The organism is Rathayibacter sp. VKM Ac-2754, assembly GCF_009807095.1.
GTDB lineage: Bacteria > Actinomycetota > Actinomycetes > Actinomycetales > Microbacteriaceae > Rathayibacter.
In genome coordinates, this window is the sequence record NZ_WUCC01000012.1 from 1 (window position 1) to 56,814 (window position 56,814).

The window sequence follows — 56,814 nt, forward strand, 5'->3', positions numbered from 1 at the left end:
TTACTCGGACGGGTCATCTGTGACGGATGGATGCGTGGACGGGTGCGGCACGGCTCCGGGTTCATCGCGCGGCTGGTCCCTCGGGACCTCCTGCGGGTGGCCCCACTGTCTGAAGCAGGTGGATCTCGATACGCCCGCTGCGCGGGCTACTCGATCAGCGAAGGGGAGGACCGCGCGGGAGTTCATTCCTCCGCTGAGGCGCATCGCCGCTCAAGGTGCAGCCGAACGGGTGATTCGCGTATCAGCGAATCGCCATAGGCGATCGCGACCCGCTCTACGGAACGCACCACTTCGAGAAGCCGACTGCGCGGGCGCCGGGCAGGGACCGGCGACCGGCTGAGTTCCTGACGTGGCCGGGGCGTCGCCGCGGTCACGTCAGGAACTCAGCCTTTCGAACAGCGCCAGCGCGCTCTGGTCGGTGAGGTTGGCGACCTGGTCGACGACGACCCGGCGGCGAGCGGCGTCGGTGGCGGCGGCGCGCCAGTCCTCGGCGAAGCCGGGTTCGAGGGCGTCGGCGCCGCGGTCGAGGAGCGTGTCTGCGAGGCGGGTGAGGACCTCGCGCTGCTGGGCGTAGATCGGCTGGCGGGTGTTGCGCGACATCACGAAGGTGGCGACGATGCCCTTCAGCACGGCGATCTCGGCCTGCTGCTCGCGCGGGACGACGACGTGGCCGCCGAAGCGCACGAGGTCGGGGTGCGCGTAGCTGGCGCGGGTCGCCTCCGTCGCCGAGCCGGCGAAGCGGCCGATGAGCTGGCTGGTGAGATTCTTCAGACGCGCCTGGTCGCGGCGGGAGCCGTCCCACGAGGCGACCCACACGTCGAGCGAATCGAGGCGGTCGAAAGCGGCGACCAGCTCGTCGTGGCCGATCTCGCCGCCGACCCACGAGTGCATCGACTCGACGAGATCGTCGTGGTCGACGCGGGAGCCGAGGGCCTCGACGTCGATGTAGCCCGAGAACACGGCGTCCTCGAAGTCGTGAACCGAGTAGGCGATGTCGTCCGAGAGGTCCATCACCTCGGCTTCGATGCAGCGCACGCCCTCGGGCGCGCCCTCACGCATCCAGGCGAAGGCGGGCTCGTCGTCGTCGTAGAAGCCGAACTTGGCGCGGCCCGAGGGGTCGGCGACCGAGCGCGTGTCGGGCCAGGGGTACTTGCAGCTCGCGTCGAGACTCGCGCGAGTGAGATTCAGACCGTAGGGACGCTGGTCGTCGCCGAACACCTTCGGCTCGAGGCGCGTGAGCAGCCGGAACGTCTGCGCGTTGCCCTCGAAGCCGCCGATGCCCGCCGCCCAGGCGTTGAGCGCGCGCTCGCCGTTGTGGCCGAACGGAGGGTGTCCGATGTCGTGCGCCAGGCAGGCGGTGTCGACGACGTCGGGGTCGAGGTCGAGACTCGTCGCCAGCTCGCGGCCGATCTGCGCCACCTCGAGCGAGTGCGTGAGGCGGTTGCGTGCGAAGTCGACTCCCGCGGTCGGGCTCAGGACCTGCGTCTTCGCCGCGAGGCGCCGCAGGGAGCTGGAGTGGAACAGGCGCGCGCGGTCGCGGGCGAAGTCGGAGCGGCGGGTGGAGTGGTCCTCCGGCAGGAATCGCTCGATGTCGACGAGCGAGTACCCCCAGAGCGCGCGGTCATCCACCGCTGTGGTGGATCTCGGCGGCCGACACGGCGTCGCGCTGGGCGGCGTTCAGCTCGCGCGACTCGAGCCAGCGGTCGGGGAGCGAGGGCACCTTCGGCGAGCCGGCGCGACCGCGCTGGCCCTCGGCGTCCACGCCGGGGTAGGGCACGTCGGGGTCGAGCGTCGCGAGCAGCTCGTCGAGCTCGGCGAGGGTCACGACGGAGGCCATCCTGGCCCGCAGGTCACCGCCGACCGGGTAGCCCTTGAAGTACCAGGCGACGTGCTTGCGGATGTCGCGGCAGCCCCGCTCCTCGCTCTCGAAGAACTCGACGATCAGCTCGGCGTGGCGGCGGAAGGCCGTGGCGACCTGACCGAGCGTCGGCCGGAAGCGCTCGTCGGAGCCGGCGAAGGCGGCGGCGAGGTCGCCGAACAGCCAGGGTCGCCCGAGGCAGCCGCGGCCGACGACGACGCCGTCGCAGCCGGTCTCTGCCATCATCCGCAGGGCGTCCTCGGCCGACCAGATGTCGCCGTTGCCGAGCACGGGGACCCCGGTGATCGCCTCCTTGAGCGTCGTGATCGCCGACCAGTCGGCCTGGCCGCTGTAGAACTCGGAGGCGGTCCGCGCGTGCAGCGCGATCGACGCGACTCCCGCGCCCTCGGCCGCACGGGCGGCCTCGAGGTAGGTGAGGTGGTCGGCGTCGATGCCCTTGCGCATCTTGATCGTCAGCGGGATGTCGCCGGCGGCCTTGACGGCGCCCTCGACGATCGAGCGGAAGAGCGGGAGCTTCCACGGCAGCGCGGCTCCCCCGCCCTTGCGCGTGACCTTGGCGACGGGGCAGCCGAAGTTGAGGTCGATGTGGTCGGCGCGGTCCTCGGCGACGAGCATCGTGACCGCTTCGCTGACCGTCCGCGGGTCGACTCCGTAGAGCTGGATCGACCGCACCGACTCGCTCGGGTGATGGCGGATGAGACGCATCGACTCCGGGGTGCGCTCGACGAGCGCGCGCGAGGTGATCATCTCGCTGACGAACAGCATCTCGCCGGCACCGGGGGCCCTCCCGGTCTCGGAGACGCTGTCGGCGCCGGACGTCTCCCCGGCAGCACCGTGCCCCGTGCCGAACTCGCGGCAGAGACGGCGGAAGGCCGTGTTCGTGATCCCGGCCATGGGCGCGAGGACGACCGGCGCGTCGAGTTCGAGGGGGCCGATGCGCAGCGCGGGTGCGGGTGGGGCGGCCAGAAGAGTGGAGGACATCGGTAACGATTGTCCCAGATCCTGTGTTGGGGAAGGCGAGTCGAGCCGAGAGGGTGGAGAGATGGTCGAGAACGAGCGTGTGGAGGACGGACCGGAGCGGTTCGAGGCGGACGCCCGGGCGCGAGGCCTCGCCGTCGAGATCGTCGAGCGGCCGGAGGCGCGGAGCCTCGCCGAGGCGGCCGAGCTGCTCGGCACCGAGCCCGGCGAGATCGTCAAGTCGCTCGTGGTGAAGCGCCACGACGGCGAGTACCTGTTCGCCCTCATCCCGGGTGGCCGCCAGATCTCGTGGCCGCTGCTGCGCGCCGTCGTCGGCGTCAACAAGCTGCGACTGCCCGACGAGCAGGCGGCGCTGGAGGCAACCGGCTACCGCCGGGGCACCATCACGCCGATCGGCTCGACGACGGCCTGGCCCGTCGTCGCCGACGAGCGGATCGTCGGGCGGCGCATCGCGATGGGCGCGGGGGCGGGCGGACGCAGCGCGTTCGTCGACGCCGACGCCCTGATCGCCGCCTACGGGGCGACGGTCGCCGACATCAGCGTGGAGGAGCCTCCTCGCTGAGCTGATCGGCGTCCGGCTGCTCCGCGACCGGCACCGCGCACACGCCGTCCTCGCACACCGGCACGTCCGAGGCGCCGAGCATCACGAAGCCGCTCATGCCACGACCGTCCGCTGCGCGAGCACGTGCTCGAGCACCTCGGTGAAGGCCGTGGGCTCCTGGGCGCCCGAGACGCCGAAGCGCCCGTCGAGCACGAAGAACGGCACGCCGTTGATCCCGTACTCGCGCGCCTGAGCGATGTCGGACTGCACGTCGCCCAGGTGCCGCTGCTCCTCGAGCACCCGCAGCACCTCGTCGGCATCGAGACCCACCTCGGCCGCGAGCGACGCGAGGACGGCGGGATCCGCGAGGTCGCGCCCCTCGACGAAGTAGGCGCGCAGGAGGCGCTCCTTCAGCTCGAGCTGCAGCCCGGCCGACTTCGCGTGGTGCAGCACCTGGTGCGCCGTGACGGTCTTGACGTGCCGCACCGTCTCGAAGTGGTAGTCGAGCCCGACGCCCGCAGCGATCGCGGTGACGGAGTCGAGCATCTGCTGCGCCTGCGCCTCGGGGATGCCCTTGTGCTCGGCGAGGAACGCGGCCTCGCCTCCCCGGTAGTCCTCCGGGGTGTCGGGAGAGAGCTCGAAGCTGCGGTACTCGATCGCGACGTCGGGGGCCTCGGGGTGGGCGAGGCGGAAGGCCTCGAGCCCGCGCTCGAACTTGCGCTTGCCGATGTAGCACCAGGGGCAGGCGATGTCCGACCAGATGTCGACGGTGATGGGGGTCTGCGCGTCAGTCACTCTGAGGACAACCGCGGCGACCGGATCGTATTCCCGCAGGCGCCCGTCAGCGCGCGAGGACGCGGACGAGCCCGTCGACGTCGGACTCGTCGTTCCAGACGTGGAAGGCCACGCGGAGGCGGCCCCCGCGACCCGAGACGCGGATCCCGGCGGCCGTCAGCCGGGTGAGGTCCGCCCCCTCGGGGTCGGCCCACGACACGAGCGCCCGGTGCTGCGGCTCGCGATCGAGCCGCTCGCAGAACGCGTCGCCCAGCCCGGAGGCGTGCTCCCAGAGCGCCTCGGCGTCGAGCGAGCGGAACAGCTCGAGCGATGCCTCTGCGCCGACGAACGCCTGCCAGGCGGGCGAGACGTCGAAGCGGCGGGCGCTCTCGGCGAGGTGCATGGCCGGTCCGTAGCACGACGACCAGACGTCCTCCCCCGAGTACCAGCCGGCCTGCACCGGGATCAGCTCGGCGGAGTAGTCGGGCGAGACGGTGAGGAACGCCACTCCCCGCGGCGAGCAGAGCCACTTGTAGGCGTGGGTCAGGGTCGCGTCGAACCGCGTGGCGTCGACGGGGAGGACGCCTGCGGCCTGGGTGAGATCGCAGGCGGTGCGCGCTCCGTGACGCGCCGCCGCCTCGAGGATCGCGTCGACATCGGCGAGCGCGCCGCTGGAGGACTGCACGGCCGAGAACACGACGAGGGCGTCGCCGGGCTCGACGGAGTCGGCGAGGGCCTCGAGAGGGACGCTGCGCACCTCGACGCCGCGATGGGCCTGCGCGAGGAACGGGAAGACGATGGACGAGAAGTCGCCGTGGACGCAGAGCACCTTCGCGCCGTCGGGCAGCGACGCCGCGAGCACCGCCGCCATCGCCGAGGTCTGCGATCCGATCGCGACCTGCGACACGGGCGCTCCGACGATGTCAGCGAACGCCGCCCGCGCCCGCTCGGCGACGTCCCCGTAGCTCGCGGCCGTGTTCTCGCCGGCCGACCAGCTGTCGAGGTCGGCTCGCAGCGCCTCGACGCTCTCGCGCGGAGGAAGGCCCAGGGTGCAGGCGTTGTGGTAGCCGCGGGCGCCGGCGAACCGCTCGCGCAGGGCGGACGGAGGCAGGAGTGCGGTGCTCATCCCTCGAGGATCCCCCGGGATCCGCCGATCGCCAACACGCGCCCGGCGTCGGGCGCGTCGCGTCAGCGCCGGGCCAGCGTGTGCGCCTGCTCGATCAGCGCGACGACCTCCCGCGCCTCGAGGACGTCGACGGGAGCCGGCGCACCCTCGAGGAGCGATCGGGCGACCCCCTCGGCGAAGGCGGCGTACCGCCCGCGCTCGCTCGCGACCCGGCGGGAGCCCCTGTCGTCGGTGAGGGTGCCGAGAGCGTCCGCGCCGACCACCCCGAAGTCGTCGTCGCGGGGATCGGCGCCGCGCCCGCGCAGCGCGCCCTCCTGCGGGTCGAGTCCGTCGACCGAGAAGGCCGCTCGGGTGCCGAGCACCCGGAAGCGGGGTCCGCTCGTGCGGGCGACCCGGCTCATCGCGAGGTGCGAGCGCACGCCCCCGTCGTGCAGGAGCGAGACGAACGCGTCGTCCTCGCTGGCGCCTCCTGGGCGCACGACCCGGGTCTCGGCGCCGGTGACCGTCGCCGGCCCGAAGAGGACGAGCGCTTGATCGACCAGGTGGCTGCCGAGGTCGAAGAGGATGCCGCCGCCCTCGGCCGGGGTCGTCCGCGTCTGCCACCGGCCCGTCTTCGGGGCGCTCCACCGCTCGAACGACGACTCGAACCGGACGACGTCGCCGAGCGCCTCCTCGCGCAGCAGCCTGCGGAGCGTCAGGAAGTCGGCGTCCCACCGGCGGTTCTGGAAGACGAACACGGGGACCCCCGCGGTCTCCGCGGCGGCGATGATCGCGTCGGCATCGGCCGCGCTCGGCGCGAACGGCTTGTCGACGATCACCGCGACTCCGGCCCCGAGAGCCGTCTCGGCCTGGGCGCGGTGCACGGAGGGAGGAGTCGCCAGCACCACGACGTCCGGCCGCTCGGCGAGCACCCCGTCGAGGTCGGGCACGACCCGCGCTGCAGGATGCGCCGAGATCGCCGCTGCGGCGCGCACCGGGTCGCCGGTCGCGATGGCGACGATCGAGAAGGCCGGATCGGCGGCGAGGAACGGTGCGTGGAAGACGCTGCCCGCGAGCCCGTACCCGACGATGCCGACCCGGATCACGCCGACGCCCCCGGCACGTCGACCGCCCCACCGAACCGGCGCGCGCGGCCGGCGTAGTGCTCGACCGCCTCCCACAGGTCGGTACGGCTGAAGTCGGGCCACAGCCGGTCGAGGAAGACCATCTCGGCGTAGGCGCTCTGCCAGAGCAGGAAGTTGCTGGTGCGCTGCTCGCCGGAGGAGCGCACGAAGAGGTCGACGTCGGGCATGTCTGGCACGTAGAGGGCCCGGGCGATCGTCTTCTCGGTGATCCCCGAGGGCTTCAGCCGCCCCGCGGCCACCTCGGTCGCCAGACGCTGCACCGCATCGGCGATCTCGGTGCGGCCGCCGTAGTTGACGCACATCGTCAGCGTCAGGACGTCGTTGCCCGCCGTCAGCCTCTCGGCGAACTGCAGCTCGTTGATCACGGAGGCCCAGAGCCGGGGCTTGCGTCCCGCCCAGCGGACGCGCACACCCCACTCGTTGAGCTGGTCGCGGCGGCGATGCAGCACGTCGCGGTTGAAGCCCATCAGGAAGCGCACCTCGTCGGGCGAGCGCTTCCAGTTCTCGGTCGAGAACGCGTAGACGCTGAGGTGCTTCACGCCGATCTGGATCGCTCCGGCGACCACGTCGAGCAGCGCCGCCTCACCGCGCTTGTGCCCCTCGACGCGGGTGAGACCGCGGGAGTTGGCCCAGCGCCCGTTGCCGTCCATCACGATCGCGACGTGCCCGGGCACCGCCTTCCGCGGAAGCTCGGGTGGCTGCACCCCCGTCCAGTCGAGGGGGCGGAAGGGCTCGGCGTCCTTGTGGGTGAAGGGCTTCATCGGGTGACGTGCTCCAAGGATCTGAGTCCGCGTTCGAGGTGGAACTGGGTGTAGGCCGCCACGACCCCGCTGGCCCGCGAGCGGGTCGAGGGCTCGGTCGTCTCGGCGTGCTCCCAGTCTCCCGTGAGCAGCGCGCCGAGCAGGACGACGACCTCGGGGGCGACCCGGGGGGCGCCGGGCGGGGTGCAGTCGGCGCAGACCACTCCGCCGAGCTGGACGACGACGGCCCCGTGCGGGCCGGGAGTGCCGCAGCGGGCGCAGTCGTCGAAGCTCGGCGCCCAGCCCGCGATCGACAGCGCGCGCAGCAGGTAGGAGTCGAGGGTGAGCACGGCCTCGTGCTCGTGCCGCGAGAGCGAGCGGAGCGCCCCGACGAGCAGCAGGTACTGCTGGAGGGAGGCGTCGGCGTCGGTCAGCCGATCGGCCGTCTCGACCATGGCGTTCGCGGCGGTGTAGCTGTCGTAGTCGGCCGCGATCAGCGCACCGTAGGCGCCGAGCGACTCGGCCTGCGTGACGATGTCGAGACTCCGGCCCTCGTAGAGCTGGAGGTCGGCGACCATGAACGGCTCGAGACGCGACCCGAACTTGGAGCCCGTCTTGCGGACGCCCTTGGCGACGGCGCGGATCTTGCCGTGGCTGCGCGAGAGCATCGTCACGATGCGGTCGGCCTCGCCCAGCTTGTGCGTGCGGAGCACGACGGCTTCGTCACGGTAGGTGGGCATGAAGCGATTATCCTCCCCACCACCGACACCGGCCTGGACGCGGGGCCGGGCGTGGAACGATGGGCGTCGTGGCAGCGACTCTCTTCGTGATCCCGGCCTGGGCCGACCTGCTCGCGATCGCCATCGGCTGCCTGCAGGGCGCGATGTTCGCGGGAGAGTTCCGCGACCGCCGGATCGACCTGCTCGGGGTGACCATCATCGGCACGGCGACCGGTCTCGGCGGTGGCGTGCTGCGCGACCTGCTGCTGCAGACTCCGCTGGCGGCGCTGCACACGAACGCGTACCTCCTCGTCGCGGTCGCCGCCTCCCTGCTCGGGATGCTGCTGCAGCACGTGCTGAACCGCGTCGACGGGACGATCACCGCCCTCGACGCGCTCACCCTCGGCCTGTTCGGCGCGATCGGCACGACCAAGGCGCTGGCGCTCGGCGTGCCGGAGGTGCCGGCGGTCTTCGTCGGGACCGTCTCGGCGGTCGGCGGCTCGGTCGTGCGCGACATCCTGCTCAACCGGCCGATCGCGCTGATGCACGTCGGCTCGCTGTACGCGATCGCCGCGACGGCTGGCACCGTCGTGCTGGTGACGGCGCTGCGCTTCGGGATGGTGATCGACTACGCGGCACCGCTGGCCGTGGCCGTCACCACGGTGATCCGCCTGCTGGCGGTGCACTACGGCTGGAGCCTGCCGGAGCAGCGGGCGCTCAGCCGGGTGCCGCGCCTGCGCTGGCGCGGCCGCGCCTGACGCCGGCGCGGCGCCGCCGGGGGAACCCGCAGCTGTCGAGGGAGCCTCGGAGTGCGGGCCCCCTCGACGGACCGGGGTTCCCTCGCGGGGACCCGGCGGGTCAGACGGAGGCGGTCGCCAGCTCGAGCGCCGGAGTGGTCTCGCGCAGCGCGCGGTTGACCGCCGAGACGATCGCCTTGAGGGAGGCGTTCGAGATGTCGGCGTCGACACCCACTCCCCAGAGGGTGCGGCCGTTCACCGAGCACTCGACGTAGGAGGCGGCGAGCGCGTCGCCACCGGCGCTGAGGGCGTGCTCGACGTAGTCGAAGACGCGCACCTCGACTCCGTGCTGGGCGAGCACCGCCTCGAAGGCGTTGATCGGGCCGTTGCCCGTGGCGCTCGCGGTGATCGTCTCGTCGCCGACCCGCAGCACCGCGTCGAGGGCGATGCTGCCGCCCAGGTCGCTCGACGTGCTCGTGCGGGTCAGCTCGAAACGGCCCCACTTCTCGTCGGCGCGGTGCGCCGGAGCGGGCAGGTACTCGTCCTGGAAGATCGCCCAGATCTGCTCGCTGGTGACCTCGCCGCCCTCGGCGTCGGTCTTGGCCTGGACGACTCCCGAGAACTCGATCTGCAGGCGACGCGGCAGGTCGAGCGCGTGGTCGGTCTTCAGCAGGTAGGCGACGCCGCCCTTGCCCGACTGCGAGTTGACGCGGATGACCGCCTCGTACGAGCGGCCCAGGTCCTTCGGGTCCACCGGCAGGTACGGCACGGCCCAGGTCAGCTCGTCGACGCTGCGGCCGGTGCGCTCGGCCTCGGCCTCCATCGCCTCGAAGCCCTTCTTGATGGCGTCCTGGTGCGAGCCGCTGAACGCGGTGAAGACCAGGTCGCCCGCCCAGGGGCTGCGCTCGGGCACGGCCAGCTGATTGCAGTACTCGGCCGTGCGCTTGATGCCGTCCATGTCGCCGAAGTCGATCTGCGGATCGATGCCCTGCGTGAACAGGTTGACCCCCAGCGCGACCAGGTCGACGTTGCCGGTGCGCTCGCCGTTGCCGAAGAGGCAGCCCTCGATGCGGTCGGCGCCGGCCAGGTAGCCCAGCTCGGCGGCGGCGACGGCGGTGCCGCGGTCGTTGTGCGGGTGCAGCGACAGGATGATGTTCTCGCGCTGGGCGAGGTTGCGGCTCATCCACTCGATCGAGTCGGCGTAGACGTTGGGCGTCGCCATCTCGACGGTCGCGGGCAGGTTGAGGATGACCTTGCGGTCGGGCGTCGGCTCGAAGATCTCGACGACGCGGTCGCAGATCTCGCGGGCGAACTCGAGCTCGGTGCCGGTGTAGCTCTCGGGCGAGTACTCGTAGTAGACGGCGGTGCCGGGGACGGACGACTCCATCGAGCGGCACTTGCGGGCACCGGCCAGCGCGATGTCGATGATGCCCTGCTTGTCCTTACGGAAGACGACCTCGCGCTGCAGGACGCTCGTCGAGTTGTAGAGGTGCACGATCGCCTGGCGGGCGCCGCGGATCGACTCGTAGGTGCGCTCGATCAGGTGGTCGCGGGCCTGGGTCAGCACCTGGATGGTGACGTCCTCGGGGATCGCGCCCTCCTCAATGAGGCTGCGCACGAAGTCGAAGTCGGTCTGGCTCGCGCTCGGGAACCCGACCTCGATCTCCTTGTAGCCCATCCGGACCAGCAGGTCGAACATGATCCGCTTGCGCTCGGGACTCATCGGATCGATGAGCGCCTGGTTGCCGTCGCGGAGATCGACGGCGCACCAGCGCGGCGCCGTCGTGATGCGCTTCGTCGGCCAGGTGCGGTCGGGCAGCTCGACGGTGATCTGCTCGTGGAAGGGCTTGTACTTGCCGATCGGCATGGGCGACGGCTTCTGGGTGTTCTTCATGGGGTGCTCTCCTGCGCGCGCATGCGCGTCTCTCGTGTCGCGGGGATCCGGATGCGGATCAGACCACGCGGGTGGAACTCGGTTCAGCCGACGACGGACACCGCGACGAGGGAGGCCTGAGGATCAGATCTCGTCGCGGCGGCTAAGAAGGAGCAGACCGTAACGCACCGGGCCAGGGTAGCACTGCGCTCCCGGGCCGTGCGGTGTCAGGCGACCAGACCGTTCTCGTAGGCGTAGACCACGAGCTGCACGCGGTCGCGCAGGCCGAGCTTGCCGAGGGTCCGGCTGATGTGCGTCTTGACCGTCGCCTCGCTGAGGAACTCCGCGCGGGCGATCTCGGTGTTGCTGAGCCCGCGCGAGGCGAGGTGGAAGATCTCGCGCTCGCGATCGGTGAGCGTCTCGAACTCGGGCGGCGTCTCGCGGCCGCTGCCCGGCGCGCCGAAGTGCTCGAAGAGCTCACGGGTCGCGGAGGCGGCCACCACCGCGGTCCCGGCGTGCACTGTGCGCACCGAGGCGAGCAGGAAGCCCGGCTCGGTGTCCTTGAGGAGGAAGCCGCTCGCCCCCGCACGGATCGCCCGCGCCGCCGCTTCGTCGAGGTCGAAGGTCGTGAGCACGAGGATCCGCGGCGGTGCGACTCCGGTCTCTGCGGCGTGGGAGAGGATCCTCCGCGTCGACTCGATGCCGTCGACTCCCGGCATGCGGATGTCCATCAGGACCACGTCGGGCGCCACGCGGCCGACCAGCTCCGCGCCCTCGGCCCCGTCGGACGCCTCCCCCACGACCTCGAGGTCGGGCTGGGAGCTCAGCAGCATGCGGATGCCGGCGCGGAACAGCGCCTGGTCGTCGACGAGGACGATGCGGATGGTGTCGGTCATGCGGGGCGGCCTCCAGAGGCGAGCGGTCGGACGGGCGGCGGATCGAGCGGGCCGGCGGTGATCGGGATCGGGGAGGTCGCGAGGGCGGGCAGGCGGGCGTCGACGACGAACTCCTCGCCCTCGGGGCCGGCGGTGAGGACGCCGCCGACGAGGGCGGCGCGCTCGTGCATGCCGACGAGACCGTGGCCCTCCCCCGTCGCGGCGACGGTCTCGGCGTCGGAGCAGCGGGCGTTGCGGACAGTGAGGACGACCTCGCCGGCCTCCCGCCGCAGGGAGACGTCGAGTGGGCTGCCGGGGCGACCGTGCCGGAGGGCGTTCGTGGTCGCCTCCTGCGCGATGCGGTAGAGCGCGAGCCCGGTCGCCCGAGGGACCGAGTCGAGGTCGACCTCGAGCTCGGAGTGCACCCGCGCCCCGGCGCCCGACACGCTGTCGAGCAGCGCCGGCAGATCGCGAGCCTGGGGCTGCGGGCCGTCGCTCTGGCTGTGCCGCAGCTGCGCGAGGAGCACGCGGACGTCGCCGAGCGCGTCCCGCGCGACACTCGAGATGGTGTGCAGGGCGGCGTCGGTCTGCTCCGGGCTCGCGGCTCCGAGGTAGCGGGCGCCGTCGGCCTGCGCGATCACGACGGCGAGCGAGTGCGCCACGACGTCGTGCATGTCGCGCGCGATCCGGTTGCGCTCCTCGACCGCGTCGAGCTCGCGCTGCGCCCGGGCGCGCTCGAGCTCCGCCTCGGCACGCAGGCTCTGCCCCTCGCGGGCCCGGCGGACCGAGCGCGAGAGCAGACCGACGGTCCACGAGAGGCCGAGGGTCGCGAGGATCCCGGCGAACGTCGCCCCGAGCGTCAGCACCGAGTCGACCGTGTTCGAGATCAGGTCGAAGGCGAGGGTCAGGTACGCCACGGCCACCAGCGAGCCGACGACGGCCGAGACCGCCCCCGCCACGCGGACACGACGGGACGAGGCGGCTCCCGCGCCGAAGAGGACGACGAGGATCGCGAGATCCCCGAAGCCGGGCGCGAGGTGCAGCGCCATCTGCAGGATGGCCCCGATCCAGGCGATCGCGAGGGCGAGCCCAGGTGAGCGGCGGTGCAGCACGAGGGCGACGGCCAGCACCCCGGCGATGAAGACCTGCAGCGATCCGTCGAGGACGGTGAGCGGGATGCACGCGATCGCCAGCAGGAGGAGCGCCTGGCCGCCGGCTGTGCCGACCGCGAACGGGTCCTGCGGGCCGGCGACGCGCGTCAGGAGCGACTCGACGCGGTCGTCGGGACCGATCGGCGAGCGGATGCCGAGCACGAAGGCGAGCACCACCAGCCCGCACAGGACGGAGGCGACGACGAGAGCGACGAGAGCCCTGGCCAGGAACTCGATGTTCGCGGGCAGGCCGCTCAGCACGATCGGGCCCGAGAGGTCGATGCCGGCGACGAGACCGCCGATGCCCGAGAGCAGCAGAGCGCCGGCGAGCACGAGCGATCGCGTCCACGGGCCGAGTCTGCGCGCCGTCGACCAGAGCGCGACCATGCCGACGAGGACGCCGTCGAGGGGCACCCCTCCGAGTGCGAAGCCGCCGCCGGCGATGATCGCGAGAGCGGCCAGCGACGGCGCGAGGGCGGGCAGGAAGGCCGCGACCGCGAGCGCCAGTGCGAGCAGGAGCCCTGCCGGGAGCGCCTCGGCCGAGTCGACGCCGGTGGCGCCCGCGATCAGGTGGAGCGCAGCGAGGGCCGCTCCCGCGATCGGGAGCGTCGCCGGTCGGTCGAGGAGGGCACGCATGCTCCTCACGCTAGAGGGCGCGCGGCGCTGTGTCGTCGTCCTGCGGGGTGACGGCCGTCACCCTCACGAGCCGGTCAGAAGCCGAGGCGGCCCAGCAGCTTCGGGTCGCGCTGCCACTCCTTCGCGACCTTCACCCGGATCGAGAGGAAGACCTGGCGGCCGAGGAGGCGCTCGATCTGCTCACGGGACACGGCGCCGACCTCGCGCAGCCGCTGGCCGCCCTTGCCGATGATGATGCCCTTCTGGCTGTCGCGCTCGACGAAGACGTTCGCGTAGATGTCGATCAGCGAGCCGTCCTCGCGCTCGACCATGTCGTCGAGAGTGACGGCGAGCGAGTGCGGGAGCTCGTCGGAGACGCCCTCGAGCGCGGCCTCCCGGATGAACTCGGCGATGCGGGAGAAGAGGTCCTCGTCGGTCACCGCCTCCTTCGGGTAGAGCGCCGGCGACTCCGGCATCAGCGCGAGCAGCTCGGAGGCGAGCACGTCGAGCTGCTCGGAGGTCACCGCCGAGATCGGGACGATCGTGTCCCACTCGCGCAGCTCCGAGACCGCGAGCAGCTGCTTCGCGACGGACTTCTTCGACGACAGGTCGACCTTGGAGACGATGGCGACCTTGCGCGCGCGGGGGAAGGACTCGAGCTGCTCGCTGATGAAGCGGTCGCCCGGGCCGATCGGCTCGTCGGCCGGGAAGAGCATCCCGATCACGTCGACGTCGCCCAGGGTCGAGGTGACGAGCGAGTTCAGACGCTCGCCCAGCAGGGTGCGGGGGCGGTGGATGCCCGGGGTGTCGACGACGATCAGCTGGCCGTCCTCGCGGTGGACGACACCGCGGATCGCGCGCCGCGTCGTCTGCGGCTTCGAGCTCGTGATCGCGATCTTCTCGCCGACGAGCGCGTTGGTGAGCGTCGACTTGCCGACGTTGGGACGGCCGACGAACGACACGAATCCCGCCCGGAAGGGCGTCGTGGGAGGGCTGGTGTCGGTCATCGTGCGTCCTCGATCGGTGCTGTCGTTGTCGGTGCTGCTGCCAGCACCGGTGGTGTGGTCGTCGGGGTCTTCTTCCGACTCTTCTGGTCGTCGGTCTTCGTCTTCCTGGTCTTCTTCGGCGCGGAGCTCTGGCCCTTCGGCGTCTCCTGCACGGCCTCGGCCTGCGGGTCCCGTGAGGCGGACTCCGCGGGGCCGTCGCTCTCGCCGTCGTCGGTCACGACGGCGATCGGTCCGGTGCCCGGCTCGCGGTTGGGATCGTAGTCGGGATCACGGCGCACGATGACCGTCGAGATGGTGCCGCGGCGCGGATCGGCCTGCTCCGCCTCGAGGATCACGCCGTCGATGCGGGCGATCGCACCCCGCTCGGGCAGGCGGCCGTAGGCCTTGGTCAGCAGGCCGCCGACGGAGTCGACGTCGTCGTCCTCGAGGTCGAGCTCGAACAGCTCGCCCAGCTCGCCGACCGGCAGGCGCGCCGAGACACGGTAGACGCCGGGCTCGGTCTCCTCGAAGAGGTCGACCTCGCGGTCGTACTCGTCCGAGATGTCGCCGACGAGCTCCTCGATGAGGTCCTCCAGGGTGACGAGGCCGGCGATGCCTCCGTACTCGTCGACCACCATCGCGAGGTGGTTCGACTCGAGCTGCATCTGCCTCAGCAGCTCGTCGGCCTTCTGGGACTCGGGCACGAAGAGCGCCGGCCGGGTGAGCTCGGAGACGGCGTCGGCGTCGTCGGGGCGCTCGTAGGTGTGCCGGGCGACGTCGCGGAGGTAGAGGACGCCCAGGACGTCGTCGACGCCGTCGCCGATCACCGGCAGGCGGGAGATCCCGCGGCTGAGCAGCAGGCCCATCCCCGCTCCGACCGAGGCCGTCGCCTCGATCGTCACCATGTCGGTGCGCGGCACCATGACCTCGCGGACGAGGGTGTCGTTGAACTCGAAGATCGAGTGGATGAGCTCGCGGTCGTCCTGCTCGAGGACGTCCTGCTCGGTGGCCTCGTCGACCATGCTGAGCAGCTGCTCCTCGGACGAGAACCCGGCCGAGCGCCCGGTGCCGGGGGTGACGCGGTTGCCGAGGGCGACGAGACCGTGCGCCACCGGACCCAGGGCCACGCGCAGCACGTGCACGAGGGACGCGCTCGTGCCGAGGACGGCGCGGGCGTGCGCCCGGCCGACGCTGCGGGGGCTCGAGCCGACGAGCACGAACGAGACGGCCGCCATGATGAGGATCGCGAGCAGCAGGGCCAGCCAGAGCTGCTCGACGACGACCATCAGGACGGCGGTGACGAAGACGGCGGCCGTGGTCTCGGCGGCGATGCGGGTGAAGTTGACGACGTTGACGTGGGCGCTCAGATCGCCGGCGATCGACCGGAGGGCGCGGGCGCTCCGGGAGTGGTTCGCCATGTCGAGCAGGTCGCTGCGCGACAGGACGCCGAGCGCGGCGTCGGTCGCCGCGAGCCAGCCGCCGACGGCGACGAGGGCGAGCGCGGCGACGAGCAGCTGGACGGTCAGCACGGTGTCCTACCGTCGGCGTTCGCTGATGTGGAAGCCCACGAGGATGTCGCGCTGGATGCCGAACATCTCGCGCTCCTCCTCGGGCTCGGCGTGATCGAAGCCGAGCAGGTGCAGCAGCCCGTGAGCGGTGAGCAGCTGCAGCTCGTCGAGCACCGAGTGACCGGCCGCCTCGGCCTGGCTCTGCGCGACCTGCGGGCAGAGCACGATGTCGCCGAGGAGCCCCGCGGGAGTCTGCTCGTCCTCGGTGCCCGGGCGCAGCTCGTCCATCGGGAAGCTCAGCACGTCGGTGGGGCCCGGCTCGTCCATCCACTGGACGTGCAGCTGCTCCATCGCCCCCTCGTCGACCAGCACGATCGCCAGCTCGGCGTCGGGGTGCACGTGGAGCGAGTCGAGCGCGTAGCCGGCGAGGCGCAGCAGTGCCGCCTCGTCGACGGGGACGCTCGACTCGTTGTTGATCTCGATGCTCACGGGGTGGGGGCTTCTCTCGGTCGGGCGGTGTCAGCCGCGGGGGCGCTTGGGCTGGCTCTCGCCGGCGGTGCGGACGGGGCCGCCGCGGCGCTCGGCGCGATTGGCGAACTCGCGCGCCTGCTCGCGCTCGAAGTGCTGCGCCTGCTTCTGCTGGTCGTACTCGGTGTAGGCGTCGACGATGCGGCCGACGAGGCTGTGCCGCACCACGTCCTCACTGGTGAGGCGCGAGAAGTGGATGTCGTCGATGCCGTCGAGCACACGGGTGACGAGGCGGAGGCCGCTCGCACCCGTCGGGAGGTCGACCTGGGTGATGTCGCCCGTGACGACCATCTTCGAGCCGAAGCCGAGGCGGGTGAGGAACATCTTCATCTGCTCGGGAGTGGTGTTCTGCGCCTCGTCGAGCACGACGAACGAGTTGTTGAGCGTGCGACCGCGCATGTAGGCGAGCGGAGCGACCTCGATCGTGCCCGCGGCCAGGAGCTTCGGGACGTTCTCGGGGTCCATCATCTCGTTGAGCGCGTCGTACAGCGGGCGGAGGTACGGGTCGATCTTGTCGGTGAGGGACCCGGGCAGGTAGCCCAGCCGCTCCCCCGCCTCGACCGCCGGGCGCGTCAGGATGATGCGCTCGACCTCCTTCCGCTGGAGGGCCTGCACCGCCTTCGCCATGGCGAGATAGGTCTTGCCCGTTCCCGCAGGGCCGATGCCGAACGTGATCGTGTTCTCGTCGACAGCGTCGACGTACTCGCGCTGCCCGAGGGTCTTCGGGCGGATGCTCCTGCCGCGCGCGGTCAGGATCGCCTGCCCGAACGCCTCCGCCGGCGACACGGGGCCGCCGTTCTGCAGGATCCGCGCGGACTCGCGCACGCCGTCGGGATCGAGGTCGTGGCCGCCTGCCGTCATGAGCACCAGTTCTTCCACCAGGCGCGCCGCGGAGGCGACGGGGTCGCGCTCGCCGTCGAGCGTCACCTCGTTGCCGCGCACGTGCACCCGGACATCGGGGAATCGTCCTTCGACCGCTCGGATGAGCCGGTCCTGAGGTCCGAGGAGGCGCACCATGGCGACTCCGTCGACGGCGATGACGCGGTGCGCCGGGCCGGTGAGGGGCGTGGCGGCGGTGGTGCCGCCGGGGAGATCGGGGGTCGGAACTGCCGGGCTGTCGCCCGAGTGGTCAACCGGTGGCAAGGGAGCCTTCCGTCAGGTGTCCGCCCAGGACGTGGGCGTGGACGTGGAACACGGTCTGACCGGCCTCTTCGCCCGAGTTGAACACGAGGCGGAACTGCCCGCCGGCGTGCGCGTCGGCCAGGGTCTGCGCGACCTGGACGATCTCGGCGAGGAGGGCGGGGTCGGCGGCGGCCAGGGCGGCGACGGTCGCGTACTCCTGCGTCTTGGGGAAGACGAGGAGGTGGACCGGCGCCTTCGGCGCGATGTCGGTGATGGCGAGGATGCGCTCGTTCTCGAACACCACGTCGGCAGGGATCTCGCCCCGGACGATGCGGGTGAAGACGGTCGGTTCGCTCATGCGTCCATCGTAAAGGCGGGCACCGGCACTCGGGGGCGCCGTTCGCCGAGGGCGCGCGTCACCAGCGGCCGAGTCGCGCCGAGAGCAGGGCGATGGCGGCCGGTCCGGCGGTCGAGGTGCGCAGCACGGAGTCGCCCAGCGCGACGGCCTCGGCCCCCGCCTCCTCGAGCGCTCGCAGCTCCTCCGGGGCGATGCCGCCCTCGGGGCCGACGACCAGCACGAGGTCGCGCCCGTCGGGCACCACGGCCGAGAGCCGGGAGGCGGCACCGGGCTCGAGGACGAGGATCCGCGCGGTCGCGGCGCGCTCCACGACTCCGCGCAGAGCCGTCAGGGCCGACACGTCGGGCACGCGGGCCCGGAGGGACTGCTTGCTCGCCTCGCGGACGATGCTGCGCCAGCGCTCCCGGCCCTTCTCCTCCTTCGTCCCGGACCACCGGGACACGGAGCGGGCGGCCTGCCACGGCACGACCTCGTCGACTCCCAGCTCGGTCGCCGCCTGGATCGCGAGCTCGTCGCGGTCGCCCTTGGCGAGGGCCTGCACCAGCACGAGGCGGGGGGACGGCGCCGCCGCCTCCTCGACCGACTCGACGAGGAGCGCGACGCGCGACGCCTCCGCGCTCTCGACGACCGCCGTCGCGACCCGCCCGCGTCCGTCACCGACGCGCACGGTCTCGCCCGCGCGCAGACGGCTGACCGTGGCGGCGTGGCGCGCCTCCGCCCCGGTCAGCACGAGCCGACCGCCGGAGACGAAGTCGCCGGAGTCGAGCGACTCGTCGATGTAGTGGTGCGCCACGCCCGGGTCAGCCCAGGAAGCGGTCGCGGAGCTTCGAGAACAGCCCCTGCTGGAAGTGGGTGAGCGCCGGCTTCTGCGGCTTGTAGTGCTTCGCGAACTCCTGGACGAGCTCGCGCTCGCGGTGGCCGAGCTTGGTGGGGGTGACCACCTGGATGCCGATGCGCAGGTCGCCGCGCCCGTTGCCGCGCAGGCGCGTGACTCCGCGACCCTTGATCGTGACGATCTCGGTGCTCTGCGTGCCGGGCTTGACCTCGATCTCGATGTCGCCGTCGAGCGCGGCGAGCGTCGCGGTCGAGCCGAGGATCGCATCCGTCATCTGCACCTCGAGGGTGCAGAGCAGATCGTCGCCGTTGCGGCTGAAGACGTCGTGGTGCTTGACCTTGATCTCGAGGTAGAGGTCGCCGTTGGGGCCGCCGGCCGGGCCGACCTCTCCGCTGCCCGGCATCTGCAAACGCAGACCGGTGTCGACGCCGGCGGGGACGTCGACGGGGATCGTGCGGCGCGCGCGGACGCGGCCCTGGCCCTGGCAGGTGGAGCACGGGGTCGCGATGACGGTGCCGTAGCCGCGGCAGGTGCCGCAGGGGCTCGCGGTCATCACATTGCCCAGCAGCGAGCGGACCGTGCGCTGGATCTGGCCGGAGCCGTGGCAGATGTCGCAGGTGACCGGCGAGGTGCCGGGCTGGCAGCACGACCCCTGGCAGGTCTCGCAGAGCACGGCGGTGTCGACCTCGAGGTCGCGGTGGGTGCCGAAGATGACCTCGTCGAGCGAGACCTCGACCCGCAGGAGGGCGTCCTGCCCGCGCTCGCGCCGCGATCGCGGGCCGCGCGACGAGCCCTGGGCGCCCTGGCCGAAGAAGGTCTCGAAGATGTCGCCGAAGCCGCCGAAGCCCTGCGCGCCGCCCGGGAAGCCCTCCTGGGGCCCGCGGTCGTACTGCTGGCGCTGCTGGGCGTCACTCAGGACGTCGTAGGCGTGCGTGACGAGCTTGAAGCGCTCCGAGGCATCCGCACTGGGGTTGACGTCGGGGTGCAGCTCGCGCGCGAGGCGGCGGTACGCCTTCTTGATCTCGTCGGCGGAGGCGTCGCGGGCGACGCCCAGCACTTCGTAGTGATCGGCCACAGGTGGCTTCGTCCTTCGTTCGTGGGTCGGTGCGCCGGGCACGGCGGACCTGTCGGGAGCCGGAGGGACCGGCGGAGGATCGGTGTCACTCCTCGCCGAGGAGGCGGGAGAGGTAGCGGGCGACGGCTCTGACCGCCGCGATGTTGCCGGAGTAGTCCATCCGGATCGGCCCGAGGACGCCGAGGCGCGAGACCTGACCGCCCGCGGTGTTGTAGCCGCTGGTGAGGACGGACGTCTCCTGGAGGCCGAAGGGCGCGTTCTCGCGGCCGATGCGGACCGAGATCCCTCGCGGGTCGGGAGTCATCTCGGCGAAGAGGCGCAGAAGCTCGACCTGCTCCTCGATCGCCTCGAGGACGGGGTAGATGCTGCCCGAGAAGTCCTCCTCGGTGCGCACCAGGTTCGCGGCGCCCGCCATGACCAGGCGGTCCTGTCGATTGGCGCCGACCTGCTCGAGCAGGGTCTGCAGGATCGGCGCGAGCGTCTCGCGTCGCTCCGGGGCGAACCGCTCGGCAGCGGACTGCAGCGTCTCGGCGGCCGCCTGGAGGCCGAGGCCGAGGACGGCGGTGTTGAGCTTGGCGCGGATCTCGCCGAGCAGCTCGTCGTCGACGTCGGCCGGCGTCTCGAGCACCCGCTGGTCGACGCGGCCGGTGTCGGTGATCAGCACCGAGAGGAGGCGTCGCGGGGCGAGGGCCACCAGCTCGACGTGCCGGATGCGGGCGGCGCCGAAGGAGGGGTACTGCACGAGGGCGACGCTGTTGGTCAGCTGCGAGAGCAGCCGCACCGTCTTGACCAGGACCTCGTCGAGATCGGGACTCTGACCGAGGAAGGTCTCGATGGCCTGCCTCTGCGCCGCGGTCAGCGGACGCAGATCGGTGAGCTGGTCGACGAAGAGCCGGTAGCCCTTGTCGGTGGGCACGCGGCCGGAGGAGGTGTGCGGGGCCGCGATGAGCTCCTCCTCCTCGAGCTGGGCCATCTCGTTGCGGATGGTCGCCGCCGAGACTCCGAACGCATGGCGCTCGACGATCGACTTCGAGCCGACCGGCTCGCGATGCGCGACGTAGTCCTGCACGATGACGCGCAGCACCTGGAGACCCCGCTCCGTCACCATGCGATCGACCTCCCGTCGTGCTGCTCGTGCACCTCGTCGCGGGCCCTGGCACTCCGCGAGAGTGAGTGCCAATCATAACCGCGTGCGAGGGAGCGGGGCGGGGTTGCGCTCGGAACGGCGTGGTGCTCGGGACATTGCCCGCGGGCGGCGGCGGCAGTACCGTGAGCGCGCGGTCGGAGGCGGTCGACGCGCGACCGGCCGGTGCGCACGTCTCCCGACGCGCGCCGGAGCGCGTCTTCTGAGAGGAATCGACCATGTCATCCCCCGACGCAGGCGGGTCACCGCAGCCCGCTCCCCGCCCCGCCGCCGCCCCGCTCACCGAGTCGGAGGACCGCCAGTGGGCCTCGTTCGCCCACCTCGGCGGCATCCTGTCCTTCCTCCCGTCGCTCATCATCTGGCTCGTCTTCAAGGAGCGCGGGCGATTCACCGAGGCGGAGGCGAAGGAGGCGCTCAACTTCCAGATCACGCTGATGATCGTCCACGTGGTCGCGTGGATCCTCTCGGCGACGATCGTCGGAGCGATCATCGGCATCCCTCTGGACCTCGCCGCCTGGGTCGTCTCGATCGTGTTCTCGATCCTCGGGTTCCTGAAGGCCAAGGACGGGGTCCCCTACCGCTACCCCTTCGCCGTCCGCCTCATCAAGTAGGACGACTCGCGCGACGCCCGCGCATGCCACGATGGACGCCGAGCGCTCGGGGGTCGCCCGACGCGCAGACGTCGGAAACAGGAGACCACCATGTCGGCCACCCCTCCCCCGCCCCCCGCCTACGGGACTCCCGCTCCGCCGCTCAACCCGGCGGACGAGAAGACCTGGGCGATCGTCACGCACGTCCTCGGGATCTTCTTCAGCTTCCTGCCGTCGCTGATCGTCTTCCTGGTGTTCAAGGGCCGCGGGCCGTTCCTCGAGGCCCACGCCAAGTCGGCCCTCAACTTCCACCTGACGACGCTCATCGCCTACGTCGCAGGCACGATCCTGACGTTCGTGTTCATCGGCGTGATCGTGTTCTTCGTCGTGCCGATCCTGGTCATCGTCTTCGGGATCATCGCGGCGGTCCGGGCGAGCGCGGGCGAGTACTACACGTACCCGCTGAGCATCCCGTTCTTCAAGTAGGAACGTCCGCGCAAGTAAGGCCGGAAGCCCCCTTGCTCCCGAAATCTCGGGATTCGGGGATTCCGGCCTTACTTGTGAGCCTCAGCCGTCGGTGAGGCGGCGGACGACCGCGTCGGCCAGCAGGCGGCCTCGCAGTGTCAGCACGATGCGGCCCTGCAGGGCGGCGCGACCGTCCACGAGGCCGTCCGCGATGAGGCCCGCCACGTCGCGCCGGTGCTCGGGGTCGATCGCATCGATCGGCAGACCGTCCGAGAGCCTCGAGCGCAGCAGCACGTCCTCGACCCGGCGCGTGTCGGCGTCGAGCGTCTCGCGCCCCGCGGCCGGTGAGTCGCCTGCGCGCAGGCGGTCGGCGTAGGCCGCCGGGTGCTTCACGTTCCACCAGCGCACCCCGCCGACGTGGCTGTGGGCGCCCGGTCCGACACCCCACCAGTCGTGGCCGAGCCAGTACGAGAGGTTGTGCCGCGAACGGCGCGCGTCGTCCAGGGCCCAGTTGCTGACCTCGTACCAGGAGTAGCCGGCGGCGGCGAGGCGGGCATCCGCGAGCTCGTACATGTCGGCCGTGAGGTCGTCGTCCGGAGTCGCCACCTCTCCGCGGCGGATCTGCCGGGCGAGCTTGGTGCCGTCCTCGACGATCAGCGCGTAGGCCGAGAGGTGGTCGGGGCGGTTCGCCAGCGCGGAGTCGAGCGAGCGCTCCCAGTCGGCGAGCGACTCCCCCGGCGTCCCGTAGATCAGGTCGAGGCTGACCTGCAGTCCCGCCTCGCGCGCCCACTGCACGACGAGAGGCACGCGCTCGGGGTCGTGCGTGCGCTCGAGCGTCGCCAGCACGTGCGGGACGGCCGACTGCATCCCGAAGCTGACGCGGGTGAAGCCGGCGTCGGCCAGGGTGCGCAGGTACGCGGCGTCGACCGAGTCGGGGTTCGCCTCCGTCGTGATCTCCGCCCCGTCGGCGATGCCGAAGTTCGCTCGCAGCCCGTCGAGCATCCGCACGAGATCTCCCGCGGGGAGCAGCGTCGGGGTGCCGCCTCCGAAGAACACGGTCGCCGCCGGACGACGGGGCAGCCCGGCGCGCTCGAGCACGGCGGCGCCCAGCTGCATCTCGCCGATCGCCTGGCCTGCGTAGTCCTGCTGCGATGCCCCGCGGAGCTCGGTGGCCGTGTAGGTGTTGAAGTCGCAGTAGCCGCAGCGCACCCGGCAGAACGGCACGTGCACGTAGAGACCGAGGTCGCGCTGCTCGACCCCGTCTACGACGGAGGCGGGCAGCAGGCCGTCGAGCGGAGCGGGATCGGCGAGCGGGAGGGCGCTTCCCACGTCAGCTGACGCGCGCCGGCAGCAGCGCGCGCAGGTACTTCTTGACCTGCCGCTTCTGCACGGAGCGGAGCACCGGGGCACCCAGGCGGTAGAGGGCCGTGGAGGGGCGCGAGAACACGCGGATGACGAGCCAGACCGAGTCGTCGGCGCGCTTCTCGACGACGAACGACTCCTCGCCGCTCTCGGGGTGGCCCTCGAGGGTGCCATAGGCGAAGCCGACCTGGTCGGGCTCGTCCACGACGTAGACCACCCGCACCGGAGCGTCGACCGTGCGGCCGAGGAGCGTGACCTTCAGCACCGCGGTCACCCCGGCGGTGATGTAGGGGGTGCCGTCGGGGGCGAAGTGCTCCTCGGTCGGGCGGCTCGCCAGATCGATCGGGGTGCCCGCGGCGTCGAAGTTCACGCCGGTGTACTGCACTCCACTGCCGGAGGTGATGTCGGCGACGCGGATGCCGCTCCCGCGCTGCACGCCCCACGTCATCAGCGACGCGGTGGTGATGGCGAAGCGCTCGGCGCCGGAGCCGAGGCGGGCCTCGAAGCGCTCGGCCGTGAATCCGTCGGGCGGGTACTCGAGCAGGTCGGGTGCGAGGGTCCCGCCGACCGCGGCGTAGGTGACCTGCGGCTGCCCCTCGAAGCTCGAGCGTCGGATGCTCACGGCGTGCTCCTCTTCTCGGCTGCGGTGATGGGGCGGTGGTCCGATGCGGTGGGCCGCAGCGGGCCCGTGCGCAAGACTCCAGGGTATCCGATGCACCCGAGCGAGTGCCGATCGTGCGCGGGGGCCGGATCCGGCGCTACTGTTCTCGCGACGTCTCCCCTACTCGCGGACGATGTCGGATCGCGGGGGCGCAGTGCGGAGCAGGACGACGACATCGGGAGCGCGAGCGCTCCGCCCGGCCGCCTGGGGGCTCGCACTGCTGGTCGCGGTCGGCGGACTGGCGGGATGCCAGGGCCGCTCCGGTGCCGACGACGGACCGGCCGCCGCGCTGGCTCCCGCCTCCGCAGTGCCGACGCAGACCGCTGTCGAGCCCACGCCGGAGGCACCGGTCGCCGAGCCGAGCCTCGAGCCGCTCGCGACACCGACCCTCCGGGAGACGCTGCCGCGCGACTACGGCACCGGGCAGCCGGTCTACGACCTCTCCTCCGACACCGATGCCTTCGTCTACCCCGCGGCGTTCGACGAGAGCGAGCGGGCGAACGCGGACATCTGGATCGAGCAGCAGCGGATCATCGCCCAATGCATGCTCGACCAGGGCTTCGACTACACGTACATGCTCTGGTGGGAGCGCCCGAGCGGGCCGCGCTCGGGCGACGACCCGTCGGAGGGGTCGCTCTACCCCGCCGGCTCGCCGGGCTCCGTCGCCGAGTGGGGCGAGCAGACCGACGGCCCCTACGACTGGACGACCGCGGGCTGCCACGGCTACGCCGTGCACGTCACCGGTCAGGACGACGCGCACTGACCCGGAGCGTCACGCCTCTGAACCCGACCTTGACGCGACCTGTGCGCGCCGACAGGATCAGGACGGCGCCCGATCCGGGCGCTGAGAACCACAGAGGGGGACGCACGTGGCTCGACGCCCGCGCACGATCATCGGAGGCCTCGGGGCCGCCGTCATTCTCACCACGACGGCGGCGGGCGCACTGCTCGGCGCAGGTCCGGCACTCGCCTACGACGAGGTCGACCAGGGGGCCAACGGGGGCACGGTCGAGGTCGACTTCGGCCCGGAGTGGGCCGGCTGGACCGCTGTCGCGGGCTTCCAGGTGCCCGGCTCGGGCGGAGTCGTCTCGTGGACGACCGACTCCCTCGACGCCGAGGGCACGGGGACCCTCGAGACGCTCGCCGGCCCGCTCAGCGTGTACCTCTCGAACCCGAGCGACCCGACGGACGACCCGCCCGTGGACACCTTCTCGCTCGCCGCCTACCGCGGCGAGACGGTGTCGTGGGTCGTCGACCCCGACACCGATCAGGCGACCCTGGTCGGAGAGGCGCCGGTGCCGACCGCGCCGAGCCTCGACGAGCTCGAGAACGGCGGACTCGTCGCCCTGACCGACTACAGCATCGCCCCCGCCGAGTACGAGACCGGAGTCGCCTTCGACCTCACAGTGAGCGGACTCCAGTACGGCGAGACGCCGAACGACCTCGACGGCAGCTCGATCACGAGCTACCTCTACTCGGAGCCCACGGCGATCGGCACGACCACGGTCGTCGGAGGCGCGTACACGCAGACGATCCCCGCCGAGTTCACGACCGACCCGCACACCTACGCCTCGTTCGACCAGTACGGGCGCCTGATCGCGGCGGCCACCCTCGACGGCGGCGCGTCCTCGGGCGGCGCTGTCCCGACTCCGGCGACCACGGCGACGCCGACGTCGACCCCGACGACCGTGCCCGTCACGGCGACGGGAGGGAACGGTCGCGGATCGCTCGCGAGCACCGGCGCCGACGCGGCACCGTTCGCGATCGGCGGCGCGGCGCTCCTGCTGCTCGGCGGCGCGGTGCTCCTCGTGACCCGACGTCGGGCCGCACGCGACTGATCGACGAGCGCAGGTGAAGAGGGAGGCCGGGCTGGTGCCCGCCTCCCTCTTCTGCTGTCGCGACGAGAGCGCTACTTCTTGTCCTTGGTCTCCACGTCGCCGGAGAGCGCGGCGATGAACGCCTCCTGGGGGACCTCGACGCGGCCGACCATCTTCATGCGCTTCTTGCCCTCCTTCTGCTTCTCGAGGAGCTTGCGCTTGCGGGTGATGTCGCCGCCGTAGCACTTGGCGAGGACGTCCTTGCGCATCGCGCTGATCGACTCGCGGGCGATGATCCGCGCGCCGATGGCGGCCTGGATCGGCACCTCGAACTGCTGGCGCGGGATCAGCTTGCGCAGGCGCCCGGTCATCAGCACGCCGTAGGCGTAGGCCTTCTCGCGGTGCACGATCGCGCTGAACGCGTCGACCTGCTCGCCCTGCAGCAGGATGTCGACCTTGACCAGGTCGGCCTCCTGCGAGCCGGCGGGCTCGTAGTCGAGGGAGGCGTAGCCGGCGGTCTTCGACTTGAGGTTGTCGAAGAAGTCGAAGACGATCTCGCCGAGGGGCATGTGGTAGCGGATCTCGACGCGGTCCTCGCCGAGGTACTCCATGCCGATCAGGGTGCCGCGCCGGCTCTGGCAGAGCTCCATGATCGTGCCGACGTAGTCCTTCGGCGCGAGGATCGCGGCCTTGACGATCGGCTCGGTGACGGAGGCGATCTTGCCGACCGGGAACTCGCTCGGGTTCGTGACGGTGACGGTCTTCTTGTCCTCCGTCGTGACCTCGTAGATGACCGAGGGCGCCGTGGTGATCAGGTCGAGGCCGAACTCGCGGTCGAGGCGCTCGGTCACGATCTCGAGGTGCAGCAGGCCGAGGAATCCGCAGCGGAAGCCGAAGCCGAGGGCGACGGACGTCTCGGGCTCGTAGACGAGCGCGGCATCGGACAGCTTGAGCTTGTCGAGGGCCTCGCGCAGGTCGGGGTAGTCGCTGCCGTCGATCGGGTAGAGACCCGAGAAGACCATCGGCAGCGGCTCGGTGTACCCCGGAAGCGCCTCGGTCGCGGGCTTCGACGCGGTGGTGACGGTGTCGCCGACCTTCGACTGGCGCACGTCCTTCACGCCCGTGATCAGGTAGCCGACCTCGCCGACTCCGAGGCCCTTGGTCGAGGTCGGCTCGGGGCTCGACACACCGATCTCGAGGATCTCGTGCGTGGCGCGGGTCGACATCATCTGGATCTTCTCGCGCGGCGAGAGCTGGCCGTCGATCATCCGCACGTAGGTGACGACGCCGCGGTAGGAGTCGTAGACCGAGTCGAAGATCATCGCGCGGGCCGGCGCGTCCTTCTTCCCCATCGGGGGCGGGACGAGCTCGGTGACGCGGTCGAGCAGCGCCTCCACTCCGACACCGGTCTTGCCCGAGACGCGCAGCACGTCGGAGGGGTCGCCGCCGATCAGGCTCGCGAGCTCGGCCGCGTACTTGTCGGGGTCGGCCGCGGGGAGGTCGATCTTGTTGAGGACCGGGATGATCGCCAGGTCGTTCTCGAGCGCCAGGTAAAGGTTGGCGAGCGTCTGGGCCTCGATGCCCTGCGCCGCGTCGACCAGGAGGATCGCGCCCTCGCAGGCGGCGAGCGAGCGGCTGACCTCGTACGAGAAGTCGACGTGACCCGGGGTGTCGATCATGTTGAGGGCGAAGGTGCGGCCCTCGTGCTCCCACGGCATGCGCACGGCCTGCGACTTGATCGTGATGCCGCGCTCGCGCTCGATGTCCATCCGGTCGAGGTACTGCGCGCGCATCGCCCTGTCCTCGACCACGCCCGTGATGCCGAGCATGCGGTCGGCGAGGGTGGACTTGCCGTGGTCGATGTGCGCGATGATGCAGAAGTTGCGGATCGACGCCGGATCGGTCGCGGCGGGCTCGAGGGCGGTGAGGGCACGTGGAGACATTGTGGGTCCAGTGTCCCATGCCCGTGGGGCGGGGCCGTCTCGGGCTGCCCGACTAGAGGTCGAGACCGTACGTCCGGGTCGGCTCGACGCCGGGCGGGTTCTCGCGCTCGGGCAGGCGGCTGAAGCCCATGCTCTCGTAGAGGGCGTGCGCGGCGAGCATGTCGGTGCCGCTGTTCATCACGACGCGCTCGAGGCCCCGCTCGGTCGCCAGCATCACCACGAACTCGGTGAGCAGGCGGCCGAGACCCCGGCCGCGCGCCTCCGGGGCGACGGCGAGCAGCCGCCAGTCGAGCTCGCCCGGCCGGCCGAGCTCGTACAGGGTGCGCCCCTCGGCCGCGGTGGTCACGGTGGCGAGGAGGCGGCCGTCGCGATCCTCCGCCACCCAGACCTGGCCCTCGCGGTCGTGCCGGGCGACGTCCGCGACGTCCGCGGCGTACTCCTCCCCCAGCTCGTAGTCGTGGGCGTAGGCGGTGACCCGGAGGCGCGAGACCTCGTCGTACTCGCTCGCCCGCACGCGGCGGACGAGGATCCCGTCGCCGCTCACGCGGGGGCCGGGAGGGTGCGGAGGCCGTGCTCGATGTCGGCGGGGTCGGCGGCGAGGCAGATGCGGATCCAGCCCTCGCCGCTGCGTCCGAAGGCGCTGCCGGGCGCGACCGCCACGAGGGTCTCGAGGAGGAAGGCCTCGGCCCAGCCTGCGACGTCACCCTCGCTCGCGTGCGAGACGTCGACCCAGAGGTAGAAGGCCCCCTCGGGCTCGCGGAAGCGGATGCCGCGCTCGTCCAGGAGAGCGGTGGCGAGCTTGAGGTTCGAGAGGTAGTGGGCGGAGGCGGCGGCCACCGCGTCCTGCGGTCCGGTCAGCGCCGCGAGGGCCGCGCGCTGGTCGGGAGTCGCGACGCAGCTGATCGCCGCCTCCTGCACCGTGACCATCGTCTTCGTCATGCCGGGAGGCGTGACGAGGTAGCCGACGCGGACGCCGGTCATCGCGTAGGTCTTCGAGAGCGAGAAGACGCTGAAGATCCGGTCGTCGTCGTGGCCGAGCTCCTCCGCGATCGCCGCCAGGCTCACGTGCGGGCGGCCGTAGGTGAAGTACTCGTAGACCTCGTCGCTGATGATCCAGAGGTCGTGGCGGCGGGCGAACTCGAGGAGGCGCTCGAGGAGCGGCCGCGGGTAGACGACTCCGAGCGGGTTGGACGGGCTGTTGACGATGATCACGCGGGTGCGGTCGGTCACGATGCGCTCGAGCTCGTCGAGATCGGGGAAGAAGCCGTTCTCGGGGCGCAGCGTGTAGGGCACGGGGATCGCGCCGATCATCCGCGCGTTCATGGTGAACGTCGTGTAGCCGGGATCGGGCAGGAGGACCTCGTCGCCCGCGGCCAGCGTGAGCGTCATCGCCTGGTAGAGGGCCTGCGTGCCGCCGATGGTGAGCCAGACCTGCTCGACGTCGGCGTGGATCCCGTTGTCGCGGGCGAGCTTGTCGACGATCGCGCGACGCAGCTCGGGGATGCCGCCGTTGGGGCCGTAGTTCGTGTCGTCGGCGGCCCACGCGGCCCGCGCGGCCTCGATGATGTGCGGCGCGAGCGGCACGTCGGGCTCGCCGACGGCGAGGAACGTGACGCCCTCGAGGCGGAGGGCGATCTCGAAGAGACGGCGGATGCCCGAGGGCGGCACCGCGGGGATGTGATCGGCGAGACGTGGCATCGCTGGCCAGAGTATCGGCGCGCGTGGCCCGCCCTCGTCGATGACACCCGTGCACCCGCGGCGTGTCGCGGCCGCGCGGCGCAGTTGAACGGGGGCGACGGGTGCGCTAAAGTTCCTTGTTGGCTTGCGCTCCCACCCGGACTCCCGGAGTTGTGGAGTGATCACTGGCCGGCGACCTCCAGTCGCACCGCGCGGCGATCGCACCGACGCCCGCGGAAGAGGCACTCCGTCGAGTAGCCGGCTGCACGCACACACGCACATTCGAGAAGAAGGTAATCCACGTGGCAAACATCAAGTCGCAGATCAAGCGCAACCTCACCAACAAGAAGGCGAATGACCGCAACAAGGCGGTCAAGAGCGAGCTGAAGACCGCCGTCCGCGCGGTCCACACCGCCATCGCCGCCGGCGACTCCGAGAAGGCCGCCACCGCGCTCGCCTTCGCCGCGAAGAAGCTCGACAAGGCCTCGAGCAAGGGCGTCATCCACAAGAACCAGGCCGCGAACCGCAAGTCGGCCATCGCGAAGCAGGTCGCCGCGCTGTAGTTCTGCGCTGCACTGCGACGAAGAAAGGGTCCGGCCGTTGGCCGGGCCCTTTCTTCGTCTCCGCTCCGCGTCGACGGACTCCTCGTTCCTCGTCGTCCGTCGCGCAGTCGGGCTGTGCTCGATTCGACGAACTCCTCCTTCGTCGTCGTTCGTCGCGCGGTCGGCTTCCAGGGGTGGTTGCGGTGGGAGGAGCGGGGAGCGTTCCGGGTACGACGATCCGCTCGCACGCGGATCGCCGGTGACCCTGCGGAGTAAGCGGATGCACCTCGCCCTGTAGAGAGGGGCATCGGCGCACTAGCCAGCGTGCTGGCAGAGGAGACGGCGCCTGCCGCCATTCATGCTGGTCGAGTAGCCCCGCAGGGGCGTATCGAGACCCACCAGCTTCAGCAGATCCGCATTCCGGTCCTGTCTGTTGACGCGGGGAATCTCGATATGCCTGCTGCGCGGCTGGGGGCTCGATCAGCGAGGATCGCGGCCCTGTTCAGCAGGTGCGGCAGCTCGCGGGGCGGGTCAGGCGCGGCCCTTGAGGATGAGGTTCCAGTAGACCCAGGGCAGCACGAAGCGGTCGGCCAGGTAGGTGGCGCGGCGCTCCTTGGCAAGGCCGTTCCAGAAGGGGATCGTCGGCATCGGGCGGTAGCGGTCGTCGAACTCGGCGAAGACGACGGTGGAGCGGGAGACGACGAACGGGCAGACGGAGTAGCCGTTGTAGACCTGCGGCAGCGGCTTGCCCTTGCGCGCGGCGACCAGGTTCTTCGCGAGGGCCTTCACCTGCGGCCGGAGGGCGCCTCCGGACTTCGAGTTGGTGGTGGCGGCGGCGTCGCCCAGCGCCCACACATCGGGATAGCGGGGGTGCCGGAGCGTGAGCGGGTCGACGTCGACGAAGCCGCCGGCGTCGCCGGGCGCGGTGAGTCCGGTGTCGGCGAGCCAGTCGGGCGCCGACTGCGGAGGGACGGCGTGCAGGACGTCGTACGAGAGCGTCTCGCGAGCGCCGTCACCGGCGATGACGATCGTCTGCTGACCGGCGTCGACCTCGACCAGCTCCCGGCTGTAGCGCACATCGATGCCGTACTCCGCCACCTTGCGCTCGAGCTCGGCGTCGATGAGCGGCATGCCGAACACCGTGGGCGTGGGCAGCACCAGCACCACCCGGATGTCGTCGAGCACGCCGGTCTCGCGCCAGTAGTCGCAGGCCAGGTACATCGGCTTCTGCGAGGCGCCCGCGCAGGTGGCCGTGCCGTCGGGCTGCGTGAAGACCACTGTGCCGCTGCGGACGTCGCGCAGCACGCTCGACGCCTTGCGGGCGTAGTCGTACTCGTAGTTGGAGATGCCGACGGGCGACTGCATAGCCTCGGTCAGACCGGGCACCGAGGCCCAGTCCTTCTGGATGCCCGGGCAGACGACGAGCTGGCCGTAGCCGATGCGGCGCCCCGACGAGAGGGTGACCGTCTTCGCGACGGGATCGATGGTCTGCACGCGGTCGCCGATCAGGGTCACGCCCTTCGGCATCACCGAGGCCTGCGGGCGGGTCGCCTTCGATGCCGGCGCCGTACCGCCCGCGACGTGCGAGAACATCGGCTGGTAGAAGTGGGTCTCGCGCGGCTCGATCACGGCGACGTCCGAGACTCCGTAGCGGCGCAGACGCCCGGCGACCGACAGTCCGGCGTTGCCACCGCCCACGATCAGGACGTCGTGCCGATCGGAGGAGGCGGGGAGTGCTGATTCGGTCATCTCTCCACCGTAGGGGCCGCTTCCGCGCACCGGACGGGCTGGACAGCTCGCCGGATCCGCTGCCCGAGTGGTGGGCGAGCGGTCAGACGCCGCGCGACGAGACGATGGAGACCATGCGCTCGAGGGCGTAGACGGGGTCTCGGGTGGCGCCCTTGACGTTGGCGTCGGCGTCGGCGACCGTGACGATCGCGGTGCCGAGGCCCTCGCCCGTCCACCCCTGCAGATCGCGGCGGGCGCGGTCGACCTGCCACGGTGCGAGCCCCAGGCGGGAGGCGATCTGGCCGGAGCCCTCGCGGGAGCCGGCGACCTTGGCCATGGTGCGCAGCTTGCTCGCGAAGGCGGCGACGATCGGGACAGGATCGGCTCCAGAGGCGAGGGCGTGACGCAGCCCGAGGAGCGCCTCCCCGTGCCGGCCCGCGATCGCGGAGTCGGCGACCGTGAAGGCGGTGGTCTCGACCCGGCCGCCGTAGTACTTCGCGACGGTCGCCTCCGTGATCTCGCCCGGGGAGTCGGAGATCAGCTGCTGGCACGCCGAGGCCAGCTCGTCGAGATCGTCGGAGAAGGCCGACACGAGCGCACGGATCGCACCCGTGGTCGCGGTGCGGCCGGCGGTGCGGAACTCGGCGACCGTGAAGTCGACCTTGTCGCTCTCGCGCTTGAGCTCGGCGCAGACGATCTCGACGCCTCCCCCGGTTCCCGACCGGATCGCGTCGAGCAGCTTCTTGCCGCGGTTGCCGCCGGCGTGCCGGAGCACGAGCGTGGTGCCGTCGGCGGGAGCATCGAGGTAGGCGAGGGTCTCGAGGAGGAAGGCGTCGGTGCACTTCTCGACGCTCGAGACGCGGATGAGGCGCGGCTCGTCGAAGAGCGACGGGCTGGCGAGCGTGATGAGCTCGCCGGGTGCGTAGCCGCCGGCGTCGATGTCGCTGACCTCGAGGCTCGGATCCTCGGCCCGCAGGAAGTCGCGGAGGAACCGCACGGCGCGATCGGCGAGGAACTGCTCGGGGCCGGTGATCAGGACGATGGGTGCGGGCCGCGTCTGGTTCCACGCGAGCTGCGGGATCGCCGCCTTGGACGGCGCCGCCTTCGCGCGTGCCGGGGCCCTGCCTGCCATGCCGTCGTCCTCCCGTGTGGCGCCGATCCGCGCGCGGTCAACCCTATGGTCCGTCGATGTGTCGGCTGCGGCCTCGCACCGCTCGATGTCGGCGCGACCGGTCGCGACCTGACGCTTGCACGACCGTACCGCCGACCACCGACGCTGGGCCTCTGCGCTCCTCGGTCGCTGCGGACGGAGCGAGCGCAGCTCACGGCCGCAGCGGAGCGAAGCCCTTCTTGCGGAGCAGATCCTTGATCGGCGTGTGGTCGTCGAAGATGTAGGCGCGGGCGAGGAGATCGTTGAAGTTCCTCGCAACCGACGGATCCTTCTCGTCGACAGGAACCGTCAGAAGGACGTCTCGCCCCTCGTTGAGCAGAAGTCCGTTGGCCACGAAGAGCGCTGTGCGCTTGTTGCCGTCTTCGAACGGTTGGGCCTTCGCCAGCTCGACGAAGAGATCGAGCGCGTTCTCCTTCGGATCGACGCCGCATGTGGCATTCCGCAGGATCCGCTCCATGTCGTCCTGCGTCACAGGGCGGGGTTCGTGGGGACCGTGGATCGTGTTGACGCCGATTCCCTGATCCGCGGTCCTGAAGCGGCCCGGGTAGAGCGGTCCACTCCTGGTGATCGCGGCGTTGACGGCTCTGACGTAGGCAGCATCTATCGCGGCTCCGGTGCTGTCGATGACGAACTGCGCGACGTCACGGAGGTCTTCCAGGAGGGCGAGATCGGAGCGTGAGGTGATGCCGTCCAGGCTCCCCGAGCGGAGGAACCGCTCGGTGTCGAGCCGACCGGCTTGCAGTCCGTCGAACACCTTTCCCGACGAGTAGACGACGCCGGCGAGATCGACGACGGTGAGCTTCGTCACGACCCCTCCCTTCTTCTGCCTCGGTTCGAGCCCTGAGATCGTACCGACGGCCGGATGCCTGATCGGTCTGTGGTGGATGCGCGAGCCTCGACGCCGCAGACGGAAGCGCCACGCCACTCACCCACACCGCCACTCCATCGGAGCGGGACGAGAGGACGACCGTGCCGTCCAGATCCGTCCGCAGCGCCTCGGTGCCGCGCTCGGCGAGCAGGGCCAGCAAAGACGGGTTCGGGTGGCCGTAATCGTTCCCGGCGCCCACCGAGATCAGCCCGATTCGGGCACCGAGCGCGTCGTAGAGCGCGGGTGACTGGTCGGAGGAGCCGTGGTGCGCCACCTTCACCACGTCGACGCGGCCCATGTCGAGCCGCGCGACCCTCCCCTGCTCCTCCTCGCCCAAGTCGCCGAGCATCGCGACGGACAGCGGTGCGCCCCTCGCATCCGCGGCGATGTCGACTCGGAGGGTCACGCTCGCCGGGTTGCCGCGCAGCGAGCTCCCCCGCTCGGGCCACTCCACCCGCCAGCGCAGGGAGCCGAGGGCGCCGGAGTCCCCGCGCACCGCCTCGCGAACACTCGCCCCACCCTCCTCGAGGTCCCTGCGATCCCGGTCGTCGTCTGCCCCGTCGGAAGGACCGACCAGTGCGAGATCCACGCGACCGACCGCCGCCTCGAGCCCGCCGACGTGGTCGAGGTCGTAGTGCGTGAGGACGAGCAGCGCGATGCGGTCGACGCCGAGCAGATCGAGGCAGGCGTCGAGCGGTTCGGGGAGCGGGCCCGTGTCGACCAGGAGCACTCCGGCATCGCCCCGGAGCAGCAGGGCATCGCCCTGACCGACGTCGCACATCGCGATCCGCCAGTCGGCGGGGATCGCCGCCGAGCGGAGGAGCGGTGTGGCGACGGTCGAGGCCCCCGCAGCCACGAGCGCACCCGCCAGCACGAACCCCGAGAGCCGCCGCACCGGGGCGAGGCGGGCGGAGCGCGTCACGAGCAGCAGCCCGAGCACCGTGAGCACCGTCAGCGCGACCACACCGCCGAGACCCGGCCACCACGCGAGGCGAGGGGAGGGCCAGGAGGCGACGGCGCGGGCGATCGCCGCGATCCACCAGGCGGGAACGGCCGCTAGACCGATCACGGCGTCGGCAGCGGCCGGCCACCAGGGCGCCAGGAGGCAGCCGATCAGCCCCAGTCCGGTGGCGGCGGGCGCCGCGGGCTCGGCGAGGAGGTTGGCGAGCACGCCGTACACGGGTACCGATGGATCGACGAGCAGCACGACCGGCTGGCACGCCGCCTGCGCCGCGATCGGCACCGCGAGCACGAGCGCGAGCGGGCGGGGCAGCAGAGCGCCGAGCCTCCGGGCGATCGGCTCCGCGAAGAGGAGCAGGCCGGCGGTCGCCAGGACGGACAGCACGAAGCCCAGCTGTCCCGCGATGCCCGGGTCGAGGACGACGAGGACGATGACGCTCGCGAGGAGGGAGGGGACGGCTGCTCCGGAGCGTCGGCCGAGCCGCGCGAGCAGGACGACGGTGGCCATCGCGGCCGCCCGGACGACGCTCGGCTCGGGAGTCACGAGGACGACGAAGGCGGCGAGCACGGCCAGCGCAGCGCAGGTCCGGAGGCGCCTCCCGGCTCCGAGCAGCGCCGCGACGCTCCAGCCCGCGACCACGACGACCGCGCAGTTCGCGCCCGACACCGCCGTCAGGTGGGTCAGCGACGCCGTCCGCATGTCGTCCTCGAGGCCGGCGTCGAGCGCCGAGGTGTCACCGGTGGCGAGCCCGGGGAGCAGGCCGGCGACGTCGCCGCCCAGCCGCCCGGCGCGGTCGAGGAACGTCGCGCGCAGCACCTCCGCGACGGCGGCGACTCCGGTCGGCTGGCTCCGCTCGGCGACGGCCGACGCGGTGAGCAGCGTGCTCTCTCCGACCGCCCCTCCTCCGTCGCCCCTCGCCTCGAGGACGAGCTCGGCGGCGACGGGCAGCCGCCCGCCCGGCTCGGCGAGGAAGACGCGCACCGGCGCCGAGACCTCCTCCTCATCGAGACGCAGGGCGGTCGCGTCGAACCAGACTCCGCCCGTGGCCAGCGGGCGCGCCGCCGTGTCGACGCGGACGAGCGCGGAGACGACCGCCCTCGATTCGGCGGCCTCTCTCAGCGCCGGCGGGTGCCGCTCGGGCGCGGTGACCACGACGGAGGTGACGGCCAGCGCCGCTCCCGCCAGGGCGACGACCACGAGCACCGCGACGGTCGCGCCTCGACGGCCTCGGAGCGCGATCGCGACGGCGAGAGCGAGCCCCGCGACTAACCAGGTCACGGTGACGATCGCCCGCCCCGACTCCAGAGCCGCCGCGATCGGGAGGAGCCCTGAGAGAGCACTCGCCAGCCACACCGCCAGAGCCGCAGGGAGCAGCCGGAGGTCGTGCCCCCGCACGCCGGTCACGGCGCGACCAGCTCTCGGAACGCCTCGAGCGTCTTCTCGCCGATGCCCGGCACCTCGAGCAGCTGGTCGATCGACGTGAACGGCCCGTTCGCCTCCCGGTACGCGATGATCTTCGCCGCGGTCGACGGCCCGACCTCGGGCAGCTCCTCGAGCTGGGCCGCGGTCGCCGTGCTGAGGCTGACGAGCGAGCCGTCTCCCGCGGCAGCGGGCGCGCCGCCCGCGACCGGAGCCGCCCCCTCCGCCGGGACGAGGAGCTGCTCGCCGTCGACGAGCCTCCGCGCGAGGTTGACCGCCGCGCGGTCGGCGACATCGGTGAATCCGCCCGCCGCCGCGAGAGCGTCAGCGACGCGCGCACTCGGGTCGAGCAGGTAGAGACCCGGATCGACCACCTCGCCGGCGACGTGCACGTAGAGCATCTCGAGCGAGGCCGACGCCGCAGTCGAGGGCGCGAGGCTCTCGGCGGGCGGCAGCACCCGGGTGCGTCCGGCCGCCTGCGCCCCCGCGAGCAGGACGGCGACCACCGCCGCCGCGATGACCAGCACCACGGCCGCTCCGAGCCCGATCCGCCAGCGCGGTCGGGCACGACGCGGCCGTCGCAGAAGCGCGGACAGCTCCTCGTCGCTCGTCTCGGCCTGCTGCATCCGGCGACCGTACGACCGCGGGCGAGTACCCCACAGGCGCCGGCCGCGGATCCGTGGACGACGAAGGGGCTCCTCCGCTGTGGAGGAGCCCCTTCGAGGGAGGATCTACGCCGGCTTCGTCACCAGGTTCACCAGGCGCGGAGCCCGCACCACCGCGGTCACGACCTCGCGGCCCTGCAGTGCCCGCGCGACGCCGGCCGAGGCCCGCGCCTTCGCCTCGAGCTCGTCGGATGAGATCTTCGGCGACACCTCGAGGCGGTCGCGGACCTTGCCGTCGACCTGGAGGATCGCGGTGACCTTCTCCTCGACGAGCAGGTTCGGGTCGGCCTTGCGCCAGAGCGCGTGCGCGACGGTGCCCTGGTAGCCGAGACGCTGCCACATGTCCTCGGCCGTGTACGGCGCGAACAGGTTCAGCGCCATCGCGACCACCTCGGTCGCCTCGCGGACGGCGGGGTCGCCCGCGCCGGCTCCGGAGTCGATCGTCTTGCGGGTCGCGTTCACGAGCTCCATCAGGCGCGCGACGACGACGTTGAACTTGAACGCCTCGATCAGGCCCGGGGCCTCGGCGAGGAAGCGGTGCGTCTGGCGGCGGAGCGCGGCGTCGCCGTTCTTCCACTCGACGTCGGGCTTCGTGGTGACGTCCTTCGCGAGGCGCCAGGCGCGGGCGAGGAACTTCGCGCTGCCCGAGGGCGACACGTCGGCCCAGTCGATGTCGTCCTCCGGGGGGCCGGCGAACGCCATGGTGAGGCGCACGGCGTCGACGCCGAACTCGTCCAACTGGTCCGACAGGCGCACGATGTTGCCCTTGGATTTCGACATCGCGGCGCCGTCCATCTGCACCATGCCCTGGTTGAGCAGCGCCGTGAACGGCTCGGTGAACGAGACGTAGCCGAGGTCGAAGAGCACCTTGGTGATGAACCGCGCGTAGAGCAGGTGCAGGATCGCGTGGGTGACGCCTCCGACGTACTGGTCGACGGGCGCCCACTTCTCGGCGAGCTTCGGGTCGAAGGCCTGGCCGGAGTCGTTCGGCGACAGGAAGCGCAGGAAGTACCACGACGAGTCGACGAAGGTGTCCATGGTGTCGGGGTCGCGGCGGGCGGGCGAGCCGTCGACCGGGTTCGGCACGTTCACCCAGTCCTCGGCCGCGCCGAGGGGCGAGGAGCCCTTCGGCTGCAGGTCGAGGCCGTCGGTCGAGGGCAGCACGACGGGCAGCTGGTCCTCGGGGACGGGGATCAGCTCGCCGTTCTCGCCGTGGATGATCGGGATGGGCGTGCCCCAGTAGCGCTGGCGCGAGATCAGCCAGTCGCGGAGGCGGTAGTTCTTGGCCGAGCGGCCGCGACCGCGCTCCTCGAGCAGCTTGATGACGCGCTCGATCGCCGTGCGCTTCGAGAGTCCGTCGAGCGGGCCCGAGTTCATCAGGCGGCCGTCGCCGGTCAGCGCTTCGCCGGTGACGACGGGGTCGACGGAGTAGCGCTTCTCGAGCTCGGCGAGCTCGTCCGGGTCCTCCGGGATGACCGGGATCGCCCCGGTGACGGGCGCGGTGGTGTCGACGACGACCCGCACGGGCAGGTCGAAGGCGCGGGCGAAGTCGAGGTCGCGCTGGTCGTGCGCGGGCACGGCCATGACCGCGCCGTGGCCGTAGTCGGAGAGCACGTAGTCGGCGGCCCAGATCGGCAGGCGCTCACCGTTGACGGGGTTGACCGCGTAGCGGCCGAGGAAGACGCCGGTCTTCGGGCGGTCGACGGTCAGGCGCTCGATCTCGCTCGACTTCTGCACCTTCTCGAGGTAGCTGCGGAACGCCTCCCGCACCTCCGAGTCTGCGTTCTCGACGAGCTCGGACGCGAGGTCGGAGTCGGGAGCGACGACCATGAAGGTCGCGCCCCAGAGCGTGTCGGGGCGGGTCGTGAAGACCGTGACGCGCTCGTCGCGGCCCTCGATCTCGAACTCGACGTCGGCACCGATCGAGCGGCCGATCCAGTTGCGCTGCATCGCGATGACCTTCGACGGCCACGAGCCCTCGAGCTGGTTGAGGTCGTCGAGCAGGCGGTCGGCGTAGTCGGTGATCTTGAAGTACCACTGCGTGAGCTTCTTCTTGACCACGACGGCGCCCGAGCGCTCGGAGGTGCCGTCGGCGAGGACCTGCTCGTTCGCGAGCACGGTCTGGTCGACCGGGTCCCAGTTGACCCAGCTGTCCTTGCGGTAGGCCAGGCCCTTCTCGTACATCTTGAGGAACAGCCACTGGTTCCACTTGTAGTACTCGGGGTCGGAGGTGTGGATGACGCGGTCCCAGTCGAACGACGCGGCGTAGCGCTTCATCGAGCGCTTCTGCTGGTCGATGTTGTCGTAGGTCCACGAGACGGGGTTCAGGCCCCGCTTGATCGCCGCGTTCTCGGCGGGCAGGCCGAAGCTGTCCCAGCCGATGGGGTGCAGCACGTTGAAGCCCTGCTGGCGCCAGTAGCGGGCGATGACGTCGCCGAGCGCGTACGCCTCGGCGTGACCCATGTGCAGGTCGCCGGAGGGGTACGGGAACATGTCGAGCACGTACTTGCGGGGGCGCTTGTCGTTCTCGGCGTCGGTCGCGAACGGGCGCGACTCCTCCCAGATCGGGAGCCACTTGTCCTGGAGGGCGCGGAAGTCGTAGCGGTCCTCGTCGTGCGGGCCGGTGTGCGCGGAGCTGTCTTCTGCCACGGGTATGTCTCACTTCTGAAGGGTGGGGAGGACGCGCGCGACCACGCGCCGGCGTCCGACGAACCACCCTACTGGCCTCTACAGGCCGGGCGACGAATCCTCCGCGGCTGCACCGGCGACTCCGAGGACGGCGAGCAGGGCCCGGGCTTTGAGGCGGGTCTCCTCGACCTCCTCGCCCGGCACGGACAGCGCCGTGATGCCGCCGCCGGTGCCGATCCGGGCCGATCCGGCGTCGAGGACGAAGGTGCGGATGGTCATCGCGAGGTCGAGCGAGCCGTCGGAGCCGAACCGCCCGAAGGCTCCGGAGTAGACGCCGCGCGGCCCCGCCTCGAACTCTCGCAGGAGCTCCACGGCTCGGCGCTTGGGCGCTCCGGTCATCGACCCGGCCGGGAAGGTCGCCGCCAGGAGCCCGGACACTCCCACTCCCGCCGCGAGCCGCGCCGAGACCTCGCTGACCAGCTGGTGCACGTGCGGGTAGCTCTCGACCTCGAGGAGGCGGTCGACCCGCACCGAGGACGGCTCGGCGATGCGGGCGAGGTCGTTGCGCACGAGATCGACGATCATGACGTTCTCCGCGCGCTCCTTGACGCTCGCCAGCAGGTCCTCGCGCAGACGGGCGTCCTCGGCACGGTCGCTCGAGCGCGGCCGGGTCCCCTTGATCGGATGCGTGGCCACCCGCCCGTCGATGTCGGCGGTGAGGAAGCGCTCGGGCGACGCGCTGACGAGGGCGCGCTCGCCGATGCGGATCAGCCCGCCGTGGTGGCTCCGGCTCGAGCGGCGGAGCCGGCGGTAGCACTCGACCGGATCGAAGCGGCCCTCGACGATCACCTCGTTCGTGAGGCACAGCTGATAGGCGTCGCCCGCGCGGATCGCGGCCTGGCAGCGCTCGATCAGCGCGAGGTAGCGGGCGGAGTCGTGCCGCCAGCGGACGACTCCCGCGGGCTCGGGCTCGCGGGGAGCCGGGATCGCCGCCGGAGCTGCGGCGAGCGCCTCCGCGAGCCGCTCGGCCGCCTCCCGGCGCCCCTCGCTGAAGACGAGCGCGAGCGTGCGTGCGGAGTGGTCGAACTCGAGCACGGGGTCGCCGCGGAGGAGGGCGACGACGGGGGGATCGCCGGCGACAAGCGGCAGCGAGACGAACGGCGCCCCCGCCTCGTAGGCGATCCAGCCGTAGCGGCCGAGGGCGCGGTCGCCTCCCCCGTGGCCGTCGAGCTCGGCGAGGGCGTCGGCGGAGTCGCCGAACAGCACGTCATCGAGGGAGCACGCCCCCTGGTACGAGCGGCCCGCCGTCGCGTCGGCGCCGGAGTCGAGCCAGAAGGAGGCGGGCGCGTCGCGGAACAGGGCCAGGTACGCCCGCTCCGGGTCGACCCACGGCAGGGCGAGGCGCCGGGCAGTGCCGTCCGGAGGTGCGGCGCCGATCACTCGGATAGCGTAGGCCGTCGTGGACGACGACCGGGTGCTGAGGTGGGACGGGACCGGTCTCGCTCCTGCACCGACCCACCCGGCCGCGCTCGACGCCGCCGACTCCTGGCTCGTCGTCGACGGACGCGTCCGCGGACTCGAGCTGCACCGCGAGCGCTTCCTCTCGGCGGTCGCCGAGGCGGGCGGTCCCGGCGATGCGGACGGCTTCTTCGACTCCGCGGTCGAGGCGCTCCCCCGCACGGGCGAGCACTTCCCCCGGGTCGAGCTCGCCGCCGGGACCCTGCAGCTGCGCCTGCGCCCGGCTCCTGCGCGGGGACGCTCGGTGGTCCTCTGGACCAGCCCCGTGGATCCGCGCCGCACCCCCGAGCGGAAGGGTCCGGACATCAGCCGTCTCGCCCTGCTCCGCACGCGCGCGGCGGCCGCCGGCGCCGACGAGGCGGTGATCCTCGACAGGGAGGGTGCCGTCGTCGACGGCGCCTCGAGTGCCGTGATCTGGTGGCTCGGCGACGCCCTGGTGCTGCCGCCGCCCGACTCCCCCCGGGTCTGGAGCGTCACCGCGCGCACCCTCTCGGTGCTCGCGGGCGCCCTCGGCGTCGACGTCATCGAGGTGCCAGCCGAGCCCGCCACGCTCGACGGCCGGGAGGTCTGGACCGCGAACGCCCTGCACGGCCTCCGCCTCGCCACCTCCTGGGTCGACGGACCGGCGCTCGCCGCGGAACCCGGCCGCCTCGACACCTGGCGCCGGCGCCTCGACGCGCTGAAGCGGCCCCTCCCCTGAGCGACGCCGGCGACTTCGTCCGCGCCGCGCTCGAGTACGAGGGCGACGTCTGGCGTGCTCAGGACGTCCGCGACCGGCTCGGTCTCGACGCCACCGGAGCCTCGGTCGGGGCCGTCCGAGGGACTGTCCGGGACGCCCTGAAGAAGTTCCCCGACCTCGGCCACGACGAGATCACGGCCCTCTCCTCCGAGCTGTGGGCCCCGCCCGTCTTCGAACCGCGCCTGGCGGCCGTCGTGCTGCTCCAGTCGCGGGTCGCACTGCTGCGCGCCTCCGATCTGACGCGACTCGAGGGCTTCGTGCGCGACTCCCGGGTCGACTCCCTGACCGATCCGCTCGCCCGCGACGTCGTCCGGCCGCTCCGTGAGAGCCTCGACAGCCAGGCGCGGACCCGCGCCGACGCCGTGCTCGACCGGTGGGCGGCCGAGGGCGGTCGGCTCGCCCGGGCCGAGGGCATCGTCAGACGTTGACGGCGGTCCCGCCGCCGACGGTGATCCGGCGGTCGACGGCGAGTGACGGATCGACGCGGTGCGCGATCAGCACCACCGTCCGCCCCTCCGCGGCCCGGAGCAGATCGGCGAGCAGCGCATCCGCCACGGGGGCGTCGACCGAGGCCGTCGGCTCATCGAGGATCAGCACGTCGAAGTCGGCGAGCAGCGCCCGCGCGAGGGCCAGCCGCTGGGCCTGCCCGCCCGAGACGAGGGCGCCGCGCTCGCCGACGCGGGCGTCGAGTCCCCCGCGTGCGGCGGTCCAGGAGGCGAGTCCGACCCGCTCGAGGACGTCCTCGAGGACCGCGTCGTCCGCCTCCGGCCTGGCGAACAGCAGATTCTGGCGGATCGTGTCGTCGAAGAGGTACGGCTGCTGCTCGACCAGTCCGACGACGCGCCGGACCTCCGACTGCGGCAGGGTTCGCGCCTCCACTCCCCCGAGCAGGAAGGAGCCCGAGTACTCGAGGAAGCGCACGAGCACGTGCGCGAGCGTGGTCTTGCCCGAGCCGCTGCCGCCGGTCACCAGCACGCGGGACCCGGCGGGGAGGTCGAGGGTGACGCCGGTGAGCGCCTGCTCCGCCGCTCCCGGCCAGCCGGCCGAGAGGTCGCGGAGGACGATGTCGCGCCCGCGCGGCGTCTCGGCCCGCGGATCGACGGCATCGTCGGTCGCGAGGGCGGGCGAGGACGCCTCCCGGTCGAGGTCGGCCAGGCGCTGAGCGCCGGAGAGGGCGGTGCGCGCCGACTGGATGGCCAGGGGCGCCACGGCGACGACCTCGAAGACCGCGAGCGGGACCAGCACGATCACACCGAGCGCCGGGCCGCCGAGGTCGCCGATCGACGGGACGCCGAGGGCGAGACCCGCCCAGACCGCGACGCCGGAGCACAGCGCGAGAACGGCTGCCGTGAGCCCCGCCGAGGCCGCCCGGCGCCGCGCAGCCCGGGTGAGAGCCGCCTCCGCCTCCGTCACGTCCGCGACGGCGCGCTCGGCCGCGTCGAAGGCGATCAGCACGTCGAGCCGGGTCACGAGCAGGTTCACCCGCTCGGCCAGCTCTCCACGCAGCGGGGCCAGCTCGCGGTCGGCGCGCGCCGAGAGGAGGCCCGCTCCCACGGCCGACCCCGCGAAGCCGAGCAGGAGGAGCGCGAGGAGCGCGATGCCCATCGCCGGCAGCAGCAGCCACACCCCGACCACCGCGGCGGTGGCGACCACCCCCGAGACGATCAGCGGCTGCACGACCCGCAGCGGCACGTCCTGCTGCGAGTCGACGTCGGCGATCACCCGCGAGACGAGGTCGCCGCGGCGCACCCGCCCCAGACCGTCGGGCGCGATCGGCACGAGGCGCTCGTACACCCCGGCCCGCAGCTCGGCGAGCGCGCGGAAGGCGGCGTCGTGCCCGCTGAGGCGCTCCAGGTAGCGGAAGAAGGCCCGCGCGAGAGCGAAGGCGCGGACGCCGACGACGGCCATCGAGAGGAAGAGGATCGGCGGCTGCTCGGCGGCGCGGACGATCAGCCAGGCCGAGCAGGCGAGCAGTGCCACCACGGAGGCCGAGGAGAGCAGCCCGAACGAGAGTCCGGGGACGAAACGGCGCGCCGGGGGCATCGCGGCACGGAGGACGTCGGCGCGCCTCATCGCAGCACCGCCTCGGCCGGTGCGAGGACGACGACGGAGTCGGCCGCCGCGAGGGTCCCGGGTCGGTGGCTCGCGACGATCACGATCGCTCCCTCGTCGGCGAGGGTGCGCAGCCCGGCGAGCAGCGCGCGCTCCGACTCCGCGTCGAGCGCCGCGGTCGGCTCGTCGAGCGCCAGCACCCGGCAGTCGCGCTCGAGCAGTCGGTGGATCGCGCGCGCCGTCGCCACGCGGGCGCTCTGCCCGCCCGAGAGCCCGGTGCCCTCCGCGTCGACGCGGCGGTCGGGCTCGACGTCGGCTCCGGCGAGCGCCAGGGCCCGCGCGACCCGGGCGGGATCGGGCGAGCGGGTGCCGAGCTCGACGTTCGAGCCGACGGTGCCGGGCAGCAGGTCGGCGCGCTGGCCCGACCAGGCGAGCCAGTCGCGGCCGGCACCCACGGACACCGGGTCTCCGCCGAGGAGGAGGGAGCCTGTCGCGGGGACGACGCCGGCGAGGGCCGCGAGGAGGGTCGACTTGCCCGAGCCGCTCGGCCCCGCGATCGCCGTGATCGTGCCCGGCGAGAAGACGGCGTCGACCGGAGCGAGCACTCGGCCGGCGCCGTCGTCGACCGCGAGGGCGCGCACCTCGAGCGGCCCGGCGCCGCGGGGTGCCGGCGTCGCCGCGGGCAGCAGAGCCGCGCGCTCGATCACGGCGAAGGCCTCGTCGGCCGCCTGCACCCCGTCGGCCGCCGCGTGGAACTCGGCGCCGACCTGGCGCACGGGCAGGAACACGTCGGGCGCGAGCACGAGCACGAACAAGCCGACGGCCAGGCCGAGCGACCCGTCGACGAGCCGCAGCCCGATCGAGACCGCGACGAGCGCGACCGACAGCGAGCCGGCCAGCTCGAGCACGAACCCGCTGACGAACGTGACCCGCAGCACCTTCATGGTGTGCAGCCGGTACTCCTCGGTCAGAGCTCGGATGCGCGCGCCCTGGCGCTCGGCCCGGCCGAAGATCTTGAGGGTCGCCAGCCCGCCGACGGTGTCGACGAAGCCGGAGGCGAGGGCCTGCAGCCGCGCCCACTGCCGCTTCTGCACCGACTGCGTCGCCCAGCCGATCAGCACCATGAAGACGGGGATGAGCGGCAGCGTCACGATCAGGAACAGCGCGCTGAGCGGATCCGCGAGGAACACGGCGAACGTCAGCAGCGGAGTCGCGACGGCCGTCGCGATCAGCTGCGGCAGGTAGCGCGCGAAGTAGCCGTCGAGCGCGTCGAGCCCGCCGCCGAGCAGCGCGACGACACCGCCCGACCCGCCGCCGGAGCGACCCGCCGGACCGAGGGCGACGAGCGCCTCCAGGACGGCGTGCCGCAGCTGGGCCTTCGCGCCGACTCCCCCGCGAACGGCATTGACCTCGGTCGCCCAGGCCAGCGCCGCCCGTGCCGCCACGACCGCGAGCAGCGCGGAGAGGAGCGGCGAGAGCTCCTCGGCCGAGCGTCCGTCGACCGCGCCCGCCACCAGCTGCGCGACGAGCCAGGCGAAGGCGACGATCGCCAGGGTGCGACCGAGCGCCAGCGCGCCGCCCAGCACCAGGAACAGTCGGGCGGCGCGGGCGTAGCGGAGCAGACGCGGGTCGAGGGGCTTCACGTCAGTGCGCGTCGACCGGGATGTGGGTCCGGGTGATGCGCTTGCGGAAGATCCAGTAGGTCCAGGCCTGGTAGCCGACGATGAGCGGCACGAACACCAGGGCGGTCCAACTCATGACGGTCAGCGTATAGGGAGTGCTCGAGGCGTTCTCGATGGTGAGGCTGTTGGCGATGTCGTTCGAGGCGGGCATGACGGCGGGATACAGCGTCGTGAACAGCATCAGGACGGAGAGGGCGATGGTGCCGGCGAGCAGGGCGAACGCCCGGCCCTCCCGGCCCCGCGCGTTGGCGACCCAGGCGAGGATCAGCGCGCCCGCCGCGGCGATCGAGAGCAGGAGGGTCACGGTGCCTCCCTGGGCCAGGTTCGTCCAGGCCAGGAAGACGGCGGCCACGAGGATCGTGACCAGCCCGGCACGCGAGGCGAGCCTCCGCGCCCTCTCGCGGATCTCGCCGTCGGTCTTGAGCGAGACGAACACCACGCCGTGCGTGAAGAACAGCAGGAGCGTCGTGGCGCCGCCGAGCAGCGCGTAGGGGTTGATCAGGTCGAAGACGGTGCCGATGTAGTTGTGGTCGGCATCGAGCGGCACGCCCTGGACGATGTTGGCGAAGGCGACGCCCCAGAGGAACGCGGGCAGCGCCGACCCGACGGTGATCATCGTGTCGAACCGCTTCTTCCAAGCCGCCTCGGGACGCTGGTGCCGGTACTCGAACGACACTCCTCGGGCGATCAGCGCCAGGAGGATCACGAGCAGCGGCAGGTAGAAGCCGCTGAAGAGCGTCGCGTACCACTCGGGGAACGCCGCGAACAGCGCGGCTCCCGCGACGATCACCCACGTCTCGTTGAGATCCCAGACCGGGCCGATCGTGTTGATCAGCACGCGGCGGTCGGTGTCGTCCCTGCCGAGGAACGGCAGGGACATCCCGACCCCGAAGTCGAAACCGTCGAGCACGAAGTAGCCGATGAAGAAGACGGCGACGACCCAGAACCAGATAGTGGCCAGATCGAACTGTGCGAGATCCATGATCGTACCTTCCTCAGTAGACCGTGCCGACGAGCTGCGGGCGACCGCTCTCCTCGTCGATCTCGGGGGCGTCGTCCGGTCCGGCCTGCGCGGCCTTGAGGATGAGCCGGAACTCGACGACCGCCAGGGTCCCGTAGATCGCGGTGAAGGCGATCAGCGAGATCAGGACCTCGAGGCCGCTGACGCCGGGCGAGACGCCGTCCTCGGTCTTGAGCAGTCCGAAGACGAGCCAGGGCTGGCGGCCCATCTCGGTGAAGATCCAGCCCACGATCATGGCGAGCAGCGGGAGCGGGGCCGCCCAGGTGGCGATCCTCCACATCCACTTCTTCGGCTCACGGCCCTTGCGGGTGAACCAGAGGCCGGCCGCCGCGACGCCGATCGCGAGGACGCCGAGCGCCATCATCCAGCGGAACGACCAGTAGGTGACCCAGATGATCGGCGTGTAGTCGCCGGGGCCGTAGACCTGCACGTACTGCGCCTGCAGGTCGTTGATGCCCTCGACGGTGCCGGTGAAGGTGTGCGTCGAGAGGAAGGAGAGGAGGTAGGGGATGCGGATCGAGAACAGCTCGCTCGAGCCGTCCGGCGTGCCCCAGGTGAAGACCGAGAAGGAGGCCTCAGCGCCCGTCGACGTCTTGTAGAGCGCCTCCGCCGCCGCCATCTTCATCGGCTGCGTGTCGACCATGGCCAGGCCCAGCGAGTCGCCCGTGAAGAGCGTGAGGCCGCCGCTGATGAGCATCATCCACGCGCCGAACTTCAGCGCCGGGCGCATGGTCTCGAGGTGCTGGTTGCGCGACAAGTGGTACGCGGCGACGCTGATGATCACCGCGGCCGAGACCATGAAGCAGGCGAAGATCGTGTGCGGGAACGCGGCGAGCGCGACCTTGTTGGTGAGCAGCGCCCAGATGTCGGTGAGCTCCGCGCGCCCCTTGGTCTCGTTGATCTCGAAGCCGACCGGATTCTGCATGAACGCGTTCGCGGCGATGATGAAGTAGGCCGAGAGGGTCGTCCCGAGGGTCGTCAGCCAGATGGTCGCGAGGTGCAGCTTCTCGGGGAGCTTGTCCCAGCCGAAGATCCACAGGCCGATGAACGTCGCCTCGAGGAAGAACGCGAGCAGCCCCTCGAAGGCGAGCGGCGCCCCGAAGACGTCGCCGACGAAGCGGGAGTAGTCGCTCCAGTTCATGCCGAACTGGAACTCCTGGACGATGCCGGTGACGACTCCCATCGCGAAGTTGATCAGGAAGATCTTCCCGAAGAACTTCGTCAGCTGCAGGTAGTGGATGCGGCCGGTGCGCACCCAGCAGGTCTGGAAGATCGCGACGGTGAGCGCCATGCCGATCGTGAGCGGCACGAACAGGAAGTGGTAGATCGTCGTCAGGCCGAACTGCCACCGCGACAGCAGGAGTGGATCCAGGAGTTCGTTCACGGCCCCGAGCTTAGGTCGGGCGCCGGCCCCGATGGCCTCCGATCCCAGTACTGGAGCGGATGTGCGGGCCTCTGAGGCCCTTCTGCGACACCCTTTGCAGGGTGCTTCCACGACGCCCGCCGGCCGCCCCTGTTCACGACTCGCTCGACGTCGAGACAGTACGTCTCGACGTCGAGCGAAGACGCCCCGAGGGGCGGGTCGAGCAGGGCCGTCGGCTGTCGGAAGCACTCCGACGACCGTCTCGACGGCGAGCGACCTCGGCGGCGCCCCGAGCCTGCGAAACCGGCTCGTGAAGTCACAGCCTCTTCTCAGTCAACGGCGGGTCCGAGGGGCGGCTGAGAATCCGTCCGGCGGGGTGCGCGGGCCCCTCGCGCGGCACCACTGCTCAGGCGCGGCACCGTACGATCGATCCATGCCGAGCAAGGGGAGCTATGCCAAGGGTGTCGCCAAGCGCGAGGAGATCCTGCAGACCGCACTCGAGGTGTTCTCCCGCCAGGGATACCGTCGGGCGTCCCTGCGGGAGATCTCAGAGGCGGTCGGCCTGACCCAGGCGGGTCTGCTGCACTACTTCGACTCGAAGGAGGAGCTCTTCGCCGAGGTCCTCCGCAAGCGCGACGACGTCGACCGCGCGAATTACGACCTCGACGACAGCGGAGACCCGGCGATCGCCGGTCTCGTCCGGCTGATCCGGCACAACAGCGAGGTCCCCGGTCTGGTGCACCTCTACGCGACGCTGTCGGCCGAGGGCACGGATGAGGCGCACCCGGCGCACGAGTTCTTCCTCGACCGCTACCGCACGACGACGGAGGTGCTGGCCGAGAGCGTCCGCGCCGACCAGCGCGAGGGGCTGATCGCGGCCGACATCGATCCCGAGGTCGCCGGCCGCATGATCACCGCCCTGGCCGACGGACTGCAGATCCAATGGCTGCTCGACGAGGACGTCGACATGGGCGACATCGTCGAGACGTTCTGGGCGCTGCTCAAGCGCGTCCGCTGACGAGCGACTCCCCCGTGAACGACGTCCTGAGCGGGATCCTCGACTTCGTCGTGAGCGTGCCGCCGGTCTGGCGGACGCTGCTGGCGGGGCTGGCGATCTTCTTCGAGACGACGATCCTCGCGGGCCTGATCGTGCCGGGCGACACCGTCGTGATCGTCAGCGCGACCGGCGTCACTACTCCGCTGCAGTTCGTCGCCCTGGCGCTCACCGTCATCGTCGGCGCGCTCTGCGGCGAGTCGGTCGGCTTCTACCTCGGGCGCTGGTTCGGCCCGCGGATCCGCGCGTCGCGGCTCGGACGCCGGCTCGGCGAGAAGAACTGGGTGCGGGCCGAGCGCTATCTCGCGCGGCGCGGCGGGATCGCGGTGTTCCTCTCGCGCTTCCTGCCGGTGCTGCACTCGCTGATCCCCCTCACCGTGGGCATGAGCGGGATGCGCTACCGCACCTTCATGGCCTGGACGACGCCCGCGTGCATCCTCTGGTCGTTCGCCTACGTCGGAGTCGGCGCGGCGGCCGCCGGCGGGTACCGAGAGCTGTCCGACAGCCTGCACTACGCCGGGTACCTGTTCGTCGGAGCGATCGTGCTGTTCGCGCTGGTCGTCTTCGGCGCCAAGAAGCTCCTGAAACGAGCGGAGGCGCGTCACCTCGATGAGTGACGCGCCTCGCGCGGGTGGTGCGGGAGCGACTAGTCGACGAGACCGGCCGACTCGAGCCACTCGGTCGCGATCGACGCGGCCGACTTCTCGTCGTTCACGCTCTCGGCGTTGAGCGACACGAGATCGTCGGCGGTCAGCTTCGCGCTGACGGCGTTGAGGACCTCCGCTGCGGCGTCGTCGACCTTGTCCGAGACGATCGGCACGACGTTGTCGGCGACGAACAGACCATCGGGGTCCTCGAGGGCGACGAGGTCGTTCGACTGGATGTTCGGGTCGGCGGTGTAGATGTTCGCCAGCTGGATCTGGTTGCTGGTGAGGGCGTCGACCGTGGTCGATCCGCCGCTGTCCTCGATCGCCTGGAACGTGGTGTCGATGCCGTACTTCTCCTTGAGCGCGTCCGGGCCGTAGGGGCGCGTCTGCAGCTCGGAGTTGCCGCCCAGCACGATCGGGTCGGTGACGTCGGCGAGCGAGGCGATGTCGGTGAGGCTCCACTTGTCGGCGAAGGCCTGGGTGACGGTGTAGGAGTTCTGGTCGCTCGCCTCGGCGGCGTCGAGGGCGCGGAGGCCGTCGGGCAGCGCGTCGGTCAGAGCGGAGTAGACGTCGTCCGCGGTCGTGGCGGTCGTGTCCGGCTCGAGCGCCTGGAGCAGGCTGCCGTCGTACTCGGGGAACACGTCGATGGATCCGCTCTCGATCTCGGGCAGGTAGATCTCGCGCTGGCCGATGCGGAGGTCGCGCTCGACGGTGAAGCCGCCGTTCTCGAGTGCCTGCGCGTAGATCTCGGCGATGATCTCGTTCGAGTAGTAGTCCTGCGAGCCGACGACGAGGGTCGCGCCGCCCTCGGAGGAGTCGGAACCCGATCCCGAATCGAGCGGATCGCTGGACGAGCACCCTGCCAGTGCCACGACGGCACCGACCGCGAGTGCGCTGAGCGCGACACGGCCCTTCTTGGTTGCTGTGAACATAGCTATTTCCCTTCGTCGATGGGGATTCCCACCACCGCGGCTCGTCGGGTCGACGAGGCGCGGAAACCTGAGCGGCCGGATGTCCCGGCCAGACCGAGCACGACCCCGCGCGGCACCGCCACGCGCTGGAGGATCGCGAACAGGATCTCGCTGAGCAGTGTGAGGGCGATCACGATGATCGACCCGGCGAGCATCTGCGCGTAGTCCCCCGCCTTCACGCCCTGGAAGATGTAGTGCCCGAGCCCGCCGGCGCCGATGAAGTCGGCGAGCGTGGCGGTCGCGATGATCTGCAGCATCGCCGAGCGCAGGCCGCCGATCAGCAGCGGGAGTCCGAGCGGGATCTCGACCTTGCGGAGGATCTGCCACTCCGTCATCCCGACCGAGCGCGCCGCATCGACCGTGCGCCGGTCGACCGCCTCGAGTCCCGAGTAGGCACCGGCCAGCACCGACGGGATCGCGAGGATCACCAGGGCGATGAGCGGGGCGCCGAGGCCGAGGCCGAGGCTCATCGCCGCGAGGACCAGCACGCCGAGGGTGGGCAGGGCGCGGAGCCCGCCCGCGACGGGGACGGCGATGCCCTTTCCGCGGCCGGTGTGCCCGATCAGGTAGCCCAGCGGGATGGCGATCGCGCAGCAGATCACGAGCACCAGCAGGCTGATGCCGATGTGCTGGGCGAGCCGGTTGGGGATGCCGTAGACGCCGGTCCAGTGCGTGGGATCGCCGATCCACGCGAACGCCTCGAGGATGAGGTTCACGTCGTCACCGCCTTCTCGACGCGCACGACGCGCCTCTTCTCGCGAGCGCGGTCGACAGCGGTCCAGGGCATCAGGAGGCGCCCGAGCAGCACGAGGATCCCGTCGAGCACGAGGGCGAGCGCGATGGTCAGCACGATGCCCGTGATGATCTCCCCCGAGATGCCGCGCTGGAAGCCGTCGGTGAAGAGCAGTCCGAGGCTCTGGATCCCGAGCACGGCACCCACGGTCACGAGCGAGACCGTGCTGACCGTCACGACCCGGAGGCCCGAGAGCAGCACCGGACCGGCGAGCGGGAACTCGACCCGCCAGAACCGGGCCCAGGCCGAGTAGCCCATCGCCGTCGCCGACTGCGTCACGTCCTCCGAGACCGCGCCCAGGGCGTCGGCCGTGGTGCGCACCATCAGGGCGATGCCGTAGAGGGTGAGGCCGATGATCACGTTGGCGGTCGAGCGCAGCGGGATGCCGAGGATCGCCGGCAGCAGGATGAACATCGCCAGCGACGGGATCGCGTAGAGGACGCCCAGCGCGGTGAGGACCGTGCCGCGACTCCAGCGGTACCGGTTGGCGAACCAGCCGAACGGGAGCGAGATCACGAAGCTGAGGAGGATCGGCGGGACCGACAGCAGGAGGTGCGCGATCAGGTTCGTGATGATCGAGTCGGTGTTGTTGAGGACCCAGTTCACGCGCCGGCGCCGTCCTGGGAGCGCAGGACTCCGGTCGGGCGCCCGTCGCCGTCGACGACGATGCGCGCCCCGTCGCGCTCCTCGATGCGGAGCGAGCGCTTGCCGCGATCAGCGCCGATGAAGCCGGCCACGAAGTCGCTCGCGGGGTTCGCGAGGATCTCGGCGGGCGAGCCCTTCTGCGCGATCCGGCCGCCCTTCTCGAGGATGACGACCTGGTCGCCGAGCAGGAAAGCCTCGTCGATGTCGTGGGTGACGAAGACGACGGTCTTGTCGAGCTCGCGCTGGAGACGGAGGGTCTCGCGCTGCAGATCGGCGCGGACGAGAGGGTCGACGGCGCCGAACGGCTCATCCATCAGCAGGATGTTGGGGTCGACGGCGAGACCGCGCGCCACTCCGACGCGCTGCTGCTGGCCGCCCGAGAGCTGGCTCGGGTACCGCGTCGCGAGGGCGCGGTCGAGGCCGACCGTGTCCATCAGCTCGAGCGCGCGGTCGTGCGCGGGCTTCTTCGCGACTCCGTTGAGCCGCGGCACGGTGGCGATGTTGTCGATGACCCGGCGGTGCGGGAGCAGGCCGGAGTTCTGCATGACGTAGCCGATCCGGCGGCGGAGCGACACGGCGGGCAGCGTCGAGATGTCCTCGCCGTCGATCTCGATCGTGCCGCCGGTGGGCTCGATCATGCGGTTGATCATCCGGAGGATGGTGGTCTTGCCGCAGCCGGAGGACCCCACGAAGACGGTCGTCTCCCGCGACGGCAGGACGAGCGAGAAGTCGTCCACCGCGCGGGTGCCGTCCGGGTACTGCTTGCTGACTCCGCGGAACTCGATCACGACGTCTCTCACCCTCGTTGCGCGGCCCCGTGCAGAACCTCTGCGACAGCCAAACACCATTCGGAGACGCCTGCCAACCTGGATGGCGCAGTGTTGCGCAGGAGCCCCCGGCCGACTAGGGGGTGGCCGCGGGCTCGCGCCAAGGGGAGCGAGACACCCTGCTCGCGCTCCCCCGCCCCTCCCTCGCTGATCGAGTAGCCCGCGGAGCGGGCGTATCGAGATCCCCAGCGTCAGAAGGCGAGGCCATCACCCCGCCCTGCTGACGCTGGTGGGTCTCGATACGCCCCTGCGGGGCTACTCGACCAGCAGGCTGCCGTCTCAAGCCCAGACTCCCGGCTCCAGGCCCTGGACACTCGAGGCGAACGGGTGATTCGCGTGCCAGCGAATCGCCCTAGCCGCACGCAGCACGCTCCACCCACGCGACCACCTTTGGAAGCCGACTGCGCCACGCCGCGCGGGGAGCGGCGTGGACGACGGAGGGGCGGGCCCACCGGGCCCGCCCCTCCGTCGCAGAAACTCAGACCGCCCCGTAGTGCATCGACAGGTAGTTGCGCAGCAGCGCACGGGCCTCGTCGATGAAGCGCTGGTCGCCCTGGGGGTCCATCAGGAAGGCGCGGGTGAGCATGGCGTCGGCGACCTCGACGGTCACCTCGAGGCGGAACGAGAGCTGCGCTCCGCCGGGGAGTCCGTACTCGGAGGCGAGGATCTCGGCGAAGCGGCGGGCGAAGAAGCCCGCCTCGAACGCCTCCCCCGCCACCTCGGGGGCGTGGATGGTGTCGACGAAGCGGATCGAGCGGAAGCCGGGCTCGGTGCGGTGCATCTCGCAGAACGCGTCGACTGCGCAGTCGACGGCGCCCCACCAGTTGTCGGGGTGCGTCTCGCGGATCTCGGTGATGACCTTCTTGCGGAACCGCTCGAGAGCGCGCTCGCGGAGGGCCTGCAGCACGGCGATGCGGTCGGGGAAGTAGCGGTAGACGGTGCCGATGGCGGCTCCGGCGCGCTCGGCGACCATCGCGGTCGTCAGGCGGTCGAACCCGACCTCGTCGACCACGGCCGCGGCCGCGTCGAGCAGGGAGGCGAGGCGCGCTGCGCTGCGCACCTGGACGGGCTCGTTCCGGACCTGGGGGGATTCGCCGAAGGGTCGGTCGACGAGATTTCCAAGAGGCACGGCAGGCTCCTTCGGTGGCGGTTCCTACAATCGTACGCAGGCGGACGCGACCTGCGCGCCCGTTTGCGAACGTCTCTCGCGTTTCGTGCCCCCGGAAGGGCGGCGGATCCGCCGACTCCCACGATGCCAGGAGGACCCATGTGCGGACGTTTCGTCCTGTCGCAGACCACCGCCGATCTCGTCGCGCTGTTCGACATCGACGACCAGGGGCCGGATCTGCCGGAGCCTTCCTGGAACATCGCCCCGACCCAGCGCATCGCGGTCGTCGCCGAGTCGATGAAGGGGGTCGAGGAGGGCGAGCCTCCTCGTCGGCGCCTCGCCGCCGCGCGCTGGGGACTCGTCCCGCGCTCGGCCGCGGATCCGTCGGCCGGGGCGCCCCTGTTCAACGCCCGCATCGAGTCGGTCGCCGAGAAGCCGGCGTTCCGCGAGTCGTACGCCGCGCGACGCGCCATCGTGCCCGCCTCCGGCTGGTACGAGTGGCGGGTCGGCGCCGACGGAGTGAAGTCGCCCGTCTTCATCGCGCCCGAGGGCGGGTCGCTGGTGCTGTTCGCCGGCGTCTACGAGTGGTGGCGCTCCGCCGAGCAGGGCGCACCGTGGCTGCTCTCGGCGACCATCCTGACCCGGCCCGGCGCGGGAGCCGTGGCGGAGGTCCACGAGCGGATGCCCGTGCTGCTGCAGCCCGAGCTCATCGAGGACTGGCTCGACCCGAACGCCGTCGCCGACGGGTCGCTGCTGCGCGCCGCCTCCGACGGTGCCGGCGAGCTGGCCGAGGAGCTCGACGTCACTCCGGTCGGCGACGCCGTGGGCTCGGTCCGCAGCAACGGCCCGGAGCTCATCGAGCCGCTCGCCTCCTGACGCGGTGGAGCGGTGACGGCGAGCGGGGGAACGTCCGCCGACCGTCGGGCGACGGCGAGCCGCCGTGCCCCCGCGAGCCGACAGGCATCTGACAGACTGTGCGGATGCCGCTGACGCCTGAGAGCAAGCCGATGAGCGCCGGGGCGGCCGAGGTCCTGCACCGCGCCGCCCGCCTCGAGGACCGCATCCACGCGTTCCGGATGGGGCGGGTGAAGCGCAAGGGCTACGTGGCCCGCGTGATCCCGTACACCGGCTACGGGACGACCGTGCAGCTGCGGGTCCTCGCCCGCGTGCTCTACACGAAGCCGACACCGCCGGGCGCCGAAGAGGTGCGCCCCGTCGAGGGAGTCCGCGGCTGGAGGAGCTTCACGAGCGTCTTCGTGAACGGTGCGAAGGTGATCGTCGAGGTCGACGGGCAGAGCCACGAGATCGTCGCCGACCGCGGCGGAGTCGTCGACGCCGACATCCCGATCACGCTCGACCCGGGCTGGCACACGATCACGTTCACCACGGCGGGCGCGACTCCGGTCGAGGCTCCCGTGTTCATAGCGAGCCCCGAGGCGCGCATCGGCCTGGTCTCGGACATCGACGACACCGTGATGGTCACTGCGCTCCCCCGGCCCTTCATCGCCTTCTGGAACACCTTCGTGCTCGACGAGCACGCGCGGATGCCCACCCCGGGCATGGCGGTGTTCCTCGACCGCTTCGCGCGCCGCAACGAGGGCTCGCCCGTGGTCTACCTCTCGACCGGGGCGTGGAACGTGGCGCCGGCGCTCACGCGGTTCCTCTCACGGCACCTCTACCCCTCCGGAGCACTGCTGCTGACCGACTGGGGGCCGACGCACGACCGCTGGTTCCGCAGCGGCAAGCAGCACAAGGAGGAGAACCTCCGTCGCCTCGCGCGTGAGTTCCCCGACGTGAAATGGCTGCTCGTCGGCGACGACGGCCAGCACGACGAGGAGATCTACTCCGACTTCGCGCACGAGCACCCGGACAGGGTCGCGGCGATCGCGATCCGCCAGCTCTCGACCGGCGAGGCGGTGCTCGCGGGTGGCCGCTCGAAGGCTGCCGACCGCTCCGAGACGAGCGGCACGCCCTGGGTCTACGCGCCCGACGGTGCGGGCATCTCGGAGCAGCTGACGGAGCTCGGCGTCCTCTGACGCCGCTCCGACCCGCCTCCGGCTCGCAGGACCGCGTTCGGCTCGCAGGAACACGAACTCCGGCTCGCAGAATCGCGTTCGGCTCGCAGGAATCGTCTGATTCTGCGAGCCGAACCGTATCCTGCGAGCCGGAGGTGCGTCCGAGGCGGGAACGGGCGGGGAACGACGACGCCGCCCGGCCCCGGAGGGAGCGGACGGCGTCGACGAGGACGGTGCGGACTACGCCTGGTGCGCGGCCTGCAGGTCGAGGGTGATGGTGACCTTCTCGCCGATGAGCACGCCACCGGTCTCGAGGGCGGCGTTGTAGGTGAGACCGAAGTCGGTGCGGTCGATGGTCGCCTTGGCGGTCAGACCGGCCTTGTAGTTGCCGTAGGGGTCGGAGCCGAAGCCGCCGAACTCGACCTCGAAGGTGACGGGCTTGGTGACGTCCTTGATGGTGAGCTCACCGTCGACGAGGAAGTCGTCCTTGTTGGCGCGGACCGCGGTCGACACGAAGTGGATCTCGGGGTACTTCTCGGCCTCGAAGAAGTCGCCGGTGCGGAGGTGACCGTCGCGGTTCGGCTCGTTGGTGTTGACGGACGCGACCTCGGCGGTGGCCTCGACCTTGGAGTCGAGCGGGTTCTCACCGGTGGTGAACGTCGCGGTGAAGCGCTCGAACTTGCCCTTGACCTTGCTGATCATGAGGTGACGGACGCTGAAGCCGACCTCGCTGTGCGTGGGGTCGATGACCCAGGTGCCGGCCTTGTAACCGGGAATGGTGATCGTGTCGGTCATGATTTCTCCTCAGGGTCGTCGTCGTGGGGAGTTCTCCCCGGTCCGATACATGCAATCGTATCGACGATCCGAGTATTCCATGTAGCGACAACTATTTTTGTGAACTCTTCGCGAAGCGACCATGTCGTCGCTGAGGGCTCTCGCAGGTCATCCTGCCCGCCCCTCGCCGATCGAGTAGCCCGCGCAGCGGGCGTATCGAGATCCACGTCCTTCAGAAGGCCGGGGCAGAAGCCCCATCTGCTGAAGCGGGTGGGTCTCGATACGCCCCTGCGGGGCTACTCGACCAACATGGGGGCAGCGAGCCGGGTCGGTCAGGTGCGCGCCGGGTTGCGGATGCCGGCGAGGGAGACTAGGCCGCCGGCGATCAGGAGGAGGGCGGTCGCGAGGGCGGCGCGCGAG

55 protein-coding genes (1 of these 55 only partly in view) are annotated in these 56,814 nt (G+C 71.5%); 13 read left to right on the forward strand and 42 right to left on the reverse strand.

Annotated features, from left to right (window positions below; genetic code table 11):
- Positions 1-375 precede the first annotated feature (375 nt).
- Both GRS92_RS16385 and dusB read right to left on the reverse strand, forming a co-directional pair.
- Positions 376-1,629: a deoxyguanosinetriphosphate triphosphohydrolase gene (locus GRS92_RS16385; protein WP_159858440.1), complete on the reverse strand. Its 1,254-nt coding sequence runs from the start codon at positions 1,627-1,629 to the stop codon at positions 376-378.
- Entirely contained in the window at positions 1,622-2,860 is a 1,239-nt protein-coding gene (gene dusB / locus GRS92_RS16390) for a tRNA dihydrouridine synthase DusB (RefSeq protein WP_159858443.1), read from the reverse strand. Before dusB ends, GRS92_RS16385 begins: the two co-directional genes overlap by 8 nt.
- A 61-nt stretch (positions 2,861-2,921) precedes the next feature.
- Here dusB and GRS92_RS16395 point away from each other — a divergent pair, with 61 nt between their 5' ends.
- Positions 2,922-3,419 (forward strand): aminoacyl-tRNA deacylase, encoded by a 498-nt coding sequence (locus GRS92_RS16395; protein ID WP_159858446.1) that lies wholly within the window; start codon positions 2,922-2,924, stop codon positions 3,417-3,419.
- Here the strand turns inward: GRS92_RS16395 and GRS92_RS19145 are convergent.
- From GRS92_RS19145 to recO, 6 genes are all read right to left on the reverse strand, one after another.
- A complete protein-coding gene (locus GRS92_RS19145) occupies positions 3,394-3,516 on the reverse strand; it encodes a hypothetical protein (protein ID WP_268817156.1) in 123 nt (40 codons plus the stop codon). The two genes, GRS92_RS16395 and GRS92_RS19145, sit on opposite strands and share 26 nt — an antisense overlap.
- Complete coding sequence (locus GRS92_RS16400) at positions 3,513-4,193, reverse strand: DsbA family oxidoreductase (protein WP_159858449.1); 681 nt, start codon at positions 4,191-4,193, stop codon at positions 3,513-3,515. Before GRS92_RS16400 ends, GRS92_RS19145 begins: the two co-directional genes overlap by 4 nt.
- A 46-nt stretch (positions 4,194-4,239) precedes the next feature.
- The gene (locus GRS92_RS16405; RefSeq protein WP_159858452.1) at positions 4,240-5,298 is read right to left on the reverse strand and encodes an aminotransferase class V-fold PLP-dependent enzyme; all 1,059 of its coding nucleotides are present in this window, start codon (positions 5,296-5,298) and stop codon (positions 4,240-4,242) included.
- Between the two features lie 62 nt (positions 5,299-5,360).
- The gene (locus GRS92_RS16410) at positions 5,361-6,383 is read right to left on the reverse strand and encodes a Gfo/Idh/MocA family protein (RefSeq protein ID WP_159858455.1); all 1,023 of its coding nucleotides are present in this window, start codon (positions 6,381-6,383) and stop codon (positions 5,361-5,363) included.
- Positions 6,380-7,183 carry an isoprenyl transferase gene (locus GRS92_RS16415; RefSeq protein ID WP_159858458.1) on the reverse strand — a complete coding sequence of 268 codons (804 nt, stop codon included), beginning with the start codon at positions 7,181-7,183 and terminating at the stop codon, positions 6,380-6,382. The genes GRS92_RS16410 and GRS92_RS16415 overlap by 4 nt, the downstream gene beginning before the upstream one ends.
- The gene (gene recO / locus GRS92_RS16420; protein ID WP_159858461.1) at positions 7,180-7,902 is read right to left on the reverse strand and encodes a DNA repair protein RecO; all 723 of its coding nucleotides are present in this window, start codon (positions 7,900-7,902) and stop codon (positions 7,180-7,182) included. The genes GRS92_RS16415 and recO overlap by 4 nt, the downstream gene beginning before the upstream one ends.
- A gap of 68 nt (positions 7,903-7,970) precedes the next feature.
- On the opposite strand from recO, the gene GRS92_RS16425 reads away from it, so the two are divergent.
- Entirely contained in the window at positions 7,971-8,639 is a 669-nt protein-coding gene (locus GRS92_RS16425) for a trimeric intracellular cation channel family protein (protein ID WP_235022084.1), read from the forward strand.
- A 100-nt stretch (positions 8,640-8,739) separates the two neighbouring features.
- On the opposite strand, the gene leuA is transcribed toward GRS92_RS16425, so the two are convergent.
- The 11 genes from leuA to hrcA form a co-directional block, all read right to left on the reverse strand.
- On the reverse strand, positions 8,740-10,512 hold the full coding sequence (gene leuA / locus GRS92_RS16430) for a 2-isopropylmalate synthase (RefSeq protein WP_159858467.1): 1,773 nt from the start codon (positions 10,510-10,512) through the stop codon (positions 8,740-8,742).
- Between the two features lie 206 nt (positions 10,513-10,718).
- The gene (locus GRS92_RS16435) at positions 10,719-11,387 is read right to left on the reverse strand and encodes a response regulator (RefSeq protein WP_159858470.1); all 669 of its coding nucleotides are present in this window, start codon (positions 11,385-11,387) and stop codon (positions 10,719-10,721) included.
- On the reverse strand, positions 11,384-13,153 hold the full coding sequence (locus GRS92_RS16440; protein WP_159858473.1) for a sensor histidine kinase: 1,770 nt from the start codon (positions 13,151-13,153) through the stop codon (positions 11,384-11,386). The genes GRS92_RS16435 and GRS92_RS16440 overlap by 4 nt, the downstream gene beginning before the upstream one ends.
- 74 nt (positions 13,154-13,227) lie before the next feature.
- Positions 13,228-14,139 carry a GTPase Era gene (gene era, locus GRS92_RS16445; protein WP_159858476.1) on the reverse strand — a complete coding sequence of 304 codons (912 nt, stop codon included), beginning with the start codon at positions 14,137-14,139 and terminating at the stop codon, positions 13,228-13,230.
- Positions 14,136-15,647, reverse strand: coding sequence for a hemolysin family protein (locus tag GRS92_RS16450; protein WP_235022085.1), 1,512 nt, complete (start codon positions 15,645-15,647; stop codon positions 14,136-14,138). The genes era and GRS92_RS16450 overlap by 4 nt, the downstream gene beginning before the upstream one ends.
- 6 nt (positions 15,648-15,653) lie before the next feature.
- Positions 15,654-16,115, reverse strand: a complete 462-nt coding sequence (ybeY, locus tag GRS92_RS16455) for an rRNA maturation RNase YbeY (protein ID WP_159858479.1) — start codon at positions 16,113-16,115, stop codon at positions 15,654-15,656.
- Positions 16,116-16,145: 30 nt separating this feature from the next.
- Positions 16,146-17,171 carry a PhoH family protein gene (locus GRS92_RS16460; RefSeq protein WP_159858746.1) on the reverse strand — a complete coding sequence of 342 codons (1,026 nt, stop codon included), beginning with the start codon at positions 17,169-17,171 and terminating at the stop codon, positions 16,146-16,148.
- Positions 17,172-17,283: 112 nt separating this feature from the next.
- A complete protein-coding gene (locus GRS92_RS16465; RefSeq protein ID WP_159858499.1) occupies positions 17,284-17,634 on the reverse strand; it encodes an HIT domain-containing protein in 351 nt (116 codons plus the stop codon).
- A 58-nt stretch (positions 17,635-17,692) separates the two neighbouring features.
- Entirely contained in the window at positions 17,693-18,427 is a 735-nt protein-coding gene (locus GRS92_RS16470; RefSeq protein WP_159858502.1) for a 16S rRNA (uracil(1498)-N(3))-methyltransferase, read from the reverse strand.
- A 7-nt stretch (positions 18,428-18,434) separates the two neighbouring features.
- Complete coding sequence (gene dnaJ / locus GRS92_RS16475) at positions 18,435-19,544, reverse strand: molecular chaperone DnaJ (RefSeq protein ID WP_159858505.1); 1,110 nt, start codon at positions 19,542-19,544, stop codon at positions 18,435-18,437.
- An 85-nt stretch (positions 19,545-19,629) separates the two neighbouring features.
- Positions 19,630-20,652: a heat-inducible transcriptional repressor HrcA gene (gene hrcA / locus GRS92_RS16480; RefSeq protein WP_159858508.1), complete on the reverse strand. Its 1,023-nt coding sequence runs from the start codon at positions 20,650-20,652 to the stop codon at positions 19,630-19,632.
- 254 nt (positions 20,653-20,906) lie between these two features.
- On the opposite strand from hrcA, the gene GRS92_RS16485 reads away from it, so the two are divergent.
- Both GRS92_RS16485 and GRS92_RS16490 read left to right on the forward strand, forming a co-directional pair.
- Positions 20,907-21,299 (forward strand): DUF4870 domain-containing protein, encoded by a 393-nt coding sequence (locus tag GRS92_RS16485; protein WP_159858511.1) that lies wholly within the window; start codon positions 20,907-20,909, stop codon positions 21,297-21,299.
- Positions 21,300-21,389: 90 nt separating this feature from the next.
- Positions 21,390-21,764, forward strand: a complete 375-nt coding sequence (locus GRS92_RS16490) for a DUF4870 domain-containing protein (RefSeq protein WP_159858515.1) — start codon at positions 21,390-21,392, stop codon at positions 21,762-21,764.
- 81 nt (positions 21,765-21,845) lie between these two features.
- On the opposite strand, the gene hemW is transcribed toward GRS92_RS16490, so the two are convergent.
- Positions 21,846-23,072, reverse strand: coding sequence for a radical SAM family heme chaperone HemW (gene hemW, locus GRS92_RS16495; RefSeq protein WP_159858518.1), 1,227 nt, complete (start codon positions 23,070-23,072; stop codon positions 21,846-21,848).
- Between the two features lies 1 nt (position 23,073).
- Entirely contained in the window at positions 23,074-23,727 is a 654-nt protein-coding gene (locus GRS92_RS16500; protein WP_235022086.1) for a DUF1990 family protein, read from the reverse strand.
- A 172-nt stretch (positions 23,728-23,899) separates the two neighbouring features.
- On the opposite strand from GRS92_RS16500, the gene GRS92_RS16505 reads away from it, so the two are divergent.
- A complete protein-coding gene (locus GRS92_RS16505) occupies positions 23,900-24,529 on the forward strand; it encodes a hypothetical protein (protein WP_159858521.1) in 630 nt (209 codons plus the stop codon).
- A gap of 106 nt (positions 24,530-24,635) precedes the next feature.
- A complete protein-coding gene (locus GRS92_RS16510; RefSeq protein WP_159858523.1) occupies positions 24,636-25,604 on the forward strand; it encodes an LPXTG cell wall anchor domain-containing protein in 969 nt (322 codons plus the stop codon).
- A 71-nt stretch (positions 25,605-25,675) separates the two neighbouring features.
- Here the strand turns inward: GRS92_RS16510 and lepA are convergent, their stop codons facing one another.
- The 3 genes from lepA to GRS92_RS16525 are packed head-to-tail and all read right to left on the reverse strand — an operon-like array spanning position 25,676 to position 29,224.
- Positions 25,676-27,526, reverse strand: a complete 1,851-nt coding sequence (lepA, locus tag GRS92_RS16515; protein WP_159858526.1) for a translation elongation factor 4 — start codon at positions 27,524-27,526, stop codon at positions 25,676-25,678.
- A gap of 52 nt (positions 27,527-27,578) precedes the next feature.
- Positions 27,579-28,070: a GNAT family N-acetyltransferase gene (locus GRS92_RS16520; RefSeq protein WP_159858529.1), complete on the reverse strand. Its 492-nt coding sequence runs from the start codon at positions 28,068-28,070 to the stop codon at positions 27,579-27,581.
- Positions 28,067-29,224, reverse strand: coding sequence for a pyridoxal phosphate-dependent aminotransferase (locus GRS92_RS16525; protein ID WP_159858532.1), 1,158 nt, complete (start codon positions 29,222-29,224; stop codon positions 28,067-28,069). Before GRS92_RS16525 ends, GRS92_RS16520 begins: the two co-directional genes overlap by 4 nt.
- 281 nt (positions 29,225-29,505) lie before the next feature.
- Between GRS92_RS16525 and rpsT the strand changes: the two genes are divergently transcribed.
- Entirely contained in the window at positions 29,506-29,766 is a 261-nt protein-coding gene (gene rpsT / locus GRS92_RS16530) for a 30S ribosomal protein S20 (protein WP_056044322.1), read from the forward strand.
- 510 nt (positions 29,767-30,276) lie between these two features.
- Here rpsT and GRS92_RS16535 read toward each other — a convergent pair.
- The 7 genes from GRS92_RS16535 to GRS92_RS16565 all read right to left on the reverse strand — a co-directional run bounded on the left by GRS92_RS16535 (position 30,277) and on the right by GRS92_RS16565 (position 40,625).
- Positions 30,277-31,494, reverse strand: coding sequence for an NAD(P)/FAD-dependent oxidoreductase (locus tag GRS92_RS16535; RefSeq protein WP_159858535.1), 1,218 nt, complete (start codon positions 31,492-31,494; stop codon positions 30,277-30,279).
- 82 nt (positions 31,495-31,576) lie between these two features.
- Positions 31,577-32,605, reverse strand: coding sequence for a DNA polymerase III subunit delta (gene holA, locus GRS92_RS16540; protein ID WP_159858538.1), 1,029 nt, complete (start codon positions 32,603-32,605; stop codon positions 31,577-31,579).
- A gap of 190 nt (positions 32,606-32,795) precedes the next feature.
- Positions 32,796-33,398, reverse strand: coding sequence for a Fic family protein (locus GRS92_RS19075; RefSeq protein WP_235022092.1), 603 nt, complete (start codon positions 33,396-33,398; stop codon positions 32,796-32,798).
- Positions 33,286-35,877: a ComEC/Rec2 family competence protein gene (locus GRS92_RS16550; protein WP_159858544.1), complete on the reverse strand. Its 2,592-nt coding sequence runs from the start codon at positions 35,875-35,877 to the stop codon at positions 33,286-33,288. Before GRS92_RS16550 ends, GRS92_RS19075 begins: the two co-directional genes overlap by 113 nt.
- Positions 35,874-36,518 (reverse strand): ComEA family DNA-binding protein, encoded by a 645-nt coding sequence (locus GRS92_RS16555; RefSeq protein WP_159858547.1) that lies wholly within the window; start codon positions 36,516-36,518, stop codon positions 35,874-35,876. The genes GRS92_RS16550 and GRS92_RS16555 overlap by 4 nt, the downstream gene beginning before the upstream one ends.
- Before the next feature lie 105 nt (positions 36,519-36,623).
- Positions 36,624-39,206 (reverse strand): leucine--tRNA ligase, encoded by a 2,583-nt coding sequence (gene leuS, locus GRS92_RS16560; protein WP_204162417.1) that lies wholly within the window; start codon positions 39,204-39,206, stop codon positions 36,624-36,626.
- A gap of 78 nt (positions 39,207-39,284) precedes the next feature.
- The gene (locus tag GRS92_RS16565) at positions 39,285-40,625 is read right to left on the reverse strand and encodes an anthranilate synthase component I family protein (RefSeq protein WP_235022087.1); all 1,341 of its coding nucleotides are present in this window, start codon (positions 40,623-40,625) and stop codon (positions 39,285-39,287) included.
- Positions 40,626-40,644: 19 nt separating this feature from the next.
- Between GRS92_RS16565 and GRS92_RS18905 the strand changes: the two genes are divergently transcribed.
- Together GRS92_RS18905 and GRS92_RS16570 are read left to right on the forward strand one after the other, a co-directional pair.
- Positions 40,645-41,403: an aminotransferase class IV gene (locus GRS92_RS18905; RefSeq protein ID WP_204162418.1), complete on the forward strand. Its 759-nt coding sequence runs from the start codon at positions 40,645-40,647 to the stop codon at positions 41,401-41,403.
- A complete protein-coding gene (locus GRS92_RS16570) occupies positions 41,400-41,870 on the forward strand; it encodes a DNA alkylation repair protein (RefSeq protein WP_159858758.1) in 471 nt (156 codons plus the stop codon). Before GRS92_RS18905 ends, GRS92_RS16570 begins: the two co-directional genes overlap by 4 nt.
- Here GRS92_RS16570 and cydC read toward each other — a convergent pair.
- Genes cydC through GRS92_RS16590 form a run of 4 tightly spaced genes read right to left on the reverse strand, consistent with a single transcriptional unit; the run spans position 41,860 to position 47,581 of the window.
- Positions 41,860-43,515 carry a thiol reductant ABC exporter subunit CydC gene (gene cydC, locus GRS92_RS16575; protein ID WP_159858550.1) on the reverse strand — a complete coding sequence of 552 codons (1,656 nt, stop codon included), beginning with the start codon at positions 43,513-43,515 and terminating at the stop codon, positions 41,860-41,862. The genes GRS92_RS16570 and cydC overlap by 11 nt on opposite strands.
- A complete protein-coding gene (gene cydD, locus GRS92_RS16580; RefSeq protein ID WP_159858553.1) occupies positions 43,512-45,137 on the reverse strand; it encodes a thiol reductant ABC exporter subunit CydD in 1,626 nt (541 codons plus the stop codon). The genes cydC and cydD overlap by 4 nt, the downstream gene beginning before the upstream one ends.
- Position 45,138: 1 nt before the next feature.
- The gene (gene cydB, locus GRS92_RS16585; RefSeq protein WP_159858556.1) at positions 45,139-46,158 is read right to left on the reverse strand and encodes a cytochrome d ubiquinol oxidase subunit II; all 1,020 of its coding nucleotides are present in this window, start codon (positions 46,156-46,158) and stop codon (positions 45,139-45,141) included.
- A 13-nt stretch (positions 46,159-46,171) separates the two neighbouring features.
- The gene (locus GRS92_RS16590) at positions 46,172-47,581 is read right to left on the reverse strand and encodes a cytochrome ubiquinol oxidase subunit I (protein ID WP_159858559.1); all 1,410 of its coding nucleotides are present in this window, start codon (positions 47,579-47,581) and stop codon (positions 46,172-46,174) included.
- 412 nt (positions 47,582-47,993) lie between these two features.
- Between GRS92_RS16590 and GRS92_RS16595 the strand changes: the two genes are divergently transcribed.
- Both GRS92_RS16595 and GRS92_RS16600 read left to right on the forward strand, forming a co-directional pair.
- Positions 47,994-48,578, forward strand: coding sequence for a TetR/AcrR family transcriptional regulator (locus GRS92_RS16595; protein WP_159858562.1), 585 nt, complete (start codon positions 47,994-47,996; stop codon positions 48,576-48,578).
- Between the two features lie 14 nt (positions 48,579-48,592).
- Complete coding sequence (locus tag GRS92_RS16600; RefSeq protein ID WP_159858565.1) at positions 48,593-49,231, forward strand: DedA family protein; 639 nt, start codon at positions 48,593-48,595, stop codon at positions 49,229-49,231.
- Positions 49,232-49,260: 29 nt separating this feature from the next.
- Here GRS92_RS16600 and GRS92_RS16605 read toward each other — a convergent pair whose 3' ends face one another.
- From GRS92_RS16605 to GRS92_RS16625, 5 genes are all read right to left on the reverse strand, one after another.
- Positions 49,261-50,193, reverse strand: coding sequence for an ABC transporter substrate-binding protein (locus tag GRS92_RS16605; protein WP_159858568.1), 933 nt, complete (start codon positions 50,191-50,193; stop codon positions 49,261-49,263).
- 2 nt (positions 50,194-50,195) lie between these two features.
- A complete protein-coding gene (locus GRS92_RS16610; protein WP_159858571.1) occupies positions 50,196-50,948 on the reverse strand; it encodes an ABC transporter permease in 753 nt (250 codons plus the stop codon).
- Positions 50,945-51,631: an ABC transporter permease gene (locus tag GRS92_RS16615; protein WP_159858574.1), complete on the reverse strand. Its 687-nt coding sequence runs from the start codon at positions 51,629-51,631 to the stop codon at positions 50,945-50,947. The genes GRS92_RS16610 and GRS92_RS16615 overlap by 4 nt, the downstream gene beginning before the upstream one ends.
- On the reverse strand, positions 51,628-52,458 hold the full coding sequence (locus GRS92_RS16620; RefSeq protein WP_159858761.1) for an ABC transporter ATP-binding protein: 831 nt from the start codon (positions 52,456-52,458) through the stop codon (positions 51,628-51,630). Before GRS92_RS16620 ends, GRS92_RS16615 begins: the two co-directional genes overlap by 4 nt.
- Before the next feature lie 517 nt (positions 52,459-52,975).
- The gene (locus GRS92_RS16625) at positions 52,976-53,626 is read right to left on the reverse strand and encodes a TetR/AcrR family transcriptional regulator (protein ID WP_159858577.1); all 651 of its coding nucleotides are present in this window, start codon (positions 53,624-53,626) and stop codon (positions 52,976-52,978) included.
- Positions 53,627-53,764: 138 nt separating this feature from the next.
- Here GRS92_RS16625 and GRS92_RS16630 point away from each other — a divergent pair, with 138 nt between their 5' ends.
- Together GRS92_RS16630 and GRS92_RS16635 are read left to right on the forward strand one after the other, a co-directional pair.
- Entirely contained in the window at positions 53,765-54,481 is a 717-nt protein-coding gene (locus GRS92_RS16630; protein WP_159858580.1) for an SOS response-associated peptidase, read from the forward strand.
- A 104-nt stretch (positions 54,482-54,585) separates the two neighbouring features.
- Positions 54,586-55,641 (forward strand): App1 family protein, encoded by a 1,056-nt coding sequence (locus GRS92_RS16635; RefSeq protein ID WP_159858583.1) that lies wholly within the window; start codon positions 54,586-54,588, stop codon positions 55,639-55,641.
- A 219-nt stretch (positions 55,642-55,860) separates the two neighbouring features.
- Here the strand turns inward: GRS92_RS16635 and GRS92_RS16640 are convergent, their stop codons facing one another.
- Together GRS92_RS16640 and GRS92_RS16645 are read right to left on the reverse strand one after the other, a co-directional pair.
- A complete protein-coding gene (locus GRS92_RS16640; protein ID WP_159858586.1) occupies positions 55,861-56,415 on the reverse strand; it encodes a YceI family protein in 555 nt (184 codons plus the stop codon).
- Between the two features lie 311 nt (positions 56,416-56,726).
- On the reverse strand, positions 56,727-56,814 hold the 3' portion of the coding sequence (locus GRS92_RS16645; RefSeq protein WP_159858589.1) for an MFS transporter. Its footprint extends 1,280 nt past the window's final position; only the last 88 of its 1,368 coding nucleotides appear in the window; its start codon lies off the right edge, out of view; its stop codon occupies positions 56,727-56,729.

Coding starts and splice junctions, on each gene's coding strand:
- GRS92_RS16555 (WP_159858547.1), bottom strand. CDS start 36,518: ATGCAGCAGGCCGAGACGAGCGACGAGGAGCTGTCCGCGCTTCTGCGA.
- GRS92_RS16440 (WP_159858473.1), bottom strand. CDS start 13,153: ATGCGTGCCCTCCTCGACCGACCGGCGACGCTCCCGATCGCGGGAGCG.
- GRS92_RS16405 (WP_159858452.1), bottom strand. CDS start 5,298: ATGAGCACCGCACTCCTGCCTCCGTCCGCCCTGCGCGAGCGGTTCGCC.
- GRS92_RS16640 (WP_159858586.1), bottom strand. CDS start 56,415: ATGACCGACACGATCACCATTCCCGGTTACAAGGCCGGCACCTGGGTC.
- hrcA (WP_159858508.1), bottom strand. CDS start 20,652: ATGGTGACGGAGCGGGGTCTCCAGGTGCTGCGCGTCATCGTGCAGGAC.
- GRS92_RS19145 (WP_268817156.1), bottom strand. CDS start 3,516: ATGAGCGGCTTCGTGATGCTCGGCGCCTCGGACGTGCCGGTGTGCGAG.
- GRS92_RS16395 (WP_159858446.1), top strand. CDS start 2,922: ATGGTCGAGAACGAGCGTGTGGAGGACGGACCGGAGCGGTTCGAGGCG.
- leuA (WP_159858467.1), bottom strand. CDS start 10,512: ATGAAGAACACCCAGAAGCCGTCGCCCATGCCGATCGGCAAGTACAAG.
- holA (WP_159858538.1), bottom strand. CDS start 32,605: ATGGCAGGCAGGGCCCCGGCACGCGCGAAGGCGGCGCCGTCCAAGGCG.
- GRS92_RS16525 (WP_159858532.1), bottom strand. CDS start 29,224: ATGCCACGTCTCGCCGATCACATCCCCGCGGTGCCGCCCTCGGGCATC.
- era (WP_159858476.1), bottom strand. CDS start 14,139: ATGACCGACACCAGCCCTCCCACGACGCCCTTCCGGGCGGGATTCGTG.
- GRS92_RS16505 (WP_159858521.1), top strand. CDS start 23,900: ATGTCGGATCGCGGGGGCGCAGTGCGGAGCAGGACGACGACATCGGGA.
- GRS92_RS16490 (WP_159858515.1), top strand. CDS start 21,390: ATGTCGGCCACCCCTCCCCCGCCCCCCGCCTACGGGACTCCCGCTCCG.
- GRS92_RS16605 (WP_159858568.1), bottom strand. CDS start 50,193: ATGTTCACAGCAACCAAGAAGGGCCGTGTCGCGCTCAGCGCACTCGCG.
- GRS92_RS16415 (WP_159858458.1), bottom strand. CDS start 7,183: ATGAAGCCCTTCACCCACAAGGACGCCGAGCCCTTCCGCCCCCTCGAC.
- GRS92_RS16435 (WP_159858470.1), bottom strand. CDS start 11,387: ATGACCGACACCATCCGCATCGTCCTCGTCGACGACCAGGCGCTGTTC.
- cydB (WP_159858556.1), bottom strand. CDS start 46,158: ATGGATCTCGCACAGTTCGATCTGGCCACTATCTGGTTCTGGGTCGTC.
- GRS92_RS16535 (WP_159858535.1), bottom strand. CDS start 31,494: ATGACCGAATCAGCACTCCCCGCCTCCTCCGATCGGCACGACGTCCTG.
- GRS92_RS16485 (WP_159858511.1), top strand. CDS start 20,907: ATGTCATCCCCCGACGCAGGCGGGTCACCGCAGCCCGCTCCCCGCCCC.
- GRS92_RS16635 (WP_159858583.1), top strand. CDS start 54,586: ATGCCGCTGACGCCTGAGAGCAAGCCGATGAGCGCCGGGGCGGCCGAG.
- lepA (WP_159858526.1), bottom strand. CDS start 27,526: ATGTCTCCACGTGCCCTCACCGCCCTCGAGCCCGCCGCGACCGATCCG.
- recO (WP_159858461.1), bottom strand. CDS start 7,902: ATGCCCACCTACCGTGACGAAGCCGTCGTGCTCCGCACGCACAAGCTG.
- dusB (WP_159858443.1), bottom strand. CDS start 2,860: ATGTCCTCCACTCTTCTGGCCGCCCCACCCGCACCCGCGCTGCGCATC.
- cydC (WP_159858550.1), bottom strand. CDS start 43,515: ATGAGGCGCGCCGACGTCCTCCGTGCCGCGATGCCCCCGGCGCGCCGT.
- GRS92_RS16595 (WP_159858562.1), top strand. CDS start 47,994: ATGCCGAGCAAGGGGAGCTATGCCAAGGGTGTCGCCAAGCGCGAGGAG.
- GRS92_RS16465 (WP_159858499.1), bottom strand. CDS start 17,634: ATGAGCGAACCGACCGTCTTCACCCGCATCGTCCGGGGCGAGATCCCT.
- GRS92_RS16460 (WP_159858746.1), bottom strand. CDS start 17,171: ATGGTGCGCCTCCTCGGACCTCAGGACCGGCTCATCCGAGCGGTCGAA.
- GRS92_RS16630 (WP_159858580.1), top strand. CDS start 53,765: ATGTGCGGACGTTTCGTCCTGTCGCAGACCACCGCCGATCTCGTCGCG.